The following is a 57,241-nucleotide window of genomic DNA, read 5'->3' as shown; positions in this document are numbered from 1 at the left end:
GACATCGGTGAGGACGAGACCGGCCTCACCCTCACCTTCAGCGCCGCCGTCGACCTCGACGAGAGCGAGGAGGGCGAGCTGCAGGCCGAGCGCATGCGCGCCGGCTACCTGGTGGCGCTGCAGAACACCCTGGCGCTCACCCGCGAGAGCGTCGCCGCCGGCCGCACGCCCACCACCCACTGAGAGCCTGAGGCCGGCCCGCACCGGCGCCGGCCCGCTCGGCAAGGGCCGCTACTGGCCCGTCACTTCAGCCGACGGACGAACACGTCGCCGGTGCCGTTGGTGTCGCCCGGGACGAGGTTGGACGCCTCACTCGAGAAGGTCGCCGTGCGGCCTGCCTGGTCGGCATCGACGGTGGCCGACACGCCGCTGCCCTGTGTGCCGTCGTCCGCCACGCTGAGCCGCTCGACCTTGCCGGTTTGCAGGTCGCGCAGGAAGACGTCGAATTCGCCATTGGTGTCGCCCGCCACGAGGTTGGTGGCATCGGAAGCGAAGAACACCCGCCGGTTGTCGGCACTCATGACGGCGCCGTACGAGCTGCCGTTCGCCTGCGAGCCGTCGGACGCGAGGCTGAGGCGTTGAGTGACCCCGGTTCGCAGGTCGGTGGCGAAGACGTCGAGGGCGGCATTGGTGTCTCCCTGCACGACGTCCGGTGAGGAGGACGAAAAGAGGGCGTGGCGGCCGTCGGGACTGAGGCCGATCTCGCCGAGCACCGCGACGACTTCGCCGCTGCCGTAAGCGTGGGCCGCGAGTTCGGTGCGCCCATGGCGCACGTCGCGGACGAAGAACTTGTTGACCGGCGGACGGGGCGGACTCTGCAGATCGTTCCCCGCCCCGGCGGCCCCGGGGCGGGGAACGAGGTTGGTCGCCGCGGTCTTGAAGCCCACCCGGCTGCCGTCCGCGCTGATCACGGCCACCTCGGTCCGGTGGTTGGCCTGGGTGCCGTCGCTGCCGACACTGACCCGTTCGGTGGTGCCCCGCAGCCGGTCGCGGACGAAGACGTCGCTCACGTCGTTCGTGTCACCGGGGACCAGATCGGACCGTGCCGAGGCGAAGGCGACGTAGCGGCCGTCGGCGCTGATCGACGGCGATCTGGTGCCAGAGTCGCCCGAGTCGGACGGGCCGTTCGGTACGAGGAGTTCCGTGCGGTTCGTCCAGCGGTCACGGACGTACACCTGTGACCATCCGGAGGGGTTCCCCTGCGGGGTCAAGTTCGTCGCGCCCGACTCGAAGGCGACGAACCGGCCGTTCGCACTGACCGAGGGCGCCCCCGAGCCCCAGTCGGCCGGGGTGCCGTCGCCGGCCACACTGATCTGCTCGGCCCTGCCCGTCCGCAGGTCCCTGGCGAAGACCTGGGCCTGCGTCCCGTGCGTGCTTCCGGGTACCAGGTTGGTCGCGTGCGACGTGAAGACGACCAGCCGGCCGTCCGCGCTGATCTTTTCGTCGCGCGAATCCCCGTTGCCCTGCGTCCCGTCCGACGCCACGCTCACCCGCTCCGTCCGCAACACCCGGCGCCCGGCATCACCGTCGGCCGTCGCCGGAACGACCGTCAACAGGGCCGCGCAGCCGGATGAGGCCGCCACCACGGCGGCACGTCTCACATCACGCACGTCTCCCCCTTACGAGGTGTCATGTACGGCCGGAGCGACAGCCAACCCCGCCGCCTCGGCCGGGTCAACGAGGACGCATGCCCTCCGCCGGAGTTACGGCGGTTGGGGGAGCGGGCGTTGGACGGGCCCCGGCCGCAAAGGCCGGGGCCCGTCCAACGCCCTCCTCCCAGGGCTCAGCCCCGCAGGTGCCCCAGCACGGAACGCATCGCGTGCTCCACGGCGTCGCGCACGTGCTCGGGCGGGTCGATCGTCTCGAACCCGTGGTGGGCCTTCGGCGCGTCGATCACCTCGACAGCCGCCCCGCAGTCCTCGGCGGCCGTCACGAACTCCTCGACCGTCGCCGCGAGCGCCGGCTGCTCCAGCCCCACCCGGGTCAGCACGATCGGCAGCCGGCCCGCCGAGCGCACCGCGACCGCCGGGCGGAACCGGGGCCCCACCACGCCCCACCCCGGCAGCGGCGCGAGGACGGGATAGGTCGCCGCCACACACCGCAGCCACGCCGGAGGCGCCGCGAGCCAGTCCGCCGACAACGGGCCGCCGCCGGAGAAGAACCACAGCGCGACGCGGTCCCCGTCGACGCGCGGATCGGCCCGTACGAGCTCGACCGCCGCGGCGATGTCCTGGGCAGCGGTCGCGTAGTCGGCGAGGTCGTGCAGCCGGTGGTCCAGCGTCACGCCGACCGCGCCCAAGGAGGCCGTGTACCGCCCGTAGCCGACGAAGCTCGGCCAGTCCCGGGGCGTGGGCTCCACACCGGCGGGAACGGGCCCGCCGTGGACGAACACCACCGCGGGACGCGGCTCGTCGGCATCGGGCAGGTAGAGGTCGACCCGTCCCACCCGCTCGCGAGGCAGCTCCGGCACGTCGACGGGGAACGGCCGCGCCGGCGGCTTGTCCTCCTTGGCGGTCAGCCGGTGGCCCTCACCCGCGGCGGCCCGGAGCAGCACCGCGGCCAGCTCGTCGGGGCAGGACAGCATCGGCCAGTGCCCGGCGTCGAGTTCGAAGAACGTCACCTGGGGGTCGACGAGGGCCTGCAGACGGGGATCACCGAACCCCACCAGGGACTCGACCAGGGCGATGCTCGCACCGTTGGCGGTGCACAGGACACCGGTCGTCGGCAGACCGGTGACCGCTCCCGACAGCCGGAGCGGCTGCGTGAGCGTGGCCCGCGGCTGCGGTGCGGCAAGGCTGGTCAGCCGCTCCAGCGCGTCGGCGGGGATGTCGGCGACGCCGCCCCAACGCTGCCATTCGTCGAGGGCCGGCGAGGGGAGCAGCCAGCCGTCGCCCTCGGCCTGCCCCTGCCCGTCGCCCGGGTGCCCTTCCTCCGGCTTCAGCAGCAGGCCGCGGACCGTCTGGTCCGTCACCGACTTGAGGGCCGGGTCGCCGTCCTGGGGCATGCCCGCGTTCAGGTAGACGATCCGGGAAATCCGCTCCGGGCGCCGGTCGGCGGCGCCGAGCACCGGGTGGATGCCGTAGCAGTGACCGACGATCACCACATCCGGCGCCTCCACGTGGTCGATCAGCTGCACCAGGTCCTGGACGTGCGTCTCCAGGTCCGTACCGGGCCCCGCCAGGTGACGGCGGTCGCCCATGCCGGTGAGCGTCACCGGGTACACCTCGGCCCCCGACTCCTGCAGCCGCGCCGCCACTTCCCGCCACACCCAGCCCCCGGTGTAGGCGCCCGACACCAGCACGAATGCCGTCATGACCATCTCCTCCCGTTCCTCGGACCACGGGACCCGGCCGTCCGGGCCGTCCGCGTTCGCCGGTACGGTAAGAACTCCTGCAGGGGGAGGTTCAAGCTGTGTCGGCCGACAGCATGTGGAGCATCGGAGAGCTCGCCGAGCACGCCGGCGTCACGGTCAAGACCGTGCGCTTCTACTCGGACCGCGGCCTGCTGCCCGAAGCGGAACGCAGCGGCGGCGGCCACCGTCGCTACGGCCCCGAGGCACTCGACAGGCTCCGCCTCATCCGCTCGCTGCGCACCCTCGACCTGCCGGTCCCCGAAGTGGGCCGCGTCCTCGACCAGGAGGACGCGCTGGAGGACGTCATCGCCGGGCAGTTGCGGGACGTCGGCTCGCAACTGGCCGCCCTGCGCTGGCGGGAGGCCGCCCTCCACCTGCTGCAGGACTGCACCCCCGGCGAACGCGCCGACCGGCTGCGCCTGATCGGCGCCGTGGCGGCCCCGCCCAGCACGGCCGCGTTCGTGAGGTTCTGGCGGTGCTGGCTGCCCCCGCGGCTCCCGGCCCGGCTGGTCTCCGCGATCCTCGAACGGGCGGTACCGCAGCCTCCCGCGGATCCGACCCCGGCGCAGGTGCTGGCCTTCGCCCGGCTGCACGCCTTCGTCTCCGGCCCCTGCTTCAGCACCGACCGCTGCCGGCCCGCGGTGCACCGGGCCGACACGGGCTACCGTCCGGCCGTGCTCTACGGCGGCCTCGTCGAGGCGTTCGCGACGGCGGCGCCGGACCTGCTGGCGATGCGGCCACCGGGCGAGGGCGAGGCCCTCGACTGTTTCGTCGAGGCCCACGCCCGGGCGTGCGGCATGCGCGACACCCCCGCCTTCCGCCGGCAGCTCAGCGGCCGCCTCGCCGCCGAGCCCCGCATCGACCACTACTGGCAGCTCACCGCCGAGCTGACCGACCCGTCGCAACCGACCCCCGGCGCCTCCCACGACTGGCTCCACGCCGCCCTGGACCACCAGCTCGCCCAGGAAGCCGCCTGAACCAGCAGGGGAGGACCGATCAGGAGCTCTGCCCTTCCTGCCCTCTCCCGTGCCACCGAACGCCGCGGCGCTCCCTTCCTCGTGGTGCCACCCGGCGGTAGTGTGCAGGCCCGTCTTCCGTCGGAAGGGTGGGCCCATGGGCGTCGCCGGCAGCCACGACCCCGTCGCCGAGCACGAGAAGACACGCGCCGCGTTCCGCGCCGTCGTCCCGCGCCTGGTCCGCCTGCTCCGCAGCGTTCCCGACAGGGATGCGCCCTCCGGCGTCCTGGTCTGGACGGTGGGCGACGTCGGCGCGCACCTCTGTGCGGCCTACCTGGCGTACTGCTCCGCCTTCACCCGGGAGTTCGAGGACTGGGACGCCGTCCTGCCGCCGGGCGACGGCCCGCTCAACGAACGGATCACGGCCGTGAACGCGAAGGCCATCGGTCTTTTCGGCGGGGCGGAGCGCCCGTACCTCGGCGAGTTCCTCGCCGCACACGGCGAGACGTTCCTGCGGGCCACCGAGGGCCTGGCGCCGGACACTCCCGTCCCGACCCCCTGGTACGGCAGGCAGGCCGTCCTGACCCTGGCGACGGCGACCGGACTGATGCTCAGCGAGAGCCTCCTGCACGGCCTCGACATCGCGCGCGGCGCCCGGCTCCCGTGGACGATCGGGCCGGACGAGGCGCGGCTGGTGATCGGCCAGTCGATGCCCACGATGATGCCGCTCGTCCTGGACCGGGCGAAGGCACAGGGAGTCGACATCGCGTTCGACCTCGCCGTCAAGGGCGGTCCACGGCTGGCAGTCGTCATCGACGACGGGACGGCAACGGTGACCCGCGACGCGCCGCCGCGCACCTACGACTGCCGGATCACGGCGACGCCGACCGCGTTCCTGCTCGTCTCCTTCCGGCGCACCCCCATCTGGAAGACGATCGTGCGCGGTCAGATGCGAGCCGCTGGGCGCAAACCATGGCTCGCCCCACGTCTGAGCCGACTCATTGCCAGCCCCTGAGGCGGCTCTTCGCCTGAAGGGAAATCCACGGGGTAATTCGAGGTGAAAACAAAAGGGGTTGATTCCGCTAGGGTGGGGGCCGAGGAGGTGGCTCATGCCTACCGAGGGAGAACTGTTCGCGCTGGTCGACGAGCTGCTCGTGGGGGCACCGACCCTGCCGCCGCCCGCCGAGCGGGCCCGGCTGAGGGAAGCCGCCGGCGCCACGCAGGCCGACATCGCCCGCGCCCTGCAGACCACGCTCAAGACGGTGAAGAACTGGGAGGCCGGCCGCAGCCACCCCCGACCGCCGCGTCTGCAGGCGTACATCCGGCTGCTGGACGGCTGGGCCGCGAAGTACCCCGCTTCGGAAGAGCCGTCCGAGCCGGAGGCGCCGTCGGGGGCGGCACCGGGGGAGTCGGAGAGGCCGGTTGCGTCGGTGCCGGCCGCAGCCGCCCCCGCCGCAGAGCCTCTTGCCGCGAGCCGTCCCGGCACGGTCGAGGAGCCGGAGACGCCCGCTCCGACACCTCCTGCTCCCGCTCCCGCGGCGGAAGTACCGTCGCCGCTGCCGGCACCGACCGTACGGCCCGTGCCGAGCCAGGTCCCGGCTGTCCAAGCCCCGCCGGTCCCTGCCGGACGCGCTGCGACGCCGACGACCACGACGCCCGTGCCGTCGGCACCGTCCGTGCCGTCCGTGCCGGCGCCCGTCCCGGCCGTCGCTCCTGTCCCGGCCGTCGCGCCCGCGCCCTCCACCCTGCGGCGCCCGGCGGCCCGGAAGGCCGCGCCGGCGAAGCCGACCGCGGTCGATCCTCGGTTCCCGCACGGTCCTCTCGCCGTGCTGGACGGCGACGGCACTGCGTACTGCGTGGGCGGCATCGTGCTGGAGTGCCCGGCGACGACCATCCCGGAGCTGGTCGACTGGACACTGGGGGAGTCCGGGATCGGCGCGCCCCGCCTGCACCGCAACGGCAAGGACTCCGATCCGCTGATCGCCCTCACCGCAGCCGCGGCCGTACGGTTCGGGCTGCCGGAACGGCTGGAGGGCTTCGAGGCCCGCCGCTCGCTGCGACTGCCGGACGACCACCCGGTGGTCAAGCAGATCACCCGCGCGAAGTGGAAGCTGACCCAGCGCGGCTTCGGCCCCTGGGCCCGCATCTACCGCCCCGCCAAGGTTGGGCAGCGCCAGTGCGTGCAGCTGGCCGTTCTCTCCTGGGACGCCCTCGACCCCCGGGCCTGGGGTGACGCCGCCGACCTCGGGCCCGCCGAACTCGCCCGTACCCTCGGCCTGTACGCCACCCGCGTCCTCACCCCGCGCGGCTCCACCGCCGTCACCGGCCTGGAGCTGATGACCGCCATGCGCCCGCCGACCCGTGCCGTCAGGGACAACGCCACCGGCGAATGGGTCCAGGGCCACAACCCCGGCTCCCTGGGCACCCGGCCCGTGGACCCGGCCCCGCCGGAGGCGCCTGCCGAGCACCCCGTCGCCCAGGGCTGGAAGGGGGGATTCCTGGACGAAGAGGCGTACCAGTGGGTCCGCGACCCGAAGCTGCTCTCCGATGCCGAGTGCCTGCTGCCGTGGGCGGTCGGCATCGACATCAACACCGCGTTCCTGGCGGCCGCCGCCCGCCTGACCGTCGGCCTGGGCGAGCCGGTCCGCGTCGAGCGCCCGGCATTCGACAAGAAGCGCCCGGGCTCCTGGCTCGTGGACCTGTCCCACGTCGAACTCGACCCGCGGCTCCCGTCGCCGTTCACACCGTCCGGCGAACGCCCCGAGGGCCCGGCCTGGTACACCACGGCGACCGTGGCGTACGCGGTGGAGCTCGGCTACGACGTCCACCCCGCCGAGGCGTACGTGCGCGAGGAGACCGGCGCGTACCTGGATCCGTGGCACGACCGGCTCAAGGACGCCTACGTGGTGACCATGGCAGACCTGGGTGTCACCAAGGACCTCGACGAGCACGCGTTCCTCGCCGCGATGGAGCGGCACAAGAGCCTCGACCCGGGCCTGGCCGCCGTCCTGTCGGCGATCAAGAGCACGGTCAAGGGCGGCATCGGCAAACTGCGCGAGCGCCCCCAGGGCCGCCACTACCGCGACGGCGAGCGCTGGCCGGCCCTGGAGCGCCCGACGTGGCGCCCGGACATCCGGGCGGCGGTCATCGCCAAGGCACGGGTCAACATGCACCGCAAGATGCTCAACACCGCGAAGGCGACGGGCCAGTACCCGCTCGCGGTCCTCTCCGACTGCGTCGTCTACGCCTCGACCGGCCCCTCACCGCTGGACTTCCTGCCCCGCACCGAGGACGGCACGCCGGCTCCCGGCACCTTCCGCCTCGGCCCGGGCCCGGGCCTGGCCAAGCACGAAGGCACCCAGAACATGGCGTGGGCCGTCGACCTGATGGAGCAGGGCCACAACCCCGCCCGCCACATCAAGGGCGGCGACGCCGTCATGGACGAAGGGGAGTGAACCGTTGGGCGACATCGACGACGCCCTGGAGCGCGCGGACCACGAGGCGTTCACCCGCGAACCGCCCAAATCGGTCCAGGCCCGCGTGAACTTCCTGATGAGCAAGCTCAAGACCACCAAGGCCGTCGCCGAGGTGCTCGGCGTGACGCAACGCTCGGTGGAGCGCTACCGCAAGGGCGAGCGGAAGCACCCGCCGAAGGCCATCGCCGACCGCATCGACGCGGAAGTCCGCAGCCGCTGGCAGCCGCAGGTGCGCAAGCGCCGTCGCCGGCAGGCCGCCACCAGCACCGGCATCACCGTGGAGACGCGGGCCCGGTTCGGCTACACCGCGCCGATCGGCACGACCGACGACCCCCGGATGCGGCGGCTGACCGTGCACCTGCCGCCGCAGTACGCCGACCGGCTCTTCCGGGCACAGCAGCAAGGTGTCGACGACCGGCAGCTGCGCGGGATCGTTGCCGAAGGGCTCCAGGAGATCTATTTCAAGGACAACGGACGACGCGCCGACGACCTCGAAGTGGAGATCAGCGACATCGACTACTTCGACGTGTCGTTCTGACGGTCCGCGACCGAGGCCATGCCCAACCAGGTGTGCGGGTTGCCTTCCCAGCACCAGCCCAGCTTCGGGGCGCCCTTGCTGATCCACAGGGCGGGGACCCGGCGGTCGCCGAGGCGGGTGCCGCCGAGGGAGAAGCACTTGTTCTTGGCCAGCGTCCGGGGGTGTTGCGTGATGAGCGCTATGCCCTCCTCCATGGTGAGCGGCGTGCGTTCCCGCTCCGCGAGGACCGCCAGGGCGTCAAGAGGGACGGCGTTGCAGAACTCCTCGCCCCGGTCGACGTCGAAGGCGACGTACACGTGCCCCGCCGGGAGGGCCAGTTCCTTGAGCGAGACGAACCTTTCCAGCTCGCCCGGGGCGTAGAAGCGCTCGATGACGCCGGGGCGGCTCTTGCCGGCGAGCGTGGTCAGGGGGATCGATTCCTCGATGGGGACGAGTGCCCGGGTGACCACCAAAAGGAACGGCACCCGGCCCTCGGTGGGCGGTTCCAGCGTTGCCGCCCGTGCAAGGACGGACTCGCGCAGAGGCTCGACGAGGGCACGGAACGCGGGCTCCGTCATGCCGGCAAGGGCCGGATATCCCAGGTCGACCAGCGTCTGGACCTGGCGCTCGAACTCCGTGCGGGCGTCGAAATCGGTCATGCGAAGCCTTCCTGCGGGGGGGGGGCGACGATCGAGAGCGAGAATCTTACTACTGACGTAAAAGTACTCCGAGGGTGGCCGGCAGGTCAAGCGTAAAGTTACGTCGCGTGTAAGCTTCCTTCATGGGTAGCGAACCGATGGGGCTTCGAGAGTCCAAGAAGCAAGAGACCAGACAGCTCATCTCCGACCACGCGACCAGGCTGTTCATCGAGAACGGCTTCGAGGCGACGACGATCGCCGACATCGCCGTGGCCGCGCGGGTGGCCAAGAAGACGGTCACCAACTACTTCGCGCGCAAGGAGGACCTGGCCTTCGACCGCCAGGAGGAGTTCGTCGAGGGCCTCGCCCGCATCGTCTCGGACCGGGCCGAGGGGGAGTCGGCGCTCGCCGCGCTGCACCGTGCATTTCTCGCCGGGGTGGAACGGCACGATCCGGTGATCGGCTTCTCCGGCGAGGTCTTCGCTCGCATGATCGCGGACAGCCCTACGCTGCTGGCCCGCCTGCGCGAGATGCACGACCAGCGTGAGGCCGCGCTCGCCGGACTCCTGGCCGCCGAGACCGGCGCCGCCCCCGACGACATCACGCCCAGGGCGGCCGCGGCCCAGCTGGGCGGCGCTCACCGGGTCCTGTTCCAGCAGATCCTGGAACTGACCCTCGAAGGCCACAGCGACGAGCGGATCGCCGGTACTTTGGCCGGCTCGGCGGACCGCGTCTTCGGACTGCTGGCGGGTCCGCTCGCCGACTACGCCGTGAAATGAGGCGACCAGGCGGTCGGGGCTCGGTCGCGTGCCCATGCTCGTGCGGGCGCGGGCGCGGGCGCGGGCGCGGGCGCTGAGCGTGTACGTCGTTACACATGCCGAGACCGCCCGAGGCGTCGTCGTCCTGGGCGGTCGGATTGAGGCGGCTCCGTATGCCGGAGGGGGTGGTCAGGCTTTGCGGACCACGCTGGACTTGAGCTGCATGGGACCGAACCCGTCGATCTTGCAGTCGATGTCGTGGCCGTCCACGCCCTCCACGAGGCGGATGTTCCGCACCCTGGTGCCGGCCTTGATGCCGCTCGGGCTGCCCTTGACCTTCAGGCCCTTGATCACCGTCACGGTGTCACCGTCGGCGAGCACGTTGCCGACCGAATCCTTGATGACACTGCTCCCGGCGGCATCGCCCTGGGGCTCGGGGGAGGCGAGCGACCACTCGTGCCCGCATTCGGGGCAGACCAGGAGCGCGCCCATCTCGTAGGTGTACGTGCCGGAGCACTCGGGGCACGGGGGAAGGGTCTCGTTCACCGGGAAAGTGTATTTCAGCCACCGATGTCCTCGGCGATGTCCTCGGCGATGTCCTCGGCCCCCGAGATCGCCCGTGGCCTGCGGCGCAAGAGTGCCCAGGCCTGCGGCGGGCGGGGGCGGCGCGCGACATGCGTCGACCCTCCCGTGGGGAGGCCGGGAGGGACGGCGCGGCCCACCCGTGCGGCAGCACGTGGCGGGGCTGTGCTGCGGTCTCTGCCTGGGGGGCGGGAGATCACTGCCGTCTCAGCATGGCACTGGATTCGGCCATGCAACAGAGGCGTGGCCGAATCGCGACAGGGGCACGGCTGAGGCCCGTGGTGCTGGGCTGCCGGTGCGTGGACGGCGGAGGGCCTCGCTCAGGTCGGCTCCGGCCGGCGCGGCACCCTGCTGCCATAATCCGTGCATGCATGCGATTTCGATGTTGGCGGAGTTCGGCCGGACGGCCAGGATCGGACCCGTCGGCTGTGGGGCTTCCCTGCCCGACATGGCGGAGGTGCTCGGGCCGCCCTTCGTCGGTGACCGCGTGTACGAGGACCGGCGCTGGCCGCGCTGGTTCGGCTACGGAAGCCTGCAACTGGTCGTCTGCCGCTGCCGACTGGTGACCCAGGTCATCCTCCCCGTGTGGGCCGGAAAGGTGACGGTCCCCAACGCCGGCACGGACGCCTTGGTGAGCTGCCCGTCGGACGTCACGTACTCCCGGCTCACCGCAGCATTGGACAGCTCGGGCAACACGGGACGCACGTGGAGCCTGGTGCAGGACACCCCCGGTCAGTGCACCGTCGAGATCGAGGCGGACGGAATCCGGACCGCATTCGTGTTCGTCACCGTCGAGGACTACGACGAGCCTCCGCTCGCGGACCCGAAGCTGTACAAGGTCGTCTCGTCCGCGTTCCACGACTGCCCGCCGGTGACGCCGGGGCACGAGGACGAAGCAACTCGGCCTCGTTGCTGAGCCATTACGATCGGCGCATGCCCAAGCGTGCAGCGAACTCACCGAACTCACCGTTGTCCCTCTGGTCACGGGACTCCGTACTGTCCATGGGATCCGTGGGCTCGGTGCTCTCGATCGGCTCGGTCGGATCGGTCCTGTCCGTCGGTTCGGTCGGCAGTGTCCTGTCGGTCGGCTCGATCGGCTCCGCCCTCTCCGCCGTCTCGGCCGGTTCCTGGCTGAGCACCGGTTCCGTGCTGTCCGCCCAGTCACGGTGGTCGGTGCTGTCCTGGCGGTCCAGCCGGGGCTTCCTGGCCGCCGGAGTGGTGGCGGCAGTGGCCTGCGCGGCCCTGGCAGGTGACCGCCGACACCCGAAACCCTGAACCCCCTGAAGCACTCAGCGGGATTTCCACTGCTTCCACTGCCGCAGGCGGCCCCTCAAGGGCCCGGGACGCAATCCTCCGATACGTCCAAGAAGAAGGGCGAGCCGGGGCGATCCGGCATCCACCCGCGGCTCAGCGCCAGACGGATGTGGCCTGCCACATCGGCGGGCAACACCGGCGTGGCCGGCCGGCCGAACCAGTTCCCCGGGTGCGGGGTACCGGTCGTGACCACCAGCGTCGCCCCGCGATGATCGGCGCACTCGACCGCGTAGGTGCACGGCGACCAGCACAGCGCCTGGCTGTACGTCGGCCTGCGGCGCAGCCGCCACCGGTACGTCACCCCGTCCACGACGATGCGACGTGCCCCCTTCTTCCCCAACGCCACTGGCCCTGCCTCCCCGCCTCCCCGTGTCCCTCGGAGGGTAGCGCGCCGGCCACCCGGCCGCCCGAGGCCCGGGCGGCATGTGCTGCGCACCCACCCGCAGCGTCACGGATGCGTTCCCGCACCCCATCGATCCACCGGCACCGGCGACCTAGGGTGCCGCCATGACCACCGCCCCCCTCCCGTTCTCCGGCACTCCCGTTCGTCCGTCACCCGGCACCCCCGAGCTCGCCGGGCGCACCGCGCTCGTCACCGGCGCGGCCGGTGGCATCGGAGCCGCCTGCGTCATGCGACTCGCCGCGGCCGGGGCGCGGGTCCGAGCCCTGGACCGGGACGCCGCCGGGCTCGCGGAGCTCGGCCGCAGGGCGGAGGGGCTGAGCGGAAGCGTCGCGACCACGGTGCTCGACCTCGGCGATCTGGACGCGGCCGAACGCGCCGCCGCCGACACCGACATCCTCGTCAACAACGCCGGTGTCCAGCTCGTGCGCCCCATCGAGGACTTTCCGCCCGACGCCTTCCACCGGATCGTCACCGTCATGTTGGAGGCTCCGTTCCGGCTGCTGCGAGGCGCTCTGCCGCACATGTACCGGCAGGGCTGGGGCCGCATCGTCAACGTCTCCTCCGTCCACGGCCTCCGCGCCTCCCCCTACAAGTCCGCCTATGTCGCTGCCAAGCACGGGCTCGAAGGACTGTCCAAGACGGCCGCCCTTGAGGGAGCGCCCCACGGGGTGACCTCCAACTGCGTGAGCCCCGGCTACGTACGCACCCCCTTGGTCGAGCAGCAGCTCGCCGACCAGGCAGCCGCCCACTCCCTGCCCGCCGAGCGCGTTCTGACGGAGGTCATGCTCGCCGGCCAGGCGCTCAAGCGACTCGTCGAACCGGAGGAGGTCGCCGAGGCCGTCGCCTATCTCTGCGGGCCGTACGCCTCTGCCATCACCGGCACCACCCTCACCCTGGACGGTGGATGGACCGCCCGTTGAGGAGCCGCGCCTGTCAGCCTGTCTCCATGCCCGACGCCCACATGGACCACGCTCTGCCCAACAGCCCCCTGCGCCACAGCCCTCCGCCCGACTCCCCTCCGTCCGACTCCCCTCCGTCCGACTTTCCTCCACCCGAGGCCCTTCCGTCCGACTTTCCTCCGCCCGAGGCCCTTCCGTCCAACGCCCTTCCGTCCGACGCCCTTCCGCCCGACGGCCCTCTGGCCGCCTACCTCGAACTGCTCGCGACCGGCGCGCCGGCCGACGCTTACGAGCGGCCCGTCCAACAGCTGCGCGCCGACGGGGCACCGCCGGAACGGGTCGCCGCCGTCGAGCGCGCCAAACTCCTCGCGCTGCGCGTCCGTGCGGAACTGGAGGACCGGAAGAGACGCGAGGCCGAGCTGTCGGCTCTCTTCGCCACGGCACAGGACCTCGCAGGTCTGCGCGACATCGACGCGGTGCTGCAGGCCATCGTGCGGCGTGCCCGTTCCCTGCTGGGCACCGACGCCGCGTACCTCACCCTCAACGACACGGCGGCCGGGGACACGTACATGCGGGTCACGGACGGTTCGGTCTCGGCCCGTTTCCAGGAACTGCGGCTGGGCCTGGGGGAGGGGCTCGGCGGGCTCGTGGCCCAGACGGCTCGTCCGTACGTCACGGACGACTACATGGAAGATCCCCGCTTCCAGCACACCCCGGACATCGATTCGGGGGTGCGCGACGAGGGGCTCGTCGCCATCCTCGGCGTCCCGCTCCGGCTCGGGAGCGCCGTCATAGGGGTGCTCTTCGCCGCCGACCGGCGTTCGCGCGTCTTCGACCGGCAGCAGATCGCCCTGCTCTCCTCGTTCGCCGCCCATGCCGCGGTGGCCATAGACACGGCCAACCTCCTGGCGGAGACCCGTTCGGCGCTGGCCGAGCTCGAAGCCGCCAACGAGATCGTCCGCGACCACAGCGCCGCCGTCGAACGCGCAGCCGACATCCACGACCGGCTCACCGAACTCGTCCTGCGCGGCGGGGGTGTCCATGACGTCGCCGAGGCGGTCGCCGAAGTGCTCGGCGGGCGCGTCGAGTACCTGGACCCGGGCGAGTATCCGTATCCAGGCGAGGACCCGGACCCGGGCGAGGACCCGGACCCCGGCCACGGCCCCGCGCTCGCCGTCGAGCGTTCCCGCGCCGAAGGCCGAGCCGTGCGTGACCGCGACGGCTGGATCGCGGCCGTCTGTGCGGGTGACGAGCTCCTGGGCGCCCTGCGCCTGCACGACCGGTGCGACCTCGGCCCCGTCGACCGGCGTGCCCTGGAGCGCGCCGCCATGGTCACGTCACTGCTGCAACTGGCGCGCCGCTCGGCGGGCGAGGCCGAACAGCGCGTACGCGGCGAAATCCTGGACGACCTGCTCGACGCCCCCGACCGCGCTCCCCGTCTGCTGCGCACACGGGCCGCCCGCCTGTGCGCGGATCTCGACACGCCCCACCTCGTCCTCGCCGCCCGCATGGCGGACGAGGCGACGGACGCCCCGTCCGACCGACAGCGCTTGTGGTCCGCCGCCTCGCACCTGGCGGCCACCGGTCACGGCCTGGCCGCCGCCCGCGACGGGGGCACGGTGCTGCTCCTGCCCCACGGGCCGTACGACAGCGCCACGGCGACGGCGCGGAACACCGCACGCCGGCTGGGGGAGGCGGTCCACGCGCGCGTGACCGTCGGCGCCTCGGCACCCGTCGCCGCGCCGGCCGCCCACCCCGGCGACGTCGCCACCGCCTACGCCGAGGCCCGCCGCTGCCTGGAGGTCCTGCACGCTCTCGGCCGGGGCGGCGAGGGCGCGGCGGCGGACGACTTCGGGTTCCTGGGCCTGCTGCTGACCGGTACGGACGGCGGCGGCCACGTCCGGGAGTTCATCGCCCGGACGATAGGGCCGGTCGTCGACTACGACGCCCGGCGCGGCACCGCGCTCGTGAACACCCTCGACGCCTACTTCGCCTGCGGCATGAGTCCGGTGCGCACCAAGGACGAGCTGCACGTGCACGTCAACACCGTCGCGCAGCGGCTGGACCGGGTCGGGCACCTCCTCGGTGCCGACTGGCAGTCGCCGGCCCGCACCCTGGAGATCCGGCTCGCCCTGCGCCTGCACGGACTCTCACCGGCTCTCGGTCGTCACTGACCGCTCCGACCGCGCGCTTCGCCCGTCGTGCTCGCTGCTCGGGGCGGCCCCGTCCGACAGGTCACGATGCCGGGTCTCCCTGGCACAACCGACGGCGACGAGCGTGAGTGCCGCGGCGGCGATCACGTACAGGGCGACGGGGGTGCCGCTGTCGTGCTCGGCGAGGAGTGCCGTGGCGATCAGCGGAGCGGGCGCGCCGGCGGCCACGGAGGAGAACTGGGCCCCGATCGACGCGCCCGAATACCGCACACGGGTCGCGAACATCTCGGAGAAGAAGGCGGCTTGGGGCGCATACATCGCGCCGTGGCAGACCAGCCCCACCGTCACGGCGAGGACCAGGGCCCCGGGCGTCCCCCTGTCGACGAGTGCGAAGAAGGGGAACGCCCACGCCCCGACGCCCACCGCGCCCAGCAGGTAGACGGGCCGTCGCCCGACCCGGTCCGACAGGGCGCCCCAGGCGGGGATGACCGCGAAGTGCACGGCCGAACCGATCAGCACGGCGTTGAGCGCCGTCTGCTTGGACAACTGCGTCTGTTCGGTGGCGTAGACGAGGACGAAGGCGGTGATGACGTAGTAGCTGATGTTCTCGGCCATGCGCGCGCCCATGGCCACGAGGACGTCACGCCACTGATCGCGCATGACCGCCACGAGCGGCATCCGCTCGGCGGCCCCACCCTCCCGGGCGTGCGACTCCGCCCGGGCCAGCGCGGCCTTGAACACGGGTGACTCGTCGACGGAGAGACGGATCCACAGCCCTACCATCACCAGCAGGCCCGACAGCAGGAACGGCACCCGCCAGCCCCACGAGACGAACGCCTCGTCCGACAGCGAAGCCGTCAGGACGGAGAGCACCCCCGTGGCCAGCAACTGCCCGGCGGGCGCCCCCGTCTGCGGCCACGCCGCCCAGAACCCCCGCCGCCGGGCATCACCGTGCTCCGACACGAGCAACACCGCACCACCCCACTCACCCCCGAGCGCGAACCCCTGCAAGAGCCGCAGCACGGTGAGCAACACGGGCGCGAGCGACCCGACGGCGGCATGAGTGGGCAGCACCCCAATGGCACACGTCGCCCCGCCCATCATCAACAGGCTCACCACCAACAGCTTCTTACGCCCCAGCCGGTCCCCGTAATGCCCGAACACCAGCGCACCGACCGGCCGCGCGGCGAACCCGACCGCGTAGGTGAGGAAGGACAGCAGGGTGCCGACGAGCGGGTCGGATTCGGGGAAGAACAACCTGTTGAAGACCAGAGCGGCGGCGGAGCCGTAGAGGAAGAAGTCGTACCACTCGATGGTGGTGCCGATGAGGCTGGCGACGACGATTCTGGGGAGTGAGTTGGGGGTCGGGGCGGGTGGGGCTGGGGTGGTCATGGTCACCGCTTCCGGGTGGGGGAGGGCGTGTCATTGCGTCGCCATACGGTAGGAAGTGGCAGGTCAGGGGCCTATGTGGTGGGGCTACACAGTTCGGGGTCGGGCTGTGATGGTGACGTCCATGAAGGGGTGGGTGAGGGGGGTCGAGAAGGCTCAACTCGATTTAGGAAACCAGCGGGGAAATATGTGGCGATTGGGGTGATCCGGAGCTGGGGTGCTGACTCCCGTGCTGACTTGGTGCTGACTGAAATCCCACGTCAGCACCCCTGGTCACCCCTCCCGTGCTGACTTGGTGCTGACTACGGAGCGTTGAACTCCGGCATTCGGGCATAGATCGGACCGCCGCATGGGGCCGGATAGTCACGGAGCGGCAACCACCGCGCCGGCCCCGACCTCATTCAGATGATGTTGATGGTCGTGGACGGTGAGGTCCGGCTGCCGACGGTGAACTCCAGGCCGGTGAGGCCCGTGGGGGAGCCCTCGGTGGCGCTCACGCCGCCCACATGATCGACGGTGATCCGGTGTCGGGGGTCTTCAGGTCGACGTCGGGGAAGGTCAGCGTCCGTCCGCCGTCGGAACCCTTCCCACGTACACGGTGGTGTCTCCGCCCGCTCCCCGGACGGTCAGCTGGTGATCAGGGAGTTCCTGTGTACCGAACCTCAGGCTGGAGCCGGCCGGAAGGACCACGGTGACTGTTTGGAGCGGGGTGGCTTGCGTTCCGTTGTTCCGTACTTCGACGCCTGGGTACACGGGAAGTCCTCCCCGCTGTGCGGTTGCGGGGCCCCGCCCGGTGTCACGGTGAAGCCGGGAGTGATGACGATCGTTGTGGAGGGGGAGGACGTTCTTCCTACGGTGAGGGTCAGGCTGGTGGATCCGAGCGGCGCATCGTGACCGGTGCTGACCGCGACCCACATCACCTTCTCCGGGCCTGGAGGCGTGTCAAGGTCGACGTTGTCGAACGTCAGCGCCATCTGGTCGGGGGAGAGCTGCCCGGGGTAGGGAGTGCCACCGAGCACCGTCAGTTGGTGGTCCGGCGTGCCCGCAGTTTCCCACTGCAGGCCCCGATCCGTCGGCAGGCGTACCTGGACCCTCTGCGGGCCGATGGGCTCCGTCCCGTTGGCGGGCAGCACCCGCACTCCCGGATACTTCTCGTCCCCGCCCTGTACAGTTGCACATCCGGTGGACCGCCTGGAACCACCTCGGACGCTGAGGTCACCTCCAGCGAGAACACCGCATCCGCGCCGCCCGATGTCGCGGTGACGGTCACCGGGCTCGGCTCCGGTCCGCCGTCAGTGTCGGCGCTGTTGCCGCACCGCTGCTGTCCGTCGTCGCCGACGCCTGTCGTACCTTCCCGGGAACGACGCGTCGCCTTCGGTCACTGTGAACTCCACCGGGGCATCCTGAACCGGTACCTCTCCCTTGGACACGGCCCGTACCACCAGCGGGTGGCCGAATTCCTCTCCCGGCGCAGCCGTTCGCGCTGGATCCCCAGTCGCAGATCGTGGACCGCGACTGGATCACCCGAGTGCCCGTCCAGGTGTCGGCGACGCTGTCCGTTGGCAGTTAGGCAACATGTGTCACTCTGAGCTCGATTTCTGTCTGCCTATGCCGACAGCGGGTGGATGGGGCACTATGGAAAGCGTTTCAGCCATGTCGGGGGACCCCGGGGGCATTAATGGCCGGTGAACAGCGCGGAGTGCTGGGGTGGTTGATCCGAGCGTTGAGTCTGACCACATTGAGCGGTGTGTACATCGGCAGCACCTGGGCCACGTTTCATCAGCTGGACGCCTCGCCTGACTTCACGGTCTCAGGGGTCCCCCAGTGGATGTCAGCGCTGCTGGTCATGGGGCTAATAGTCGGTGGCGGACTGGGAACGACAGCGGCGATCCTCGATGGCCGTCAGGAATCATCTTCCTGGTGGGTGGTAGTGGCGGGTGTGGCAGCCGCAATCGCGTGGAGCCTGTGGGCAGCGGACAGTAGAGGAGAAAGCGGCGTGAGGATGTTCTTCGCCGCCGTTGCGCCCGTGGTCAGTTTGTTGGCACTCACCGAGCTGATGCGTCAACTGCGCATCGTCCGCAAATAGGGGCCCCGTGAGCCACATCGTGCTGGTCCATGGTTGCAGACGTGCTAGAGGCGGTGTGGATTCCCGCGCTGCCGACGACAACCGTTCCGCAGGACGTCCAGGACTCGCGGGGGTGTATGCCGTGATGCATGGCTAGTCGCACATGAATGCAGGATGAAGTTGTACGACGACCTGTTCCTGGACACTGGGAAGTCGGTACCTGGAGCGACTGGGTACTCCAAATGATGGCGCGAAAGTCGGGAAGTGATCGCAAGACGTGGTGGCGGGATTCGCATGGCGGATGCTCGGTAACCAGCCGTACAGTCCCGGCGTGGTGACGTACGCCACGTCGCCCGTGTCCGGAACGGGGGTCGGGCATGTCCGAGGAGGCAATTGAGCGGCGTTCCGCAGATCAGAGCGCCGAGGATCCAAGTGCCGAAGCGCAGGCTCTCATCGCGTTCTTGGAACGGATCGAAGACCTCGCGGTTTCCACGGGGAACGGCACTCAGCAGATGAACATCGAGGCGCTCCAGGAACTGGTCGCCTCCAAGCCCGAACAGGCGGCCTCGGCCTGCCGGCATCTGGTCGGCAGGGCCAGGGCGCGCACAGGAACTTGGCACGCCTTCGCCCAGCTGGCCGTTGTCATTGCTGCCCTCTACGACCTGGTGTTTGACGACGACACGTTGACGGAATGGGTTGAAACGGATCTCGATACCGCAGGGATCACAGTCCGCCAACCCGAGGTGATCCCTCCGGAGCGAGAATCGGAGCCACAGGACAAGGAGCCGATTCCGTTCTCCGTTCCCTTCGATCGTGTTGAGGCCGGTGACGTCTATCCCTTCCTCGTCGCGTTCTCCCACCGCGCACAGGGGATGGGGCCTGAGCGGCTCGCTGAGCTCAAAGAGCTGCGGGGCAGGTTTGCGGTCACCTTCGAGGTTTCGGATTCCGACGCCCGCGAGGTGTGGGAAGTACCTGAGATTCGTTCCTACGCGGAGCAGCTCTGCGACCAGATGCCTTATCTGCCCTATTACTTCAAACCACAGGACAGCGGATCGCTGTTCATGTGGCTGGCGTGCCTGGCGCCGATCAGCGCCTGCTCCGAGGGCTGGTTGGACCTGGACGATGACGACGTCGTCACCGTCGCGGTGTGGAGCATGTACGCCACGAGGATGCTGGCCGAGGCGCTCGGCGACGACCCCGACGAGGTGTGTGTCGCGGTGTTCGCTCCTCTGCCTTCTCCCTTTACGGCTCGTATCACCTCGCTGGTTGAAGAGTTGCCGGAGGACTTCGGTCATGGCCGGTGAGGACGACGCGGTAGCCCAAGTGGTGACAGGTGTATTGGAGGGACGGCTATCGCTGCCAGAGGCGAAGCAGCGGCTGGAGGGCGATCCCGCACGCTACAACCTGTCCTTTCACGAGGCCCGGAGGCTGGAGCTCATGGAGCTCATGGACCGCATCAAAGTAGCCTCCACCGCACTGCATGCCCAGACCATGACCGAGCTCGGCGTCGCGGCCGCAGCGTTGTTTCCCGTCGAGACCTGCGGATACATCCTGACGGAAGGTGCTCAGCGACTTCTCGCGCTCGACGACCCTGCGCCGGCATTCGACTTCCTTGAGCGGGCCGTGAGCGCACTAGAGGCCGATGAGCCGATCCGACTCAGGGCTCGTCGGCTTCGGCTGCACACCCTTGCCCTGATGGGCCGTCATGAGGAGTTCCAGCGCGACTGTTCCTCCGTCGTTGCAGAGGCGGAGCGGCTGGGCAGCCGCGTGGACCTCAGTATGGCTCTCATGGACCAGGCGGAGGTCATGGCCGACACCGGTGACGCGAGAAGCGCCCTGGACACCGCACGAGTCGCTCGGCGCATCCGCGGCACGGTGCGCGCACGCGACGAGGGCCCCGTGTACTGCCGCGCGACATTCGCCTTCCATCACGCCTTGATCGCTCGGCAGGCAGGTCTGTTCGAGGAAACCCTCGAGGTGCTCGAAGAAGCCCGGGAACTCGCGCTCTCGGACGGTGACCCGACCCTGGCTGCCCGGATGTTGAGGGAATCCGGGCGCACCTGGGAATTCCTCGGCGAACGGGAGCGGAGCGCGCGGATGGTCGAGCAAGCGGCAGCGGAGGCCGAGGGGCTCAACCGCCACGACTGGGCGACGGAGTGGCGGGGCGAGTTCGCGGACGGAATGGACAACCCACATGAGGAGGGATGGGCCTGGCGGCGCGCTTCGCTGATCATCCGGCGGCACCCGGATCACGCCGCCGAGGCAGTGCCCCTGCTCAGAATGTGCATCGCCGAGGCACGCCGACTCCACCAACCCGCCTACGAGGCCGATGCCCGCCACGCACTCGGGATCGCTCACGACCTCTCCGGCAACCGAGCGCAGGCCGAATCCGCCCTGCGAACCGCCGTCCGGGCGGTGGAACGCAGGGGTGACTTGCTGCGCGTCGTGCGTTTCCGCATCGACCTGGTGCGCAACCTGATCCGGCAGACCAGGGCCCACCAAGCCCTGGCGGAAGTGGCCCCGGCCATCGAGCTCGGCGAGCGGTTGCGTGCCGAGGCGGCCACCATCGAGCTGCGGCAGAGCGTCGCCGTGGCCCTGGCCGAAGCGTACGACGCGGAAGTGTTCGTGACCGCCATACTGCACCAGGTGTATGGGCCGGCCGACAGCAGCGACGGTACGGTGGAGTCGCCCTCGCGACCGCGCTCGTTGCTCCAGTTGGGACAGCGGGCCCGGGCAGTCACCATGACCGAGGCACTGCGCGTCGGTGAGGTGGTGGAGAGCAGCACAGATCAGGAACTGATGTCTGCGGTTCTCCGGCTGCGCGGAGCCGAGGCTACCCTTCAGCTAGCCGCCGTCGAGCTCAGGGGCCTGGCCGAGCCGATCGCGGAGCGGGAGCGCGCCGCGGACGAGCTGGAGCGAGCCGCCGCACGCACGGGCAGATCACTCCGTGTGAACGCCGATCCGGTGCCCGCCGAGGAACTGGCCAGCGCGCTCGCTCCGGGGGAGGTCCTGGTCGATCTCCTGGCAGTATCCGAAGCCGTGACGATCACTTGTCTCACCACTGGCGGCAGCACAACGGCCCGCCTGTTCAAGTGGGGCGCCCGGACGCGACGACGTGCGTTGGTGCGCATGCAACGGGTACGTCGGGAGTACCTGAACGCGCACCCCGACGATCTTCACGAGACTCGTGCCCTAGCCGAGGAGAGCGAGTCCCGGATCGACGAAGGGTTGTTCGCCGCGATCGCCGGGGCCGTGAGAGAAGTGTGTTCCCAGCCTCCTGCGCGGCTGTTCGTGTGCCCGGAGAACGAGCTGTTCCAACTTCCTTACTGGCGCCTGGCCGGTCTGCTGCCGAACTGCGCCGTGAGCGTGCTGCCGACCCCAGGCGCGCTTCCCCTGCTGCGGGCGCGCCGCCGCGACGGCAGACGACCCTGGATCTCGATCTCGGACCCTTCGCGCACCCTTCGCCACACGGCCCAGGACATTCCCGAGTCACTGGGATACCAGCCGTGCCCTGCCGAGACTGAGGCACTGCTCAACTCCCTGCCCGGCGCGGGCCGGATCCACTTCGCGTGCCACGGCCACTTCGACCCCGACAGCGCCTACCGTTCCGGGCTAGAGGTCACCCCGTCACCGGTACCGGATCCGCTTGGAGTCCGCGAGGAGCAGTGGAAAGCAGGTCTCGAACTGTTCACCGCCGCTCAGATCACCGGCCGGCTGCTCTTACCGCACTGCACACTGGTGGTGCTCTCGGCCTGTGACTCCGGGCTGCCCCGGCATCACGCAGCCAGCGAATTCACCAGCCTTCCAGGCGCGTTCCTGACCGCCGGGGCCCGCAATGTCATCGCCTCCCTGTGGCCGGCGCACGACGCGGCCGCGGCATTGCTCATGAACGCTTTCCATACTCTGGCAGCAACATCGCACACGGTGCCCTCCGCCGCGCTGGCCATGGCACGGCAGAGACTCGCCTCGATCAGTCGTGAGGAGGCGGTCACCCTCCTGGGCACGGAGGATCTGCCGCCGTTCGACCCGCCATTCGCGGACAGCGTGTACACCGACTGCTTCCAACACTATGGAGTCGACTGATGCCCGACCCGTCCCGCATGTTCACCCGCGCCCTCTCCGGAGTCTGGGGCAACGGCTACTGGGTGACCTGGCACCCCTCGGCCCGATACCGGCTGGGCGATGTCGGCACGCTCCGGGGCCCGGGGCTCGTGCTCATCAGTAGCCTCGACGAGATCGGCATCGCCACGTCCAAGGTCACTCCCACTACCCGGGACGAGCTGACCTGGCGTACCAGGGGCCGGGTCAGCGTGACCTACAAGTCGGTGGGACAGACAGGTGACTCGTTCGCCATGCTGGCCGACGCCCAAGCGGGCGCCCTTGTCGAATTCTCTCGCGAGAACGCCCTGCTGGTCGCTTACCGGGGGCTGAGCGAGCACCGTCTGGCGGACCAGCCGGTCCTGGCCAGGGAACTGATCCGACGCTACTGGGCGGGCACCTGGGAACTCGACTGGCACGTGATCAGCCATCTCGTCACGGCCAAGTCCGGCACTGTGCTCCTCGCGGGTGAGAAGGGCGCCCTAGTCGAGATGCACGTGCGAGCTGCCCTTGGCGAAGCCCCGGCCGCTCTTGCCGATCTCGCGGCCGGTGTGCGCGGCGCCCGTTCTTCCGGAATGGAATTGGAGTTGCTCGGCAAGCAAGTGACGCCGTTCTACCGCGTGCTGCGTCTGCGGCGCAGGTTCATCCGAGGTATCGAGGGCGTCTACGGCGACGTGAGGACGCTGCGTACCTCAGCGAACCGGCCGCCCGACGTGCCAGCGGATGTCTTGGAGGAAATCAGGGAAAGCCCTGACGTCGCCCTGGAGTTCCCCGACCAGCCGACTCCCGCCTCCTGCGACGAGACCGCCTAGTGCATTTGACTCGGAGGTTCCAATCCACCCTCCGTGCAGGAGATGCTCAAGAGTGGCTTTGGACGCCTCTTCGCCGTGCAGGTTAATGAGGTCTGAACTTCCCAAGGCTTTCCGTTGCGTATGGCCAAGTGGCCGAGTTGCCGGCGCTATGGAAGCGGCGAGGTCAAGCGCCAATGTGAGCAGCTGAAGGCGGACACAGGGCCATGCACCCTCCAAGAATCGCCTTGCGCCACACCACGGGGGCGCACAACCTGGGCGCACTGTCGGCAGCACACCCTAGCTGGACGTAGCAGGTGCCTACGGGGGCCGGGTTCGACAGTCCCGGGCAGCAGCAGAATGGGCAGCGCTCCGGACAGGCTTGAGGAAGACTCCCGCCAGGCGGGCTGGGGGAGAGGTTCCGCAACCGGGTCCCGGGAGCAGCCCGTCCACAGGCCGCGGGGGCGTATAGAAGACCGAGGTGGCGCCAGGGCGCGCGGCGGCTCGCCTCCGCGGTGGCTGATGAGCACGTCGAAGCCCGCAAGCGAAACCTCTCGGCGGGCCGCCAGCGACATGTTTCCTGCTGAACGAGGAGCCGGCTTTTCATTGCTGGCTTCGCCCGCTTTGAGCCGTCAGTACCTCATGGCCGCCCGCGAGTCCGAGTACCAGGTGGGGCCGTAGGCAGTCCAGAGAGCGGGGCTCGGGACGCGTTGTGGAGGTGGGGCTTGGGGGCTGGCTGTCCATGGGCTTGTCGGGGGCAAGGTAGAGGGTGCGGGTTTCGTCGGTGTGGGTGACGCTCGCCAGGATGAGTTTGTTGTCTTTGACGTGCCAGGTGCCTTCGGTTGTGCCGCTGTGTACCAGGCGCCAGACGCGGGCGCGCCAGATGACGTTGTACTCGGCGGCGTGGCTTTCCCTGCGGTATCGGCCGTCGGGCATGAAGTCCCAGGTGATGCCCTTCCCTCCGACGACCTGCGCTTTTTCGCCTTGGATGGTGAAGGTGTGGACGTCTGAGTACACGTGCCAGCGTCCTGTTGTGCAGCGAGTTGCCTGTTCGTCTGCCGGCAGGGCGGGGGTGACGGTCACGAACCGGTGGGCTGCGTAGAAGCTCGCGACGTTGATCAGGACACCTGCCGTGGTGATTGCCGTGATCAGGCGCCACTGGTCACGCAGCCGGGTAGCCGACGGCGAATTGGTGATTGCGGGGCGTTTCAGGAGGCGTGCCAGTGGGGCAGTCACGGCGAGACTGAGCAGCGGTGCGGTGACCATCGTCGCGGCGGCGTCGGCGTTGGCGGCTGCCCTTGCCGGCGGCCAGGAGTAGCTGATGGAGGCCAGGACGATGGTGGCTCCCCACAGGACGGTCGCGGACGCTGCGTGGAGTGCAGGTGCGCGGGATCCGAGTCGGGCGGCCAGGGCTGCCGCAGCGACGGCCACAGCGACGCCCATGAGCGTGAGAGGAAGCTGCCAGTAGAGGAACATGATGCGGGAGACCTGGGCCAGCACGATGCCGTCCTGAGTGCTGCGGGAGACAGCATCCGACCTGAGGCGGGCCAGGAACGGCAGAAGGATCAGAAAGACGCCGAGGCCGGCCATGATGATCACGGGGGTGCGCCGCCACAAGGCTGCCGTGCGCAGCGGCGTGAGGGCCAGGGGGAGGCAGATGCAGATCATGGCCGTGGTGTAGGCGGGGCCCATGGTCATCGGCTGGACGACAAATGCCTCGTGGAGCGCGATGCCGAACAGTTCGAGCTGGTCCAGCAAGCTCAGTGGTGAGGAGACCCGGTGGTCGAAGAAGCCCGGCACCTTGTCGATCAAGGTCTGCGGGTAGCCGGTGATCGCTGCGAAGGTGCGCAGGAAGAACGCCCAGACCGCAGCGGTCGGAAGAACCACGGTCACCACGGCGCCGAGAAGATGCCACCTGCTGCGGAACCGTAAGCCCGCATCACCTCCCTGGGCACCGCGGCGCCCACCTCGCCGGTCGCGGGCAGGTGCTAGGGGGCTCAGCCGGGACTGCTCACCAGGGCTGCCGAGGTCCTCAGGTGTTGTTCGCGTGGCCGGTGCGCTCGTCTGCCATACCGGTGCGGTGACCACGATCCACCGGCACAGCACTGCCTGCAGAACGGCCAGGAGGGCGATGAAGCACACTTCTGCCAGCCAGAGGCGTTCGGTGTCCATGATGTCCAGGGCCAGTGCTTTCTGCATCGTCAGCTCGGCCCCGGCCAGGACGCCTCCGCCAAGGGCCAGGCCCTCGAGCCACAACCATCTACCGGCACGGTCCCGATGAGCTGCCAGGCGCCACATGGCCGGCCCGATGACCGCCGCGATGACCAGCCCGATCGCCATGCCCTCGATCGTTGAGCGCCCCAGGCTGGCGGCATCGTCGGCCACCGCGGTGAAGGCGTTGTCGAGGGGGAAGACAGCGATGCCTGCCGCCACGCCGGTGGCGGCTGCCCGCAACGGGCTGGGCCGGTCCACCACCCATGGGTCGACTGCGGCCGTCCGACGCTTGCCGGGACTGGGGTGGACCCACGGGAAACGCCCGGGCGACAGGCACGACCAGACCCTTTCCGGCAACTGGGCACAGGCATCAGCTTGCAGTTCCCGCGTGCGCATGACGGAACCGAACAACAAGAACACCACCACGCCCAGAGCCACCAAACGCCACAGGTCCTTGCTGAGGTAGCGGCCCACGTCATCGGCCCCCACCACGACGAGGTGGGGCAGCACCACGACGGGGATGAACGCCAGCGCCATGCCCGCCGCCAGCCGGCTGACCTCTACATCCCGAAGCCGCACATGAGCCAGCTCATGGCGCACCACCCCGTCGAACAGCGCCGGATCGCACTCGAAGGCGTTCTGCGCCTTGTTGTGGATGGCCAGGCAGTAGCGCGGATACCGGCCGAAGACCTCCGCGTAGCCGTCGGCGGTGCTGAACATCACGTCCGGGCAGCGCCGCAGGCCGGCGGCAGCAGCGAGTTCCTCCACGCGCGCGACGATGCGGCGGCAGTGATCAAGCCGAAGGTCAGGGGCGACGAGCCGCTGACGGGTGAAGGCCGGCAGCGCGAGATAGACCAGGAGCGTCGCGGCCGTCAGCGCAGCCGGCCCGGCCAGGAGGGCAGGGACTCGCTCGATGCCGGTACTGGCCAAAGAGACGTCATGGGCGAATGACGCGCTGCCCAGGGCAGCCGCAGCCATCACCAGGAAACGACCCGTCGTCGCAGTCGGAACCCCCACCACAGAACCGGTCACTCCGGTGGGCCGTCCGTGCGCGCCACCAGCAGCTTGACCAGCTCAACGATGAGCTGGTCCGCCCGGTGCGGCTCCAGGTTCCACTGCGCCACCAGCGACCTGGACAGACGCTCGACCTCCTCCAGGCGCTCCGGCGTCAGGTCCAACGAACCAGCTGGCGGCGTAGCGAGGGACCTGCGGGTGATCCACGCCCACAAACGGGACCCCACAGAGGCGCCGGCCTTGCCCAGCAGCAGATCCAGCACATGGTCGACGAGCGCCATCGCGAAAGGCGCCAGCAACACCGCCGCGGGCCCGAGGGTGCCGGGATCGAACCCGGTGAGGGACCCGGCACGCATCTTCGTGACCTTGCCCGGCCGACTTTTGAACCTCGTCCGCCGCTGCGCGTACCGGGTGGAGATCACGTGGTAGGTGATCTGGTCGGCTGTTTCCTCAGGAGCCATCCGGTCGACAAGGTCGTGGCTGAGATTCCGGTGCAGCTCTAAGCGATCCATCCCACTCCGTTCACATCGACGTGCCACCCGCCCTTGGCCATCGCGCCGTCCGGGAAGCGGGCTGGGCTCCAGCCATGCCGGGCAGCCGTACCGAGAGGCGGCCGGTGCCCGGCGTCACCTGGGTCGGACGACCCCTGCCACAGGCCGGTTCCAGCTATGTGTGCCGGAAACACGGTCACCAGCGCAAAGCCCACCTTTGCCCGTCAATCAGGGCTGACGAACTGGCCACGGGACTATGGGATCCGGTCGTACCTGCCCTGTGCAGTCAGCGACCAGCGCGCTCCGCCCTCGCAGCCGAGGCAGCACGTTCGCCCGTTCAGAGCCTGCACGAGACGGTGTGCAGCAATTGGGGTGCGGGCTTGCCATGCGCGCCGGGTTGTGTGCGCTGGGGCAGGAGCCAAGTGACTCGAGCGGACTGAACCATGGCTGGACGCGCGCAGACCCGTACGGGCGGCCGCAGAATCGGCAGCCTGGGCCTATCGGCAAAGGAAGGCTTCCCCGCCGTCGTCAAAGCAGCCCTCGACCGCGGCGGCGCCGCAGCCACACGGCGCCTGACCAGCACCTGGCCCGGCTGGCTTTCGCCCAGCGATGCGTCGGCCCCGTCGATCCTGACCATGTGAGCAGGGTGGACTCTGCCGGGGCGGGCTTTGTCCTCCGGCTGGAAGGCGGTGAGGAGTTCGAGGCCGCGGCCGTGGTGGTGGCTACCGGGCTCGGCGCACATGCGTACATTCCGCAGCGGCTGCGTCATCTGGCACCCACAGGACCGGGACCGCAGGCGCCGCTGTCCCACACGAGCCAGCACATGGATCTGTCCCGTTATGCCGGGCGCCGCGTTGTGGTCGTCGGGGGCGGGCAGTCGGCGCTGGAGAGCGCCGCTCTGCTGCACGAAGGCGGTGCCGACGTCTAGATGAGTCATTCCGAAGTGATCAGTGGTCGTAGGCGATCAGGGACCGTGTGATTGGCTGTCCGGTCTTGTGGTTGTGCCAGATTGCTGCGGCCAGCGCGAGGACGCGTTGGGCGACGCGGACGGCGACACCCTCAAAGGTCCGGCCGCCGTGTTGTTCCAGTTCGAGCTGGCCTTTGAGGGTGTCGTTCACCGACTCGATCAGTTGCCGCACCGATTTCAGCAGCGACTCGCCCTTGCGGCGTTTCTCCCGCTTGAACGAGGGCCGCAGCAGCTCTGCCCCGCGCATGGCCAGATCGGTCTCGAATTCCTTGGAGGCGAAGCCTTTGTCCGTGATCACCAGCAGGCCGGGGCGGTCGGTGACTGTGTCCGGCTCACGATCCAACATCGCCGTCAGCACCTCGCGCTCGTCCAGCTTCGGGTTCGCAAGGGACCACAAGATCGGCATACCGGTCGGGGTGCACACCAGGTATAGCCGCAGGCCCCAGAAGAATCGGGAATGGCTGGCGCAGTATCCGTATCCGGCCCAGCCTGCCAGGTCCGACCGCTTCACGGTGGGGCGTGACCGGCCGCACTCGACCGGGGTGGAGTCGATGATCCAGTGGTTGTCGAACCAGAAGTCGGTGTCCGTCGCAAGGAGCCGTATAGCCCGCTTGACCAGCGGCAGCGCGGCCCGCAGCCGCTTGTTCCAGCCCGGCTGCTTCGGGACGAAGGGGAACATCTCGCCGAGGCGGGAGCCGACAAACCGCAGCCACCTGGACTCCGAGGTGAAGCCCAGCATCGCCTGGGCGACAGCGAGGCAGACGAGCTCGGAATCGGTCAGCCGGGGAGGGCGTCCCAGCCACCGGGTGTCCGTGATCTCGTCGTCAATCTTCACATACAGTGCGGTGAGCAGGGCGTCCAGGTCATTCGTCACAGAACGATCTTGGCGGCCCTGCCTGTCTCCCCGGCCGCCGGCAGGGGGCTGCCCGATTGCTCGGCTTCACGCTTGAGCAGGCCGACAAGCCGCGGGAGACCGGACGCCACCGCCATGGCCGCCCGTGCCGGACCTCCCGGTCCGCGCTGTGGCCAAGAGCGCCCAGGGCAGCGCGAAGATCTCAGATCTTCCGCCGTCTGCTGCCCGCCGTTGTCGAAGGCTGCGACGACCTGGCCGTCTGCGTGTCCCGGTCCGGCCTGAGATTGCCGAACCCCGCGCCATGCCCATGCCATCGATGTCATAGTTGGACGTTGTGTGGACAACGCTTGCGCCGCTCATCGGCGTCCTGCTCGGCGGGCTCATGTCGATGCTGGCCCAGCGCTCGGCAGGACGCGCCTTGGAACGCGGCGAGGCGCGCCGCAGTGCTCGTGAACTTGCCGAGGCGCGCCGCAACGAGCGTCTCACTCACCTCATCGAATTTCTGTCTGCGGTGCAGGAAGCTGAACGAGTCGCGGTGGATCGGCATCACCACAACCTGGCTGACGAGCAGTGGCAGGCCCGGGCCAGGCAGGTCCTTGACAGGGTGTGGGTGATGCAGAAGACGATCCACGTGCTGTGCACGCCTGAGGTCAGCGAAGCGGCACGCAGCCTCGCGTGGGCAGTACAGGAGGTGATCAGGAAGGGCCCCGAAGACCCGGGAGAGCCACAGGATGAGAAAGTCTGGGCGCACATCCGTCCGAGCCGACAGGCATTCCTTGATCTCGTGCGCGACCAGCTGAGTTGAAACCCCGGGGAGGGATTCGGCAGCTGCCGTGAGCGGCCCGGGACAAGCAGCACCAGCTCCGGCCTCCATTGTGCGGCGAGCATCATCTACTTCGCCGGCTTCTCGAGGGACGCAAAGCCCGCCTTGGCGCAGGAGGCGTGCATGCCCACGGGCCAGCAGCAGGCCATCGAATGGCCCCTTGGCCCATCGACAAGCTGAACACGATCACTTCGGAATGACTCGTCTAGGTTCTGGTGCGCGCCTCGCGGGTGCGTTGGGGAGAGCGCCCAGAGCTGTGGCGCCCGGTGAGCGAGCGGCTGGTCGCCCCGGCGTCCCCGCTGGGCATCGGATGGGCCCTGGCCGCGGTGTGCCGCGCTCCAGGCGCCGTGCGGCACCTTCCGGCCTCCGCCCGGATGGGGCTCTTCCGCCGTGCGCTGGGCCCTGTCGGCGGGTAGTGGCTGCGCGAGCGCGTCGAGGGCATCGTGCCCGTCCGCACGTCCTGCCGTATCCGGCACGCGCGCCTGGAGGGAACCACGGTGCACCTGTGTCTGGGGCCCGCGCAGCTGCCCAGTGTGCTCCGCGTCGTCTACCTCGTTTTCACGGAGGGGTACGCCGCCAGCTCCGGCGATGACCTCCTCCGCCCTGACCTGGCCGACGAGGCCATGCGGCTCGCCCCGATCCTGGACCGGCTGCTCCACGGGGAACGCGAGGTCACGGGGCTGCTCGCGCTCCTCCTCACCGACGCCGGGGCGCGACAAGGGTCGACGAGACGGGGGCCAGGTGCTGCTCGAAGACCAGGACCGCGCGCTCTGGACGCCGACCTCATCGCCGGCGAACAGATCAGCGGGGACGGCGCGGTGTCCTCCCACCTGGCGGCGGTGTCGCGGATTCCTGCCAACATGGAGGTCTTCTCCTGCAGTCGGAGCCCTGAGGGCGGGATCGACACCCATTACGGGTACGAGGGCGACAGGTGGCGCCTCAGGAGGATCGCGCCGGTGGACACTGCCTTCATCACGACGCCTTTGGCCGCGCTCTTGCGTGTACCCGGGCACATGGAAGTGTGGTGGGACAGCCGCCCCCGGTCCCTCGACGGCGCCTACTGGTACGGGCAGGACTGGACCCGTTACCAGCTCTCCCCGGGTCCGATGTCGATCGGTCTCGCCGCGGTCTCGCACAAGCTGGAACACATGGAGGTCATGTGGGTCGGAGAGGACGGTGCGGTCAACACTGTCTACTGGTACGGCCCGTAGGGCTTGAGCGCGCCCTGTTGTCAGTGCCCGGCACTCAGCCGTGTCTCTCCGATCATGTGATTCGTTGTTCGGAATGTGTTGAGCAGGGGGATCTGACGGATGACGAGTGGGCGGTGGTGGAGCCGCTGCTGCCGCTGAGCAACAACCGGTGCGGTCGGTGGCGGGACCACCGTCAGGCGATCAACGGAATCATTCGTCGGCTGGCACCAGCTGCCAGTGGCGTGAGCTGCCCGAACGCTTCGGCCCGTGGCCACAAGAGGCATCTGCTGTGGCCGGCCGACGTCGCCTGGGAGTGGCTGCTCCAGCGCGTCCAGGCCGCCGCTGACACGGCGGGTGACACCGACTCGTCATCTGGCTCCGATCATGATCGGAGAAACACGGCCTACCGCCGAAGCCCTGGCCTTCAGCCGGCGGTGCGCGACAAGCACGAAGTCTCCCGGCGATCAACGATCTCCGCCGAAGTCATCCGTGCGCGACCAGCGTGGGCATTCCGAACATCACGCACACAGACTCGTGACCTGCAACTTCACAATGCACAGCGCTCGATGACCCAAACGAAAGTCCCTGGGCTACTTGCCATTCAAGTGTGTGGCCAGGCGTGACAGCAGAGGCAGCGCCGCCTCAAGCGTCTTTCGTTCATCGGACCTGAGGACATCGTTGATCGCGATGCCGAGCCAGTCCGCACGCCTTCGGCGCTCCTCGGCCAGACGGCCACTTCCCGTCGGCGTGAGGTAGAGCAACAGCTTGCGCCCGTCGCTGGGGTGCGCCTCGGCATGGACAAGGCCCTGAGCCAGGAGTTCTTTGACCGTCTTGGCGGCCGACTGGTGACTGACTCCCCGCTGTTGTGCGATCTCGGCGGTGGTCAGCGGGCCGCCGCGGTCCAGGTAGCCCAGGACGGCGGCCTCACCGGGCGGCATCTTGTCGGCAGTGCGCACGGTGCGTACAAGCCGTCCGATGGTCAGGCGAAGTTCTTCGGCCAGCTCATTCTCGTCCATGATGCCAGCTTACCCACACCCATCAACCAAACTGTACAACTTGGCTCCATTGTTTGCCTGGTTCTACAGGAGCGCCCGCCGGCCCTCGCCGTAGCGAGGGGTGGGGGTGCTGGAGCCAGGTCGCAGTCGACGCTCGCGGCGTGATATCTACAACCATACTGTACAGTCTGGTTGTAGATATGCGGTCGGCTCGGAAAGGACCCGCTGTGAAGCTCACCAAGTACGCCCATGCCTGCGTCACGCTCGAGAAGGACGGCACCCGCCTGGTCATCGACCCCGGCACCTTCACCCCGGACGCGGCAGAGGCCGTCACCCAGGCTCACGCCGTCCTGATCACCCACGAACACTTCGACCACTTCGACGAAAAGCTCGTCGCCGCCGCTCTCGAAGTCCAGCCCGGGCTGCAGGTCTACGGCACAGCCACGGTCGCAGCCACCCTCGGCAGCCACGATGGCCGCGTGCACGCCGTCGCCGCGGGCGACACCTTCACCGTCGGTTCCATCACCGCCACCGTCCACGGCCACCGCCACGCGCTGATCCACGCCGACATCCCGTGCCCCGACAACGTCGGCTACCTCGTCGACGACGGAGCCGTCTACCACCCCGGCGACGCCTACTTCGCGCCCGACGCTCCCGTACGCACCCTCCTGCTGCCGACCAGCGGCCCATGGACAAAGCTCGGCGAAGCCGCCGACTACGTCCGCACAGTCAAGCCCGAGCGCATCATCCAGATCCACGAACTCATGCTCAGCGACCTCGGCCAGCACTCCACCGTCAATCTCCTCGGCGAGAAGGGCCTGACCGGCACCCCGATCGACCGCCTCGCGCCCGGCACCACCATCCAGCTGTAAGAGGGCGTCTGGTTCACGTAGTTCGTGAGTGATTGCGTTTTATGCGTCTCGCCAGGTAGAGGTGGATTCTCCGGTTGCCCGCTTCGCGAGGTTGGAGATGGCGGCGAGGCGGATCACGCTCTCGGAGTGTTCGGTCTTGGTCTCGTAGTCGCGGGCGAGCCGGCGGTGCATCATGACCCACCCGAAACCGCGCTCCACTACCCAGCGTCGTGGGAGTACGGAGAAGCCTTTGACCTGTGTCTTCCTGGGCTCGACATTGACGTCGATGCCGAGCCTCGTGCCGCCGGCGGAGCTCGCCGAGGGCACTTTGGACATCCTCGGTTCCCCGAGCCCGGCCGAGCTGAGTGCCAGGATATCCTCGACGGTCGCGCGCTCCTGGCTGAGGCACTCGACATCGGCCCGTTCTGACGTCGGTGTGGTCAGCGAAGGCCAGAACCTCTTCTAACCTGTAGAGTTCCGTCCTTCCGGGTCTTTCGTGTTCATGATTCGTGTCGTCAACCGGTACAGGGGCAGCGGTGGCTCCTCCATCCCGCTGGCCTGCGAGGTGCAAGGCGATGGAAGGGCTTGCGCTGCGATGAGCCCGTAACTAGGGCATCACCTGCTGCAACGCCGCCTACCGGCCCGGCATCCGCAGGAAGGCCGGGCCCCTTCTGACCAACGAGGTATGCAGCATCGCTTCTCCGACGCTCGCCCGCTGTGTCTCTCCCGACAGCGGCCTCACGGTGCCGGCCAGCCGCGAAGGCGTCCTGGATGTCGGGAGCGAATTCAACGTGGTGGGCTCCGTCATGGCCGAGGACGCGGACCCCTCGCGCCGCCGGGTGCTTTTTCTGAGCCAGTCGGGGATGTAGATGCGTATTTGCGATAAGTCCCTCGAAGTGGCCGGTTTACCTGTTCCACATCCGCCCCAATGCCACCAGGATTCCCGGGTTCACCCGTAATACGAGTGAGGGGGAATCCTTGAGACGCACCGCGGCGCGAAGAGGTATGCGGTCCTGGGCCCAGGTGGTCACCTTTGTTATCGGGCCGGTGGCAGTCGCCTCCCCGGCGCTACTGAACACGGCCTCGGCGGCGGCCGCACCGTTGAATGAGAAGCCGAAGACGACGGTGGCAAACCAGGTCACGGACCCGCGCATGATCGAGGTCCTGAAGCGGCAGGACGTGCTCGACAAGATTGCGTCCGACATCACCGAAGGCCGCCCTGAGAGCGACCGGACCCAGATACCCGGGTTCGCGGGCCTCGCAGTCGATCCGGATGGCAACCGTCTGCGCTTGCACTGGAAGGGCGCGCCGCCGCAGCGAGTGCAGCGCATCCTCGAGCGCCTGCCGGACGGAGTGAGAGTCGATGTCGTTGCCGCCCGCTACTCCAGGGCCGAGCTCAGGCAGGCTGGCAGCAAACTGATCAATGACGGCAAGCCGGTTTCTCTGCGGGTGCCTTCCACCAACGAGCCCATTCGCATCACCAGCATGGGCGGAGCCAACGACGGCAACTCCCTGAAGATCACCTACGACGAGGAGCAGGCTGGCGGGAAGATGGGATCCCCGCTCTCGGTGGCACCGGCTGTGCGGGCGGAGAAGTCGAAGGAGATCAAGGCGCTCACGGAGCGGCTGACGGGGGTTGCCACCACCACGTCGCACGAGCCGGTGAACACGGCGGCGCCGGCCGCTGCGGCGCCACGCTTCTCGCTTCAGCAGTCCAAGCCCCTGGCCGGGAACCCAACGCGGAAGCACGACACGGCCCCCTGGTACGGAGGCTCGGCGCTGCGGAACCCGACGGGCGGTATCTGCTCCAGTGGGTTCGCGGTCAAGGACAGCAAGGGCAAGTTCATGCTCACGGCGGCGAAGCACTGTGACGGCGCAGAGGGCTACTGGCGTACCTGGGAAGGCGCCGAGGACGTCGGCGTCAGCGACCGGCTCCAGAGCAACGCCAGCGTCGACACTGTCGGCATCGCCCTGCACGCCGAGGCCCGCGGATTCCTGTACGACGGGGAGGCGTACAGGACGGACGGATACGCCAAACCCGTGACCGGCTACGGCAACAACAACGTCGGCGACTACGTGTGCAGCAACGGCGCCAACGGCGGCGTCCACTGCAACATCCAGATTACCGACACCGACATCGGCGTGGCCGGCTCGGATGGGCGCTGGCGTCCCATCACCGACCGCGCCGTTGTGACGAAGTACACCCCGGACCAGGTGGCGGGAGTCAACGGCGACAGCGGCGGGCCGGTCTTCGCCGGTGTCAACAACTACTCGGCCGACGAGGCACGCGGTACTATCACCGCCTCCAACGACACCACCACATGCCCCTCGTCGCTGAACGAGGACACCGTGCTCGACGGTCACAACCGCAAGCCGTGGTGCTTCAAGACCGTCTACTACGTGCCGATCTACCAGACACTGCACACCATGAAGTGGACGATCGTTACCGGATAGCAGCCGAAGAGATGACCATGGACTCCAGGCAACGCAGGACCGTCGTACGCGCCCTGTGGATCATCGGTGCCGTGGCGGTTGTTGTTGCCATTGCTGCGACCGCGTGGTGGCAGTGGAACGACCGCCGCCACCACCAGCGCCACACCAGCCTGATCAGCGACGTGCAGCTCAGCGGTGAAGGCCGCACGCTGTCCGTGGCGACGTCGTGGAGACCTCATTGCGACGGGGCACGACCGCAACTGCAAGCCCAGGAGTCCTCCACCACAGTCACCCTGACACTGAAGCTCGGTGAGGCGCTTCGTACCCCCTGCGACGACGAAACTGTCGGCATCAACCAGGTCAGCGTCACCCTTCAGTCGCCATTGAACGGACGCAGGCTGATCGACGCCTCTACCGGCCGGGACCTGAAGCCCTCTGCGAAGTGAACCCACACGCGGATGGCCCCGAGTGCTCAGCACTGGGGGCCATCCATATTCGGCTCTATCGGAGTCACTGACTTTGTGGCCGTAATGTCGTCGAGAGCTGACGGGTGGTGAGGGCCGCGGTACTTCCGAACCATGAGGCATCCACAGGGTGGTGGTCTGGTCGCTGAGCGGGGACTTCCGCGAGAGTCTGCGCATGGAAGCGGTGGAATTGCACGCCGGTCTCGGTGATCATTGGGCCGGCGTCCTCGACGTACATGGTGCCGACCGACCCCGGTGGTGGACTAGGGCGTGTCTGACAAATGATCACCTGGTCGATTCACGAAGCCAGAGGATCAGCGAGACCAGGACGACTCCGGCGCGGTAGCGAGTGGCGAGCTTGTCGAACCTGGTGGCGATCGCACGGAACTGCTTGAGACGGGAGAAGCATCGCTCGACCACGTTGCGGTCGCGGTAGACGTCTTTATCGAAGACGGGTGGGCGGCCGCCGAGGTTGCCGCGTCGACGGCGGTTGGCGATCTGGTCGCGGCGTTCGGGAATCGTGGCAGTGATGCCCCGACGCCGCAGCAGGTGGCGGATCGCCCGGCTGGAATAGGCCTTGTCGCCCAGCACCCGCGTCGGCGTCGTGCGCGGGCGGCCCGTGACGATGCGTGGGATGCAGATCTCGTCAAGGACCTGGGTGAACGCGGTGGCGTCGTTGACATTGCCGGGCGTGAGCACGATCGACAATGGCAGGCCCCGGCCGTCGACGGCGAGGTGGACCTTGGTGGTCAGCCCGCCTCGGGAGCGACCAAGGGCCTGGCGTGCCTGTGAGCGGCCCGGATCTTCCAGATTGTCCCGGCCTGCTGCCCCCTTTTGCGTGCGTCGGCGGCGTGCTGATGGGCCCGGTTGATCGTGGAGTCGACGGCGACTGTCCATTCCACCCGGCCCATCGCGTCGTCGCGGACCTGGACATGCTCCAACAGTCTTGCCCAGGTGCCGTCCGCCTCCCAGCGGGCGAACCGCTCGTAAACGGTCTGCCACGGCCCGTACCGCTGGGGCAGGTCGCGCCAAGGAGCCCCAGTCCGCAGCCGCCACAACACACCATTGACCACCTGCCGGTGATCACGCCATGGACGGCCACGTCCGTCCGCCTGCGGCAGCAGGGGCTCTATCCGCTCCCACGCCGCGTCTGTCACCTCGCCTCGACCTGCCACAAGATTGATTATCGGACCGGCTATAAGGTCCTCCCTGTGGCGAATCATCAGGACGAGACCAGGGCGGCCTACGACGGAGTCGTTGAGCTGTACGCATCGCTGTTCGCAGACCGGCTGGAGACGCAGCCGTTCGCCCGGGCCATGATCAGCACTTTCGCCGAACTGGTGCGCGCGACGGGCAACCTGCGGGCAGCGGACGTTGGATGCGGGCCCGGACATCTGACGGCCATGCTGCACGAATTGGGCTTGGACGCCTTCGGACTTGACCTGTCCCACGGCATGGTCGACCACGCTCGACGGGCCAACCCGGCGCTGCGCTTCCAGGAGGCGCGGATGGAGTCCTTGCCGATCGAGGACGCCGTGCTCGGCGGCGTACTGGCCCACTACTCAATGATCCACACCCCACCGGGCGAACTGCCAGAGCTGCTCGCCGAGCAGGTCCGCGTCCTGGCGCCGGGTGGCGTGCTCCTGGTCTCCTTCTTCGGGACCGACGGACCGGAGCCGGTCAAGTTCGACCACAAGGTCGCACCTGCCTACAGCTGGCCGGCGGACCACCTCGCCAAACTGCTGGCCGATGCCGGGCTCGTTCCTTTCGCTCGGCTGCTCCACGACCCGGCCTCCGAACGGGGCTTTCTCGACGCACACCTGCTGGCCCGCCGCCCATAGGTTCTGCCCGGCAAAAGGTGCGAGGTGGTCGGCGTACCTCCGGACCGCCTACTCAACGGGCGCTCGCTGATTCGACAAGAATTGTCAGACAGGTCCTAGCAGGGCCGCGGTCCGCATGGCACCCGCCAGGGCTTGGGCACGCTGCTGTCGCTCACGCAGAGCCGACACCAGCGCAGAGGTGAGCTGCCCGGCCGCGGACCCGACCAGGCCGGGCAGCTCCAGGGCGGCGGCGACCTCGCCGACCCCGGCCCGCAGCTGCTGCGGCAGCGTCTCGGCGAAGCGGCCGGCCAGCCCAGTTCGCCGGATGTACTCGTCCAGCTGCTCACCGGGGTGGACCTGCTCCCAGTAGTGGCGCAGCGCCACGTCGAAGGAGGGCAGCGGCCGGCCCAGGGCCCCGGCGAGCGCGAGACGGATCGTCAGGACGACCCGCTCGAAATCCGAGCCGGTCGAGGCGGAGCGGGCCAGGTCGATCCGGATGGGCAGCAGCCGCTGCGCCCAGGCGGGTGCTGCGCCCCACTGGTCGGGGCGGTGCTCGGCGGCACTCAGCGCGGCTTCGACCTTGCGGAGCAGGGTGGTCTTGCCGACGCCGCCCACGCCATGAAAGACGATCACATTCGTGCGGGGTTGCTTCGAGGTCTTCCACGTCGAAGGCGGGGCCGGTGGTGCGCCGCAGGTGCTCCTCCAGCGCGGCGGCCACCAGGGCCCACTGGTGCTGCCGGTCGGTGAACGCCTCCACGGCGTCGAACGCCGGGTTGTTGGAGCTGAACAGCGCACGCAGGTCGGCCATGGTCCCCCCAATGGGGATCGTCTCGCTCCCAACCTATGACGCGCGGCGTGCCGTGGCGGCACTCTGGTGGGGGTGCGGCCCGATAGTCGCCGGTAGTGGACGGGAAATCGCCCACGGCCGACAATGATCCTTTTCGTCCCCGAAGGTTGGCTCCCGTGCACGATCCGGCATCCCCCACCCCGAACTCCTCCGAGCCGACCAGCACGGTCAGCTATGGAGTCGCCTTTGAGACGGTGGGGCGGGTGATCGCCTGGTACAGCCGGGAAATCCTGGCCGAGCGCCGCTCGCCTGCCCCCGACACGGCCAGGATGGAGCAGCTGATCGCCGAGCACCGGGAGTGCATGCAGGACCAGGCGCGCCTGGAGGAGGCCGGCGGCGAGGAGATGGCCCAGCTCAACGCCCGTTACGCTGCCCGTCTGGAGGAGTTGGGGTCGCCGGGGGCGTAGCTGTACGGGTCGGCTTTGTCCCGGGGCAGTGGGAGAGCGGCTACGGCGGCGGGGCCGGGAAGCCGTCGCGGCTGCAGTGGCTCGGGCATCAGCGGCCGTGCCAGGCGGGCGATGTCCTCCACGTCATGGCGGTAGTGCGGCAGCGCGGCGCGCAGGCGGCGATGAACCGCCCAGAACCGTGCCGCCTCCTGGGTCGTGTAGGGGCGGGTCTGCTCGGCGAGCAGAGCCTGTACCGCTCCCGCAGGCCGCGCCCAGGAACCGCTCTGGGTGCGTTCGTTGCGGTAGACGACAGTTCCGTCGCGCCTCCACACCATCACCGAGTCGGCCACCGGCATCTGCTCGGCAGCCTCCACCGCACCGGCGAGCGCCGCGAAGTGGCGGTCATGCCCATCGGCGGTGGTGAACCGGGCAGGCCCGCCGCGCCGGCTCACCTCGGCGTAGCGGGCCGCGGTGCCCTGCCGGGAGTCCGCCGCCCGCACGGCCAGCACCACCAGCTCCACCCGGTAGCCCGCCCGCCGGTAGAGCATCGCCTCCTCGACGAACGAGGCCGTGCTGCCGGGGGCGATCTCGATGACGACGTCACCGCGCCGCTCGCGTACATACGCCTCGGCCATCGCCTGCCAGGCCCGGTAGTCGGCCCGGATCCGGACGCTGGCCGTACGGGGCTCTTCCTCGAGCAACGTCAGGTAGTCCGGGTGCTGGACCTTGAAGTCGTCGCCGCTGATCCGGGTCGGCCGGCCGCGCAGCGCGCGGCGCAGCATCGGCGTCATGCTGGTCTTGCCGGAGCCCGGCTGGCCCAGCACGTACACCGCGACCGGTCGCTTCTGCGGCGTGATGCCCGCCAGCAGGGACGGGGCGATCAGTTCGTCGAAGATGAAGCGGTGCTCCTCGGCGGAGAGCCGGTGGTAGTCCGTGCCGGGCGCCTGGCGCCGGGCCTGCGCGGTGCGCCGCAGCGGCTCGGCCAGCGCGGCGGCGCGCTCGGCGTCGCGCCGCACGGCCAGCGACCAGTCGTCGGGCAGCCGCGCATCGTGCGCACGCCGGTCGGCGTCGGCGAGCTGGCGGCGGAAGGCGCCGGTCTCCGCCGCGCTCCACCGGCGTGCCCGCTCGGCCAGCAGCGCCTGGCGCGCGCCCGCCGGGCGGCGCCACCGGCCGCCGGGCGTGAGCTCGTTGGAGTACAGGACTTCGCCGGCGCGCCGGACGACGACGACCTGGTCGGCCAGGCGCCCGGCCTCGATGTCGGCAAGGGCGTCGGGCAGCGCGGATACGCAGGCGTCGCGGTTGTTCCACCCCACGTACCGGGCCCGGCCTTCTTCGGCGAGGCGCAGGTACCGGTCCAGCACACCGAGCTGCGACACGGCCTCCGGCACCGCCAGGGCGACCACCTCGACCCGGTAGCCGGCCCTGCGGTAGGTGGCCACTGTGGCGAGCCACGCGGCCGGGTCGGCCATGGCCTCCTCGGCCACCACGTCGTAGCGGCCCGTGCGGGCGCGGGCTTCGACTTCGGCCTGCCAGTGGTAGGTCTCCGGCCCCACCCGCACCCCGGCCGTCCGTACGTCATCCACCAGGAAGCTGGGGTAGTGCGGGTGGACGGCCTTGTACGTGTCCCGGTCCACCCTCACCGCGCCGCCCCGCTGTTCAAGGGCGGCGTGCACCAGGTCCATCACGAGCGTCTTGCCGCTGCCGGCCTGCCCGGCGACGAACACCACCACCGGGTGCTCCTGCGTCACCGCGCCCGCCGTCAGCCCTGGCACGATCACCTCGGCGAGTAACTCGCCGTACTTCTCCACCAATGTCTCCCGGCTGTGTTCGAGATAATTTGTCCGATTCGGTGGGCCGTTCCGTCCGCGCGCGATGATGCAGCGGACGCAACGGCCGGGCTGCCTACTGGGCATCCAGCTTCTGGCGCAGCTGGTCCAGGGTGGAGCCGTCGGGCGTGTGCCATAGGGTCCAGCCGTTGATGATGTTGCCCGTGACGGCTTCCGCTGCCTTCGACGGGGAGGGGAAGGGCGAGGGGTGGCCGTCGACGATGAGCTGGCCGTCGGCGGTCACGACGGCGCGGCCCGACCGGTTGGCGCGGCGCTGGTGGAAGGTGAGGACGGTGTCCGGCGCCAGCAGCCCCGCCTGCATTAGAGCGGCGAGCGGTCCGTGCGGGATGACGGGCGCGGACGGCGCGACGGGGGACTCACCGCCGAGGGACAAGGTGACGTGGATGGTGTCGTCGCCGCTTGCGCTCGTGAGGCGGGCGATGACGGCGGGGTCGAAGTGGATGCTGAGCGTGGCCATGCGGTCTCCTGCCGGTGGTGGCTCAAGGGGCCCTTTCGCTTACTTCCGCTTTGATCTTAAGCAGAACAAGCAACTTAATTCAACTCTGATTCTCAGCAGTTCAGCAGAACTTTGGACTCCCGGCTGCTCCCCCTGGTGCAGGCTCCGTCAGAACCAGGTGACGAGCCAGTGCCCGGCGGCCGTTGCCAGGGCCGTGCCGGCCGCGTAGGCGGCGCCGAGCGCGGCGCGCCAGACCAGCGTCTTTGCCCGGCGGCGTACCCGTGGTCCCCTGGCGGCGCCGGCCGCTCCCCGCCCCCTTGGCATGGCACCGATGGCCGGCCCGAATCGGGGTCGCTCAACGGTGAGGCGGACGGCACCGGCCTGCAGCTCGTCTATCGGCCGGGACGGCTGTGGCGAGGAGGTAGTGGACATCGCGGTCTCCTTCCAGCCGGACGGTCCGGCTAGGGTCAACCTCACCGCGTTGCACCACCCTTGAGGCAGAGAGCAAGACCATCTTGCGGCACCCCCAGCAACTTGCGCGGGGCAATCAGGAGAGAGCAGTGACGGAGTACCAGGAACAAGCCATCGGGCCGCGACCCCGTGCGTTAGCGCCGCTCAGCGGCGGGCTCAGGAGAGAGGAACGGGCCTTCGCTGAGCATCTGCGCGACTTGCGCCAGCGGACGGGGATGACCTCTACCGACCTAGCCGCGAAACTCTCTGTGGACGCCACCCGGCTTTCGCGCTACCTGTCGGGCCAGAGCCTTCCGGAGCCGCAGCTACTCACCCGGCTTCACCGCCTCCTGGCCGATCAGGACACCGAGCATTCCGTCGAGGAAGCCGCACAGGAGAGCCGCGCCCTGCTGTACGTCGCCGCCCGCTCGAAAGGACCGCTGTCCGCCCGGGCGTACGAAGTCGCAGAACTGCAGGAGAAACTGCACCACCAGCAGGCCAACACCGCTCGCTCCCTCGCTGCCCTGCAAGAAGAGCTCAAATGCGAACGTGAACACCGGCACCGCGCCGAAGAGGAGATCAAGCAGCTGCGGCAGGCGAGTGCGCTGGACCGTCAAGACCGGCAGGAACAGATACGGCAGCTGGAGGCGGAGCGGGACAGTGCGCTGCGCCGGGTCGCCGAGCTGGAAGACCTCGTCGCCCAGACCGGGGCGATCTTGCGCCTCCAGCAAGACGACGTCCGGCATGCGGAGGAGATGGCCCGGGCTACCGCCGGCGAGCTGCAGCGCTGGGAAGGCGACGCCGGGCCCTATGCGCGGGAGTACGAAAACGGCTTCCCGTGGCTCGGCCCCGGAGTAGAGCAGACTTGTGAGGGAGCCGTCGAGGCGCTCGCCGAGCTGCGCGACACGAGCCGGGATGGCCAGGCTGACGGCTTGATCCGGCGGATTGCCGAGAAGGCATCTCCTGCCACCGTCAAGGACTTCTACATTGCCCTCATGCAAGCGGGAAGGAGCCGGGACGCCCGACGCCTCCTGATCGCTTTAGCCGAGCACTGCGACGCCTTACGGCTGCGGCAGCTCTCCGTACTCCCTGGGATGGTCCCCAAGGAACGGATCTTCTACCTTTCGAAGAGCCCGTCGGGTGAGGACCGGTACGAAGACGTTCCGTTCGCCCAGGTGGTTCTCGACGAAGCATCCACTAACACCCCAATTGACGAGCTTGCCCGCTTGGTTCGATCCTTTGCCGAACGGGGCGAAAAGCACCTTCTGGATGAACTGGTGATCGGTGCGGACCTACGGCCGCGCGCTGAGCGACGACAGCTCATGGAGGCCGGACTGCGACTGCCCCGCAGGATGAAGCGCTTCTTCCTACGGTGACCGGTCGGGTGTCCAGGGCCGCGAAGGGGCCGGCACTGGACTGCCACACCGCCCTGAGCGCGATCCGCCTCGTCCACACCAGCAAGAACCAGGCCGCCTCCGCCGTCGCGCACCTCCGTACCAGCCTCTGGGCCGCCGGCGAGCCCGGCGGCAACAGCGGCTGGGGCGCCACCTGGCCCCCGGGCTTGGACGCCCGCGCCCGGTTATGGGCCGTACCGTGCACATGCCGTTTGGCTACCGCCACGGCTAGGCCGTGTCTCCTTGACGGGTTGCCAGTGGATCAGCTGTACCCGGTGATCGGTGACCAATGTGGTGTGGCACGGATCGCGCCCTCATACGGGTTCGCCAGGGTCGACGCATCGGCCTGTCGAGATGACGGCGGTGGGTTCAGTGGTGCTCGGTCGCACGCCTGTCTGGCGCAGGGCAACAGAGATCAGGATGGTGAACGCAGCTGCGGCAGTGCAGGTACGGGCATCGTTGAACAGTTCCCAGCGGCTCAGGATCTCCGCATGGTCGGCCGGTGGCGCGGTGGCGGCCCACTGCTTGATGCGGCCGTTGATCGGGACATTCCCGAACCGGGTGATCAGGAAGGACGCGACGGTCAGGAGCCCTGCGTTGGCTGCGAGGACCCGGGCTCGTCCGCGTGTCAGGGCGGCCAGGGTGAGGGCGCTGAGGGCCGAGACCGCCATCGCCCCCTGCATGGTGATCCCGTTCGTCTTCATCAGCTCGGTGTGGAAGTCGAGTCTCATGTCGATCGGCACGGAGTTGAAGGTGGGGACCAGGTTGGCGGCGCCGTAGCCGAAGGCTCCGGCAAGCAGACCAGTGGAGAGCAGGGACAGGCCCAGGAGGAGGCGGGTGCGCATCTGGTTCATACTTCCTCGGCGGATTGCGTGAAACGGTTGCTCGGTTCTCCTCGTAGCCGGCCGTCCGGGAGTCTGCGGCCGTAGGCCAGCAGCAGGAGGTCCTGGGCGGCGCCGAACATTGGTGAGCCGGAGCCGTATGACCAGTCGAGGTCCTCGGCGCACAGCTGCACTCCGTCGAGGTCGGCGCCGAAGAACTTCAGGCTGCTGGGCCGGATGTCATGGAGGAGGATGCGCAGCCGGTTCTCGGGGACGCGCCGGTGGAGGCCGAGGGCGACGGTGATGTCCAGCCCGTGCACGACGTCGTGGCCGAGCGCCGCCGTGATCCCGCCGACCGGTGGTGTCCAGGGATGGTGGGCGTTGTCCCGCAGGAAGGCGGCGAGCGCGGTGGTGGAGTGGGCGGCCGAATCCCTGCGCGCGACCTGATCGGTCATGCGGTGAAGGTTCCCGCGTGCCTTGACCAGTTCACCGAGCATCGTGGGCAAGGAGAGGCGGAACCCCATCGACATGTGCGCCGCCACTTCGCGAACGCGCCATCCCGCGCAGAGACTCTGCTCGTTCCACTGGTCGGTTTGCAATGTGTCGAACAGGTCGGCCAGTTCTCGGCGTTCCGCCGCGATCGCCGTCCTGACCTCGGCACTCGTCGCCTTGTGGGCTGTTGGGTTCCCCATGTGATCAAGCCTGAGGCCGGCAGTTCGATAGCGCCAGTAGATAGTTCTGCTGCGATCTAGAATCGCTGCTTATGGAACTCCGCCAGCTGCGCTACTTCGTCTGTGTCGTCGAGGAAGGCGGTTTCACCAGAGCCGCCGCCCGGCTGCATCTGGCCCAGCCCGGCCTCAGCGCCCAGATCCGCCAGCTGGAGAAGGAGCTGGGGCAGCCCCTGCTCGACCGCTCCGCCCGGTCGGTGACACCGACCGAGGTGGGCCGGGCGGTCCTGCCGTACGCCCGGGCCGCACTGGCCGCGGCGGAGTCGGTGCGGCAGACAGTCGACGCGTACACGGGGCTGCTGCGCGGCCGGGTCACGCTCGGACTGGTCTCCGGCGCCACTGGCCACGCCTTCGACATCGCCGCTTTACTCGCGGACTTCCACGACGCCCACCCCTCGGTGGAGGTGGCCCTCACCGAGGACACCACGGAACGGATGCAGGCCGCGCTCCTGGCCGGCGAGCTCGACATCGCCATCCTCGGAACGGCAGAAGAGGCGCCCCCGCCCGGAGCGGCCTTCCAGACAGTGATCGATGTCCCGCTGGTCGCCGCTGTCGCGCCAAGCGATCCCGTTCTCGACCGCGTCGACGGTACGAGCGTCCCGCTCGCCGATCTGCGGGATCGGCCGCTGATTTGCCTGCCGCGCGGCACCGGGGTGCGCACGGCGCTCGAACGCGGCTGTGCACAGGCAGGATTCCGGCCCCGGGTCGCCTTCGAGGCGGCAGCCCCACACGTGCTCTCGCAGCTTGCCGCTCGGGGCCTCGGCATCGCCGTGCTACCTGCCGGTGAGAACGAGTCCCCCCTCGACGGACACCTTCGCACCCTGCGGATCGTCCGGCCCGAGATGCGTGCCCGCATCGCGCTCGCCTGGCCGGCCGGCGGCCCTTCGAGCCCCGCGGCCCGCGTTCTCCTCGACCGCCTACGCGAAGTCATCCCCAAGCCCCCCAATTCCTAGACTGCCTCCGTCCTTGGTCACCGTCGTGCCCATATGAGGATGGCGGCGACGTGGAGGGCGGCCTGGTAGGCGACGGCCAGTTTGTCGGATCGCATGGCCAGGCCGCGCCATTGCTTGAGGCGCGTCCCTGGCGGGCGAGACGTACCAGGCGGGAGAAGTGTCCGGCTCGGGGGCCCGCGGTCTTCCAGAGGGCCGTGAGTTAAGAGCGCGGGGACGGCGCCGGCCTTCCAGTGAGGCCGACCACCGGGGGCGCATCCTCCGAACCATCGCACTGGATTCCTCCTGTCCGACGAAACGGCGGCCCCCGATTCCGGGAGGCCGCCGCTACCGTGATCAGCTGTACGGCGTCTGCTTCGACTCGGCCTTCGCCAGCTCGGGCGCGGGTTGACGTCTACTGGGCCTCCAGCTGACCTTGCCCGGGGGGATGACGCACATGGCCAGGCGTGACCCACCCTCTGAATGCTTCGTTGTACTCACGCTGCGTAGTCGGCAGAACGAGATGTAGCGGGGCAGGAATGCGGTGGCGTTGGACGCTGGCTTGGTTGCTTTGTGGGGCGTTGGCTCTTGCGTTGGTGCTGGTGTGGGTTCTGTCGGAGGGGCGCGAGGTCGCGGAGGCGGTCAGCGCTCTGGTTGCGGCAGTCGTCGGTCTGTTCGGTTTGCTGGCGCCCTGGGCCTGGGACGGTCGCCCTCGTGGCAAGCGGTCCACGAACAGGCAGGTAGACGATGCTGCAGAGGCGTTGGCGAACCAGGTGCGCAGGCAGTGGGAGAGCGAGGCGGAGCTGAGGCAGTTGTTCGATCCGGCACCGTTGCCCATCCTCTGGTGGGACTCTGCAGTGCCCGATGTGTCTGATCACCGCCATTTGATCGGTGATCCCATCTCGTGCAGAGCGGACGCGCCACAAGAGCTGGCGGCTGCACTTCGGCGCCTGCCTCATCAACGTCTGGCGGTACTGGGGTCGGCTGGGTCGGGGAAGACGACTTTTGCCGTACTGCTAACGCTGGCGTTGCTGCGGGAGCGGACAAGCCGCTGCCCGGTGCCGGTGCTGTTTTCGCTCGCCTCCTTTGACCCTTCCCGTGAGAGCGCCCTGCGCTGGCTGGCACGTCAAATCTCCAGTAATTACCCGGCGTTGGCCAATGTGGGGATCTACGGAGCCACTGCGGTCGGCGATCTACTTGCGGACCATCGGGTCTTGCCCGTGCTGGATGGTCTGGACGAGTTGCCGCAGCCGAGCCATTCGCTAGTTCTGGCAGCCCTCAACAACACCCTTCCCGCTCAGGCGCCACTGGTCCTGACGTGTCGTACACAGCCGTACATCAGTGCCGTTGCTGAGGCGGGCGTGCTGACCGGGGCAGCGGTTATCGAACCGGCCCCCCTTAATGTTTCTGATGCCCTTGACCTGCTGCGGTTGGCCGCCCAGCCTGGCCGGCCCCAGGGTCAATGGGATGCTTTGGCCGAACATGTGAATAATCATCCCGATGGTCCTGCCGCACAGGCGCTGCAGAGTCCATTGCTGGTGGCCTTGGCGCGGACCGTCTATGCGGACGCTGATCACGATCCGGCTGAGCTGACGGACGCGACGCGTTTCCCCACCAGGGCCATTATCGAGCACCACCTGCTGGATGCTCTTGTGCCCAGCCTCTACAGCCGTGCCCACCTTCGCGAGCCCGCAGACCGGCGTTGGCGTGCCGAGGACGGAATGCGCTATCTCAGGCATCTGGCTCACGGCCTGAACCATCAGGAGACGCATGACTTTGCCTGGTGGCAGCTTTACCGTTGGGTGCCTGCCTTGGCGAGAAACAGCATTCGCGCCATGGTGTGGAGTCTCTTTTTGGCTGCCTTGATCCTGCTGGGTTACGGAGGTTACCGTGCGCTCGATCCGGGGTTCGTGTGGCCGCTAAAGAATATCTTGCTTACCGCTGGCGGGATTGCCATGGCGCTGTTCTGCATGCAATGCCTGGCAGTGAGAGATACCTTTCGGGCCACCACGGGTTTAGGCGCCCTGGGCGCTGCCGCCTTGATGGCCGCCTGCGGGGCTCTGACGAATGCTCTGGTAAGGGTGTTGGTCTTGAGGGCGTTGACCTGTTCCGACGCGGCGGCAACCACCCAGAGGAACTTGGAGCACATGGCCGTATACGGGCTCGGGTTTTTCGTGGTTCTCTATGCTGCAGGCCCTCCCGTACCGCCTCATATGCCGAGTCGTGGCTCATTTACCCTGCAGAATTGGAAGCGGCAGCTCTTGCGGGCAGGTGGGATCATCATCGGATCCGGCGCGCTCTGCAGTGTCGTGTTCAATTTTTATGTCCTCGCGGGCATCGTAAAGACTCCGGACCATACAGGCGTCTCTCCCGTGGTGATCTGGGAGGCTGGATGGCTGGCCGGTGTTTTCTTCGGAATGGTCCTGGCTTTCGTCCGCTTGGTAAGGTCGGCGACATCCCGCCACGATGTCACGAACCCAGTGGACTCACTGCGTGCGGACTGGCTCATCGCCATGGTTAGTGCGGCAGCCGGAGCCGTACTCATCATGCTGCCTGACAACATCAGTCTTCCCTTGGCCTTTGTCGTCGAACGCGTCGGCCTTGACAGTGTCCCGGCTGACTTTCTGCTGGCCGAGCTTTCCGATTTGCTAGTCGTGGGGGCAAGTGGGTTCGCCCTTGCCTTGATTGCCTTCGCCTGGCCGCATTACAGTGCAGCGCGAGTGTTGATGACCATTCGAGGTCAAACGCCCTTGCGGCTCCAGGCGTTCCTCGCGGATGCTCATCGGCTGGGTATCCTCCGACAAGTCGGCCCCGTCTACCAATTTCGTCACGCCAGCCTGCAGCAACGACTGGCAGGGCAGGATCGCGTGCCGGGGCCGCGTAATGAACCTAGCGATTCCACAATGCGCATGGGCAGGTCATAGCGCTGGCGAGCGCGGTTGGCACCTGTCCCAGCTCCGCTATTCTTTTCTGTCTGTCACCTGGCATACAGCGAGGTAGTCCGCCCAGCTGTCTTGTGCGAAGTTGGCTCACCTCTGGGCGGTGCGAACACTGGCGCCGAAGAGGTCGCTGATGACGATCGGCGGTAGGTCGGCGACGGCCTCCATCAGGGCAGTGTTGCGTGCGCTCAGCGTACGGACGATGGTGTTCACGTGGTGGTCTGGCCGGGCGGGAAGCGCAGCTCGTTGAGTCGCTCCGCCCCGCAGCCTTCGCAGGGCTCCGCGCCTTCGACCAGGGCGCGGCGGGCCTGGTCGAGGGTGAGGGTGGGTTCTTGGTCGCCGAGCCAACAGTTCTCGTAATGCAGGATGCGCCGGGGCTTCTGGCCAGGTGGGGTGGGCATGGGCTGCAGGCTCCAGCGGCCGGTGAATTCCGCGGCCAGGCGGTCGTGGATGGGCGGCCCGGGCCGGCGGGTGGGCACCGCCGAGTAGTCGGTGCCGTCGATCGGTGTGACGAGCCGGGCGGGGGCCTTGAAGAGCACCTCGCAGGGTTCGGGTGCCACCTTCCCGCCCTGCAGGTGCAGCTCCGCCCACACGGTCAGGCGGAGCTCGCACCACCACTCCCCGGACGGCTGTTGGATCCGGGCCAGGAATTCAGCGGTCACCGTCTGCCCGTCGGGGAGTTCCACCCAGACCTGCGGCGCCGGCCCCTCCTGCCCGCGTGCGGTGGCAGCCAGGGTGTCCATGGCTATGCGGCCTCGGTTCTGTGGCGGCGGCAGTGTCGCCGCCACGATCGGCTATTGAGTCCACCATGCGGAAGTCATCAGCCTCCGCGGAGACGGCTACGCCCGTCGGACGGGACCATGCAGAAGGACACCGAACACCCACTCGCCCTGGCTCAGCCAAGCCGGCTGCTCAAGTCCCTGCACCGCTTAGGGCGCCAGGCAGCCAACGGCCGGGATTTCGGCGGGGAGTCCAGGGCCGGCCGGGTCCACGAGCCCCGTGACGTCCTGAACGGCACAGGTGACGGTCGCCACCGGATCCGGCACGGCATTGGCCGGCGTGGCTAGGAAGCCGAGGAACGCGAGGCCCCCGATGGCTGCTGCGGCGATACGGTGCATGAACGCCCCCCTTTTTTTGGAAGTGCACTGCATGTCGTCGCAGGGCTTCCCACAAAGCCAAGGCGACATGCTGCACGTCACCCGTTCGTGCGTCGCCGCGACTCGCCCAGGGCGGACTGGGCAGCCGTGGCTCTGCCGGATGCGCGATCACGAACGGCCTCGCGCGCGAGGAGGACCCGCTTGCGAAGCAGGTCGAAGTTCGCGCGGCCGAACATCTGCCGTTTCAGCATCTTGATCTTGTTGTTGTGGCCCTCGACCGGGCCGGAACTGTAGCGCATGCTCAGTCCGGCGACCATGGCGACCATGGCGTGGAGGTCCTCGCCGAGGCCGGCGGTGAAGGTGTGAAGGGCGGGCAGGTCATCATCCTGGAAGGCTTCGCGGAGGCGGCGGACGCATTGGCGGACGATGGTGCCCCCACCGGTGCAGCCGTGGTCGCGGAGCTCGGCGAAGAGCCGGGCGGCGTTCGTGCCGCCTTCGTTCCACCGCTGGTGAAGGTAGGGCTTGTGCGGGTCAAGGATGCTCGTGCGGCCGGTCCACTGGCCGACCAGCAGCTCGTCGGGGGCGGTGGCTCGGACGAGACGGCGGACGGTGCTGCGGGCCGGACCCAGCTCCCGGGCGACCGCGCAGGCCCTTGCCCTGGTCGAGTAGGTCGTGGACAGCGGTGTGCTGCCGGCGGACCCGGTCCGACAGCCGGCCGGTCTGCCGGGGCCCGTCTGGGGATGCCGGCGGCGCGAGCTCCGTGGACCCTGCCGACATCGAGGGACGGGTCGGGGTTTCCTCCTGCGGTTCACGCAGGAGTGTCCGGTGCTGGACGACTGTCTTCTCGACTGCTTCGGCCAGGTTCTTCCAGATATGCCACCTGTCCGCGACGTGGATGGCGTCCGGTGCCCCGAGCCGTCCGGCTTCGGCATGGTCCCTGGGCTGGGCCCGGCCGCGGTTACGCGACCCGCAGGCGGCAGACCGCTGGACGTGGCTCGTCATCGTCGCGCACACCCAGCTCCGGCTCGCCGTCCCTCTCGCCACCGACCAGCGCAAGCCCTGGGAGAAGACCACACGCCCCGGCACCGCACTCACCCCCACCCGCGTCCGGCGCGGGTTCAGGAACATCCGCCCCCACCTGAGCAGTCCGGTCCGTGCACCCGAACCCTCAACTCCCGGCCCCGGACGACTCGCGGCTCCAAGAACCGGCACCCCGCCACCCGCTGCGACGCGGGCAAAACCGTCAAGCGACCCGAGACATTGATCGAACGTGACCGGAACAGACCACAGCGATCACAGCCCCATGTGGCCCAGGTGAAAGAAGCGGCTACAGTACTCTGCCCGCGTGGACGGTACGGATGAGGTGAGGGGTCTTCCCGACTGGCGGGTGCTTGTCGTCGGGGGTGCGTCGGGGATGGGGAAGACCGGTGTCGGGCGGGCATTGGCACGACGGTACGACGTCCCCGTCGTGGAGGTCGACGACATCGTGGAGGCTCTCCTTGCGGTGACACTGCCCGAGCACCTGCCGGAGGTCCACTTCTGGCGCACTCACCCGGAGGCCGCCCGTCAGACGCCCGAGTCGGTGGTCGAGCGGCAGATCGCGATCGCCGAGGCGCTGGCGCCGGCGATCGAGGCGGTGGTGGCCAACCATGTGGGCACCGACACCCCGGTGATCCTGGAAGGCGACTACGTCCTGCCCGGACCGGCGACGCCCAAAGGTCCGGTCCGTGCCGTCTTCCTCCACGAGGACGACGAGGGACAGGTGACGGCGAACTACCTGCGCCGGGAGCCGGAGGCCGGACCACAGCGCCATCGCGCACGCGTCAGCGTGCGTGTACGGCCGGTGGCTCGCCGCGCAGGCGCGGGCGGCCGGCGTGCCGGTCGTCGCTCCGCGTCCGTGGGAGGACCTGGCCAGCCGTGTCGCCGAGACGGTGGAGGATGCCTCTACAAGGACGTGTCCGGCGGGTCAGGTGACGGGCTCGATGATGGGCCGTTCGGTCCGGCATGGGGCGGTGCGATCTGTCTGATCGAGAGTGGGCTCGGCTGGAGCCGCACCTTCCGAAGAACGCAGGTCGGGGCGGGCGTCGCTGGCGTTCTTCAGCAGGCCCTCGATGATGTAGACCGCCTCCCACACCCCGCACGGCACGAAGTGCGTGAACAACGCGATGTACAGGTCCGAGACGTAGTGGTACGCGATGCCGCCCACGGCCCCGTACCGGACCGACGCCTCGGCGAGGAGGTTGTCGAGGTAGGTGTCCATGTGGATGCCGACGGCCGCCGCGGTGGTGCCGTTGCCCCACGCGCGGGACATGTCCTGCTTGGCGTGCGCGTGCCCGGGCTCGGTCGCTGCGGTTGCCCGGTCGGCCAAGTACGTGCTCAGGCACCTTCCTCGACCAGCCGACCGCCGGGATCGAGCCAGTTGCCCAGCCCCTGCCCATTCAAGTGCAGGTGGATTCTGCTTGCAGCCGGGCTTTCCTCCGAGATGCAGCTGGATTGCTGGAGTAGGACTCTGGTGGTACGGGGACTGCGCGGAATGCCATCGCCAGCGATGCGGTGCCTACCGAACAGCGGCTATGAGATCTGCGGGGGTAATGGTGAAACTCAAACGTGCCTTGGCGGCTGCGGCTCTACTGACCCCCGTGGTGTTCATGGGCATGACAGAGGACGCCTCGGCAGCCGTTGCGCACACTGTCACCGTCAAAGGGTTCATGCTGATACGCGATCATGATGATTGGGGCGTCAGCCCACAAAGGACTTTCGACATTGATAAATCAGTCACTCTTAGGCACGGTGACAAGCCCGTAATCCTGAGGACCGAACGGTGCGTTGACGAGGTCAGGGGCGTGCTGGATGTCCTGGTACAGCTGGACCGCTTCGACGCAGTTTGGGCATCGCCGAACCTAAAGCTGTACGAGGGAGATTCCTGCGATACCAAGGACCTCGACGGCGAACAACCCTACCCTCCCAACCTTCGGATACCTCTGGGAGAAAGCCATACATGGGAAACGTGGGTGGTGAATGGCGAATTCGCGTCGCCCGACCTTGTTCGGACGAAATACACCGTCACTCACAACGGGCCGCCGAACGCTCCTTCGAATATCAAAGCCACGACACCCCCTGTCATGCTCGTCTGCGCATTCCTGAGGGCGCCCTGCAAGCAGAAAAGCGTCTCGTTGACGTGGAAGGACAACGCCAACAACGAAACTGCTTATGAAGTCCGGAATGTCACTCTCAATAAGATCACGCGCGTGACAGGGAACAGCACAAAGTTCACCTGGCCCGGCCTCGACCGGCAGATCAAGCATTGCTTCCAGGTCCGGGCGGTCAACAGCTTCGGAGCGTCACCCTGGTCGCCCCCCTTCTCCCTCGTCGCACTGTTCCTCGGCGACCGCAGGCCATGCGCGTGACGGTCGGCACTGAACGGCAGGGCGTACCCCTCCCGTCCTCGCCATTGGCAACGCGCCCGCGCGCGCTGCGAAGGTATACGGGCGCCTCGTAGGCGGGGGCGGTCTCTCGTGCTGGGGCACGAGGCGGGCAGCCCGGCGCCTTCGCCTTGTGTAGGCCCCGGGCATGGCGCCGGCCCCACACGGCCGCGGGCCCCGGTCGCCTCCTCCGAGAGAGGCGGCCGGGGCCCGGTCAGGCTCGGGAGCCGGTCGGACTGCCTGGCCGCGCCAGGTGTCGAGAACGGTCTGGACGGCGCCGCCCGCCAAGCCTGACAGCGAGGAACCAATTCATGAGATGGCACAAGTAGAACGGAAGCGGCCTCCGGTGGGGATTCATCGCGGGGCGGACTATGACGGTGCGTGTACGTGAACCGTCCACCCCCATCGCGGCAGCCAGGGCCGCAGCACCCCGCAGCACGGTCGGCCACGGGCAGGCGGCCCGGGCTGCGGTGCAGGTGTGGGCGGCCATCGCAAGCACCTGTTTCATGATCACGCACTTTCGCAGTTCTTCTCCGGGAAAAGGGCTTCCGCGGCGACGCCAGGCCGCTGGCGTGGAGGGTGGACACGCCGGTTACGCTGCATCCATGTCCACCAGGCATAGTGCGAGACGACGGTGACCGCGCCCGGCGCCGCGAGCGCGTCCGGCATCGAGCTGAGGCACCTGCGGGCGTTCGCCGCAGTGGCCCGGTGCCGCTCGTTCACCCGGGCCGCCGAGGAATTGCTGATCACGCAGCCGGCCCTGAGCCGCACCGTCGCCCAGCTGGAGGCGGGGCTCGGGGTACGGCTGCTGGAACGCTCGTCGCGCGGCGTCGCCCCCACCGGTACCGGCGCCGGGTTCCTCGTCCACGCGGAGCGGACCCTGGCCGCCTTTGACGCGGCTCTGGCCGCCGCCCGTCACGAGTCGACGCTGAGGCTCGGTTTCAGCTGGCTGCTGCCCGACCCCTGGGCCCAGCGTGCCATCGCCCGCTTCGAGCGCGAGACCGGTGCCCAGGTCGAGTTGGTGCGCTGCGACGATCCGCTCGACGACCTCGACCGTCAGGGTGTGGACGTGGCACTGGTGCGCGGCGACAGGCCGGTCGGGGACGCCGTGCGCACGGTGCACCTGTACGACGAGCGCCGCGTCGCCGTCCGCGCCCGCGAGGAAGCCGAGGGTGGCGGGCGAGCCGCCTCACGCGGTCATCACCCTGAGGCCGTCGGCGACGCTGTGCGCTGGCAGGACGCCCGTGAATGGACCCTGGTCGTCAACACCGCCAGCGGCACCATCGGCCCCTGGTGCTGGCCGCACGGGGACGGCCCTCGCCGGTACGTTCAGACCGCGAACTTCGACGAGTGGCTTGAATCGGTGGCCGCGGGACGCGGCCTCGGTATCGTCCCCGACGTCGCCGAACGCCGCATCCACCACCCCGCGCTGCGCTTCCTGCCGCTGACCGGCGCACCGCCCAGCCCGGTCCGCCTCGCCTACCGCCCGGAGGCCGGAACCGGCTCCGCGCTGCTGCGCCGCTTCCTCGACGCGGCCATCGAAGCGGCCGCGACCTGCACCTATGCAGGTGAGGCATAGGCGCAACCGGAGCGGCATTTCCGCATGATCCGCCATCTCCCTAGGGTCGGCTGCAGCGGACGGGCCTGCCGGGACCATCCGGGCACCCACCGTCCTCCCTCCCCAACCTGCCCAAGGAGCTGCAGCAGCATGGCCTCGTCCTCCCCCCTTCCCCGTCACGACGGCCAGGTTTTGGTCGTCGGCGGCCCCACCACCGTCCTCGACCTCGGCGGGCTCCGCATCGTCTCCGACCCGACCTTCGACGCCCCGGGCCCGCACGGCTACCTGACCAAGACCGAGGGCCCGGCCGTCACCGAGGACCGGTTCGCCGACGTCGACCTGGTCCTGGTCAGCCACGACAATCACGCCGACAACTTCGACGACCGCGGCCGCGCCTTCGCGCTGGCCGCCCCGCTGCTGCTCACCACCACCGGCGCCGCCGGCCGGCTCGGCGGCCCCGCGAAGGGCCTGGGCGCCTGGGACACCCACACGCTCACCCGCCCGGACGGCGGCGAACTGACCATCACCGCCGTGCCGGCCGTCCACGGCCCCGAGGACGGTGAGCGCGACGCGGACGGCGAGGTCAACTGCCAGGTCGTCGGCTTCGTCCTCGCCGGAGACGGACTGCCCACCGTCTACGTCAGCGGCGACAACGCCTCCCTGCGCACCGTCACCGAGATCGCCCGCCGCACCGGCCCCATCGACGCGACCGTCCTGCACGCCGGCGCCGCCCGCGTCCCCGGCAAGTTCCGTCAGCGCCCGGTCAGCCTCGACAGCGCCCGCGCCGCCGCGGCCGCCGCCATTCTTGGAGCCCCCGTCAACATCCCCGCGCACTACACCGGCTGGGCCCACTTCACCGAAGGCCGCGATGCCCTCGAGCACGCCTTCGGCGACGCCGGCCTCACCTCCGTCCTGTGCATCGCCGACCACGGCACCTGGCTCTCTCTGAAGCCCTGACCACCGCTGATCCGAAGGACCCCACGATGCCCCTCGTACGCATCGACATGATCCGCGCCCGCGGCCCGAGAACATCCGGGCCGTGACTACCTCGTCGAGGTGCTTTCCGCCCTGGGCCCCTGCGCCGTCCGGATCCTCGCCGACGTCCCGACCGCGACCGCGGCTCTCCTGAAGCATCTCGAACAGTCCCAGCGGGGAGAACAGCCGGCACCGCAGCCGGCGAGCACGGCGCCGGCTCGGGACCGGCCGGCAAGGCGCCCAGCCCTAGGCCGTGTCAGGCGGCGCCCTGGCGGCCTTGGCCGGGCCCGGCCCGCAGCCGGCGGCAGCGGGGAGCATCCACGGCCGTACCGGCACGGGGATCCGCGTCTTGGCCTGGGTGCTTCGCCAGGGCGTGCCCGATCCAGTAGTGCTGGCCGTAGCGGTGGGGGAAGCGGAGCTGGAGTTCTCCCGCCAGGCCGTCGGTGCCGGTCATCGTGAGCAGCCACTGTTCCGCGTGGTGCTGGTGGCAGGTGCACCACCGGTCCCCGAGCCGCAGGGGCATAATGCTCGGGTCGTCCGAAGCCCCGTCCGCCGGGCGCTGCGCCCGGGTCGCCCGAAGCCCGGCCGGTGGGGCTGCTTGAAGAAGAACGGCACACCGGCGGCCCGGCAGGCGTCGCGGATCTGGATGACCCAGTCCTGCTCCATCGGGCGGTGCCCGGGACCGGACTCGCCGCCGACGATGACCCACCCCATCCCGTCCAGCTCCAGCCCGGTCAGCGGACCGAGCAGCGGTTCCAGAGACAGAAACCGGACTGCCGCCGGGACTGTCCGGAGAACAGCGACCCGGCCGAGCTCTTCGGCGTTCTCGACCGAAACCCCCATCCACAGGTTCCGGGGCCACTCCAGCCGGTCAGCAACCCGGCGCAGGCGCGTCGACCGCTGGGGCGGGGGTGGGTGGGGCAGGGGTGGCCATGGTCATCACTTCCGGATGGGCGAGGGGCGTGTCAGTGCGTCGCCTGTGGCGGCTCATGCCGCGCAGGTCGAGAAAGCGAGAGAGCCGGTTCGCGGCAATCGACGTCTCCGATACCTCCGGGGAGCCTGCAGGCGGCTCCCACCACAGCGATCAGTCGCTCGCGCGGCAGTGTGCCGGGCCCGTCCACCGCTGTCTTCGTCGTCAGACACTGACGGAACGGATTCTCCGTCCCCCCCCCCGGAGTCGGAGGGGCCCGGTCCGCGGGCCCTGCCTCAACCAGGCGGGCCCAGCGCTGTTGCCCGGTCCGCGGAGTCGCCGAGGCCGTCCACGCGAAGGCGTGCGGTGTAGCGGGCGGCCCAGCCGGCCAGGCGGGGCTGCTCCGTAGGGTCGGCGCGGACGCCGGGGTGGACATCGAGGATGCCGGTGATCATGCCTTCTACGATGGCGGGAATGAACGCGCGTACGAGGCAGGCGTGTTCTCCGTATCCGAAGGTGACCAGCGGCTGCCGTGGGCGGCGCAGGTCGAAGATGTCGGGCTGCTCGAACACCGTCTCATCACGGTTCGCGGAGCCGATCGCGGCCAGGACGTGTGCACCGGCGGGCAGGCGTGTGCCGCCCAGTTCCACCGGTCGCGTGGTCATGCGCTCGACGAGCCCGAACGGTGGCATCCAGCGCAGGACTTCGTGGACGGCATCGCCGAGGAGCTCCGGGTGGTCCCGGACAAGCCGGCGCTGGTCCGGGTCGTTGAACAGGGCGACCAGGAGGCTGCCCGCCGCCCACCCGGGTTCGGGAAGGGACGGGAGGATCACGCGGATCGTCGGGAGGACCTCCGCGACGCCTCGCGGACAAACGCTTCCGGGGTTGATGTGTCGCCACCGTGCGATCGCCGAGGACGGGTCCGGGCCGAGGCCCTCGATCCAGGGGGCAAGCGTGGCGTCGAGCTCGTCCACAGCGGCGGCCGACACCGCGAGCTTG

51 protein-coding genes and 5 pseudogenes (2 of these 56 running past the window's edge) are annotated in these 57,241 nt (G+C 69.1%); 29 read left to right on the top strand and 27 right to left on the bottom strand.

Annotated features, from left to right (window positions below):
* Positions 1–183: the final stretch of an SRPBCC family protein gene (locus tag IE182_RS10115; RefSeq protein WP_190109355.1), read on the top strand. The gene continues 285 nt to the left of window position 1, outside the view; 183 of the gene's 468 nt are visible here — the last part of the coding sequence; its start codon lies beyond the left edge, outside the window; its stop codon occupies positions 181–183.
* 59 nt (positions 184–242) lie between these two features.
* Here IE182_RS10115 and IE182_RS10110 read toward each other — a convergent pair whose 3' ends face one another.
* Together IE182_RS10110 and IE182_RS10105 are read right to left on the bottom strand one after the other, a co-directional pair.
* Positions 243–1,610: a TolB-like translocation protein gene (locus IE182_RS10110; protein ID WP_190109354.1), complete on the bottom strand. Its 1,368-nt coding sequence runs from the start codon at positions 1,608–1,610 to the stop codon at positions 243–245.
* Positions 1,611–1,783: 173 nt separating this feature from the next.
* The gene (locus tag IE182_RS10105) at positions 1,784–3,313 is read right to left on the bottom strand and encodes an alpha/beta fold hydrolase (protein WP_190109353.1); all 1,530 of its coding nucleotides are present in this window, start codon (positions 3,311–3,313) and stop codon (positions 1,784–1,786) included.
* Between the two features lie 98 nt (positions 3,314–3,411).
* On the opposite strand from IE182_RS10105, the gene IE182_RS10100 reads away from it, so the two are divergent.
* From IE182_RS10100 to tpg, 4 genes are all read left to right on the top strand, one after another.
* Positions 3,412–4,329, top strand: a complete 918-nt coding sequence (locus IE182_RS10100; protein WP_373303533.1) for a helix-turn-helix domain-containing protein — start codon at positions 3,412–3,414, stop codon at positions 4,327–4,329.
* Between the two features lie 136 nt (positions 4,330–4,465).
* Positions 4,466–5,323 (top strand): maleylpyruvate isomerase N-terminal domain-containing protein, encoded by an 858-nt coding sequence (locus IE182_RS10095; protein WP_190109352.1) that lies wholly within the window; start codon positions 4,466–4,468, stop codon positions 5,321–5,323.
* Positions 5,324–5,417: 94 nt separating this feature from the next.
* Positions 5,418–7,763 (top strand): telomere-associated protein Tap, encoded by a 2,346-nt coding sequence (gene tap, locus IE182_RS10090; RefSeq protein ID WP_190109351.1) that lies wholly within the window; start codon positions 5,418–5,420, stop codon positions 7,761–7,763.
* Positions 7,764–7,767: 4 nt separating this feature from the next.
* Entirely contained in the window at positions 7,768–8,322 is a 555-nt protein-coding gene (gene tpg / locus IE182_RS10085) for a telomere-protecting terminal protein Tpg (protein ID WP_190109350.1), read from the top strand.
* On the opposite strand, the gene IE182_RS10080 is transcribed toward tpg, so the two are convergent.
* A complete protein-coding gene (locus tag IE182_RS10080) occupies positions 8,301–8,960 on the bottom strand; it encodes a DUF5701 family protein (RefSeq protein ID WP_190109349.1) in 660 nt (219 codons plus the stop codon). The two genes, tpg and IE182_RS10080, sit on opposite strands and share 22 nt — an antisense overlap.
* 122 nt (positions 8,961–9,082) lie before the next feature.
* Between IE182_RS10080 and IE182_RS10075 the strand changes: the two genes are divergently transcribed.
* On the top strand, positions 9,083–9,718 hold the full coding sequence (locus IE182_RS10075; protein WP_190109348.1) for a TetR/AcrR family transcriptional regulator: 636 nt from the start codon (positions 9,083–9,085) through the stop codon (positions 9,716–9,718).
* A 168-nt stretch (positions 9,719–9,886) separates the two neighbouring features.
* On the opposite strand, the gene IE182_RS10070 is transcribed toward IE182_RS10075, so the two are convergent.
* Positions 9,887–10,243 (bottom strand): zinc ribbon domain-containing protein YjdM, encoded by a 357-nt coding sequence (locus IE182_RS10070; protein WP_190109347.1) that lies wholly within the window; start codon positions 10,241–10,243, stop codon positions 9,887–9,889.
* Between the two features lie 403 nt (positions 10,244–10,646).
* Here IE182_RS10070 and IE182_RS10065 point away from each other — a divergent pair, with 403 nt between their 5' ends.
* Both IE182_RS10065 and IE182_RS10060 read left to right on the top strand, forming a co-directional pair.
* Positions 10,647–11,195, top strand: a complete 549-nt coding sequence (locus IE182_RS10065) for a hypothetical protein (protein WP_190109346.1) — start codon at positions 10,647–10,649, stop codon at positions 11,193–11,195.
* A gap of 17 nt (positions 11,196–11,212) precedes the next feature.
* Complete coding sequence (locus IE182_RS10060; RefSeq protein WP_190109345.1) at positions 11,213–11,554, top strand: hypothetical protein; 342 nt, start codon at positions 11,213–11,215, stop codon at positions 11,552–11,554.
* 55 nt (positions 11,555–11,609) lie between these two features.
* Here IE182_RS10060 and IE182_RS31995 read toward each other — a convergent pair whose 3' ends face one another.
* The gene (locus IE182_RS31995; protein ID WP_229844702.1) at positions 11,610–11,939 is read right to left on the bottom strand and encodes a hypothetical protein; all 330 of its coding nucleotides are present in this window, start codon (positions 11,937–11,939) and stop codon (positions 11,610–11,612) included.
* 161 nt (positions 11,940–12,100) lie between these two features.
* Between IE182_RS31995 and IE182_RS10055 the strand changes: the two genes are divergently transcribed.
* Together IE182_RS10055 and IE182_RS10050 are read left to right on the top strand one after the other, a co-directional pair.
* On the top strand, positions 12,101–12,916 hold the full coding sequence (locus tag IE182_RS10055; protein ID WP_190109344.1) for a 3-hydroxybutyrate dehydrogenase: 816 nt from the start codon (positions 12,101–12,103) through the stop codon (positions 12,914–12,916).
* Between the two features lie 26 nt (positions 12,917–12,942).
* Positions 12,943–15,069, top strand: a complete 2,127-nt coding sequence (locus tag IE182_RS10050; RefSeq protein ID WP_229844701.1) for a helix-turn-helix domain-containing protein — start codon at positions 12,943–12,945, stop codon at positions 15,067–15,069.
* Here the strand turns inward: IE182_RS10050 and IE182_RS10045 are convergent.
* Positions 15,046–16,440 carry an MFS transporter gene (locus IE182_RS10045; protein ID WP_190109343.1) on the bottom strand — a complete coding sequence of 465 codons (1,395 nt, stop codon included), beginning with the start codon at positions 16,438–16,440 and terminating at the stop codon, positions 15,046–15,048. The genes IE182_RS10050 and IE182_RS10045 overlap by 24 nt on opposite strands.
* Positions 16,441–18,184: 1,744 nt before the next feature.
* Between IE182_RS10045 and IE182_RS10040 the strand changes: the two genes are divergently transcribed.
* The 4 genes from IE182_RS10040 (at position 18,185) to IE182_RS10030 (ending at position 23,412) form a co-directional block, all read left to right on the top strand.
* Positions 18,185–18,523: a hypothetical protein gene (locus IE182_RS10040; RefSeq protein ID WP_229844700.1), complete on the top strand. Its 339-nt coding sequence runs from the start codon at positions 18,185–18,187 to the stop codon at positions 18,521–18,523.
* Positions 18,524–18,879: 356 nt separating this feature from the next.
* Positions 18,880–19,806, top strand: coding sequence for a hypothetical protein (locus tag IE182_RS31990; protein WP_229844699.1), 927 nt, complete (start codon positions 18,880–18,882; stop codon positions 19,804–19,806).
* A complete protein-coding gene (locus tag IE182_RS10035; RefSeq protein ID WP_229844698.1) occupies positions 19,796–22,585 on the top strand; it encodes a CHAT domain-containing protein in 2,790 nt (929 codons plus the stop codon). Before IE182_RS31990 ends, IE182_RS10035 begins: the two co-directional genes overlap by 11 nt.
* Entirely contained in the window at positions 22,585–23,412 is an 828-nt protein-coding gene (locus tag IE182_RS10030) for a hypothetical protein (RefSeq protein ID WP_190109340.1), read from the top strand. Before IE182_RS10035 ends, IE182_RS10030 begins: the two co-directional genes overlap by 1 nt.
* A 579-nt stretch (positions 23,413–23,991) precedes the next feature.
* Here the strand turns inward: IE182_RS10030 and IE182_RS10025 are convergent.
* Together IE182_RS10025 and IE182_RS10020 are read right to left on the bottom strand one after the other, a co-directional pair.
* On the bottom strand, positions 23,992–26,634 hold the full coding sequence (locus tag IE182_RS10025; protein ID WP_190109339.1) for a M48 family metalloprotease: 2,643 nt from the start codon (positions 26,632–26,634) through the stop codon (positions 23,992–23,994).
* Positions 26,631–27,128, bottom strand: coding sequence for a hypothetical protein (locus IE182_RS10020; RefSeq protein WP_190109338.1), 498 nt, complete (start codon positions 27,126–27,128; stop codon positions 26,631–26,633). Before IE182_RS10020 ends, IE182_RS10025 begins: the two co-directional genes overlap by 4 nt.
* A gap of 616 nt (positions 27,129–27,744) precedes the next feature.
* Here IE182_RS10020 and IE182_RS10015 point away from each other — a divergent pair.
* Positions 27,745–28,035 (top strand): NAD(P)-binding domain-containing protein, encoded by a 291-nt coding sequence (locus IE182_RS10015; protein ID WP_229844697.1) that lies wholly within the window; start codon positions 27,745–27,747, stop codon positions 28,033–28,035.
* Positions 28,036–28,054: 19 nt separating this feature from the next.
* Here IE182_RS10015 and IE182_RS10010 read toward each other — a convergent pair whose 3' ends face one another.
* Positions 28,055–28,948 (bottom strand): IS982 family transposase, encoded by an 894-nt coding sequence (locus IE182_RS10010; RefSeq protein ID WP_190109337.1) that lies wholly within the window; start codon positions 28,946–28,948, stop codon positions 28,055–28,057.
* A 304-nt stretch (positions 28,949–29,252) separates the two neighbouring features.
* Between IE182_RS10010 and IE182_RS10005 the strand changes: the two genes are divergently transcribed.
* Entirely contained in the window at positions 29,253–29,732 is a 480-nt protein-coding gene (locus tag IE182_RS10005; protein WP_190109336.1) for a hypothetical protein, read from the top strand.
* A gap of 515 nt (positions 29,733–30,247) precedes the next feature.
* Entirely contained in the window at positions 30,248–30,961 is a 714-nt protein-coding gene (locus tag IE182_RS32740; RefSeq protein WP_373303532.1) for a DUF6596 domain-containing protein, read from the top strand.
* Between the two features lie 569 nt (positions 30,962–31,530).
* On the opposite strand, the gene IE182_RS09995 is transcribed toward IE182_RS32740, so the two are convergent.
* Complete coding sequence (locus IE182_RS09995) at positions 31,531–31,956, bottom strand: MarR family winged helix-turn-helix transcriptional regulator (protein ID WP_190109335.1); 426 nt, start codon at positions 31,954–31,956, stop codon at positions 31,531–31,533.
* A 206-nt stretch (positions 31,957–32,162) separates the two neighbouring features.
* Between IE182_RS09995 and IE182_RS09990 the strand changes: the two genes are divergently transcribed.
* Complete coding sequence (locus IE182_RS09990) at positions 32,163–32,807, top strand: MBL fold metallo-hydrolase (RefSeq protein ID WP_190109334.1); 645 nt, start codon at positions 32,163–32,165, stop codon at positions 32,805–32,807.
* A 39-nt stretch (positions 32,808–32,846) separates the two neighbouring features.
* On the opposite strand, the pseudogene IE182_RS09985 reads toward IE182_RS09990, so the two are convergent.
* A pseudogene (locus IE182_RS09985) lies at positions 32,847–33,089 on the bottom strand (transposase); the annotation flags it as partial.
* Between the two features lie 744 nt (positions 33,090–33,833).
* On the opposite strand from IE182_RS09985, the gene IE182_RS09980 reads away from it, so the two are divergent.
* Complete coding sequence (locus IE182_RS09980) at positions 33,834–35,240, top strand: S1 family peptidase (protein WP_190109333.1); 1,407 nt, start codon at positions 33,834–33,836, stop codon at positions 35,238–35,240.
* 17 nt (positions 35,241–35,257) lie between these two features.
* Complete coding sequence (locus tag IE182_RS09975) at positions 35,258–35,665, top strand: hypothetical protein (protein WP_190109332.1); 408 nt, start codon at positions 35,258–35,260, stop codon at positions 35,663–35,665.
* Between the two features lie 303 nt (positions 35,666–35,968).
* On the opposite strand, the gene IE182_RS09970 is transcribed toward IE182_RS09975, so the two are convergent.
* A protein-coding gene (locus tag IE182_RS09970) for an IS5 family transposase (protein WP_373303531.1) occupies positions 35,969–36,906 on the bottom strand; the annotation gives its coding sequence in 2 pieces (ribosomal slippage) (positions 35,969–36,501 and positions 36,501–36,906; 939 coding nt in all).
* Between IE182_RS09970 and IE182_RS09965 the strand changes: the two genes are divergently transcribed.
* Positions 36,895–37,524, top strand: coding sequence for a class I SAM-dependent methyltransferase (locus IE182_RS09965; protein WP_190109331.1), 630 nt, complete (start codon positions 36,895–36,897; stop codon positions 37,522–37,524). The two genes, IE182_RS09970 and IE182_RS09965, sit on opposite strands and share 12 nt — an antisense overlap.
* An 84-nt stretch (positions 37,525–37,608) precedes the next feature.
* Here the strand turns inward: IE182_RS09965 and IE182_RS09960 are convergent, their stop codons facing one another.
* A complete protein-coding gene (locus IE182_RS09960; protein ID WP_190109330.1) occupies positions 37,609–38,136 on the bottom strand; it encodes a hypothetical protein in 528 nt (175 codons plus the stop codon).
* Positions 38,137–38,466: 330 nt separating this feature from the next.
* Here IE182_RS09960 and IE182_RS09955 point away from each other — a divergent pair, with 330 nt between their 5' ends.
* Entirely contained in the window at positions 38,467–38,757 is a 291-nt protein-coding gene (locus IE182_RS09955; RefSeq protein ID WP_190109329.1) for a hypothetical protein, read from the top strand.
* On the opposite strand, the gene IE182_RS09950 is transcribed toward IE182_RS09955, so the two are convergent.
* From IE182_RS09950 to IE182_RS09940, 3 genes are all read right to left on the bottom strand, one after another.
* A complete protein-coding gene (locus IE182_RS09950; RefSeq protein ID WP_229844696.1) occupies positions 38,715–40,544 on the bottom strand; it encodes a zeta toxin family protein in 1,830 nt (609 codons plus the stop codon). The two genes, IE182_RS09955 and IE182_RS09950, sit on opposite strands and share 43 nt — an antisense overlap.
* Positions 40,545–40,638: 94 nt before the next feature.
* Complete coding sequence (locus tag IE182_RS09945; RefSeq protein WP_190109327.1) at positions 40,639–41,040, bottom strand: DUF4357 domain-containing protein; 402 nt, start codon at positions 41,038–41,040, stop codon at positions 40,639–40,641.
* Positions 41,041–41,187: 147 nt separating this feature from the next.
* Entirely contained in the window at positions 41,188–41,451 is a 264-nt protein-coding gene (locus IE182_RS09940; protein ID WP_190109326.1) for a hypothetical protein, read from the bottom strand.
* Between the two features lie 128 nt (positions 41,452–41,579).
* Between IE182_RS09940 and IE182_RS09935 the strand changes: the two genes are divergently transcribed.
* Positions 41,580–42,845, top strand: coding sequence for a helix-turn-helix domain-containing protein (locus IE182_RS09935; RefSeq protein WP_190109325.1), 1,266 nt, complete (start codon positions 41,580–41,582; stop codon positions 42,843–42,845).
* A 332-nt stretch (positions 42,846–43,177) separates the two neighbouring features.
* On the opposite strand, the gene IE182_RS09930 is transcribed toward IE182_RS09935, so the two are convergent.
* Entirely contained in the window at positions 43,178–43,717 is a 540-nt protein-coding gene (locus IE182_RS09930; protein ID WP_229844695.1) for an anthrone oxygenase family protein, read from the bottom strand.
* The gene (locus IE182_RS09925; RefSeq protein ID WP_190109324.1) at positions 43,714–44,376 is read right to left on the bottom strand and encodes a maleylpyruvate isomerase family mycothiol-dependent enzyme; all 663 of its coding nucleotides are present in this window, start codon (positions 44,374–44,376) and stop codon (positions 43,714–43,716) included. The genes IE182_RS09930 and IE182_RS09925 overlap by 4 nt, the downstream gene beginning before the upstream one ends.
* 71 nt (positions 44,377–44,447) lie before the next feature.
* Between IE182_RS09925 and IE182_RS09920 the strand changes: the two genes are divergently transcribed.
* A complete protein-coding gene (locus tag IE182_RS09920; RefSeq protein ID WP_190109323.1) occupies positions 44,448–45,365 on the top strand; it encodes a LysR family transcriptional regulator in 918 nt (305 codons plus the stop codon).
* Between the two features lie 17 nt (positions 45,366–45,382).
* Here IE182_RS09920 and IE182_RS09915 read toward each other — a convergent pair.
* A pseudogene (locus tag IE182_RS09915) lies at positions 45,383–45,487 on the bottom strand (IS5/IS1182 family transposase); the annotation flags it as partial.
* Between the two features lie 450 nt (positions 45,488–45,937).
* Between IE182_RS09915 and IE182_RS09910 the strand changes: the two are divergent.
* Positions 45,938–48,265, top strand: coding sequence for an NACHT domain-containing protein (locus tag IE182_RS09910; RefSeq protein WP_229844721.1), 2,328 nt, complete (start codon positions 45,938–45,940; stop codon positions 48,263–48,265).
* 105 nt (positions 48,266–48,370) lie between these two features.
* Here the strand turns inward: IE182_RS09910 and IE182_RS32430 are convergent, their stop codons facing one another.
* The 4 genes and pseudogenes from IE182_RS32430 to IE182_RS32900 all read right to left on the bottom strand — a co-directional run.
* Positions 48,371–48,493, bottom strand: a complete 123-nt coding sequence (locus tag IE182_RS32430) for a hypothetical protein (RefSeq protein ID WP_268249612.1) — start codon at positions 48,491–48,493, stop codon at positions 48,371–48,373.
* Positions 48,490–49,023, bottom strand: coding sequence for a DUF6233 domain-containing protein (locus tag IE182_RS09905; protein ID WP_190109321.1), 534 nt, complete (start codon positions 49,021–49,023; stop codon positions 48,490–48,492). The genes IE182_RS32430 and IE182_RS09905 overlap by 4 nt, the downstream gene beginning before the upstream one ends.
* Positions 49,024–49,209: 186 nt before the next feature.
* Positions 49,210–49,398, bottom strand: a complete 189-nt coding sequence (locus IE182_RS09900; RefSeq protein WP_190109320.1) for a hypothetical protein — start codon at positions 49,396–49,398, stop codon at positions 49,210–49,212.
* A 170-nt stretch (positions 49,399–49,568) separates the two neighbouring features.
* Positions 49,569–49,754: pseudogene (locus IE182_RS32900) on the bottom strand (transposase); the annotation flags it as partial.
* 557 nt (positions 49,755–50,311) lie between these two features.
* On the opposite strand from IE182_RS32900, the pseudogene IE182_RS31980 reads away from it, so the two are divergent.
* Positions 50,312–50,739 (top strand): annotated as a pseudogene (locus tag IE182_RS31980) (hypothetical protein); the annotation flags it as partial.
* 709 nt (positions 50,740–51,448) lie between these two features.
* On the opposite strand, the pseudogene IE182_RS32735 reads toward IE182_RS31980, so the two are convergent.
* Positions 51,449–51,676, bottom strand: a pseudogene (locus IE182_RS32735) (Tn3 family transposase); the annotation flags it as partial.
* Positions 51,677–52,025: 349 nt separating this feature from the next.
* Between IE182_RS32735 and IE182_RS09885 the strand changes: the two are divergent.
* The 3 genes from IE182_RS09885 (at position 52,026) to IE182_RS09875 (ending at position 55,314) form a co-directional block, all read left to right on the top strand.
* Positions 52,026–52,784: a fibronectin type III domain-containing protein gene (locus tag IE182_RS09885; protein ID WP_373303537.1), complete on the top strand. Its 759-nt coding sequence runs from the start codon at positions 52,026–52,028 to the stop codon at positions 52,782–52,784.
* A 649-nt stretch (positions 52,785–53,433) separates the two neighbouring features.
* Positions 53,434–54,378, top strand: a complete 945-nt coding sequence (locus IE182_RS09880) for a LysR family transcriptional regulator (RefSeq protein WP_190109317.1) — start codon at positions 53,434–53,436, stop codon at positions 54,376–54,378.
* Between the two features lie 129 nt (positions 54,379–54,507).
* Positions 54,508–55,314 carry an MBL fold metallo-hydrolase gene (locus IE182_RS09875; protein WP_190109316.1) on the top strand — a complete coding sequence of 269 codons (807 nt, stop codon included), beginning with the start codon at positions 54,508–54,510 and terminating at the stop codon, positions 55,312–55,314.
* 274 nt (positions 55,315–55,588) lie between these two features.
* Here the strand turns inward: IE182_RS09875 and IE182_RS09870 are convergent, their stop codons facing one another.
* The 3 genes from IE182_RS09870 to IE182_RS09860 form a co-directional block, all read right to left on the bottom strand.
* Complete coding sequence (locus IE182_RS09870; protein ID WP_190109315.1) at positions 55,589–55,855, bottom strand: hypothetical protein; 267 nt, start codon at positions 55,853–55,855, stop codon at positions 55,589–55,591.
* Complete coding sequence (locus IE182_RS31975) at positions 55,783–56,220, bottom strand: DUF5131 family protein (protein WP_308432100.1); 438 nt, start codon at positions 56,218–56,220, stop codon at positions 55,783–55,785. Before IE182_RS31975 ends, IE182_RS09870 begins: the two co-directional genes overlap by 73 nt.
* Before the next feature lie 318 nt (positions 56,221–56,538).
* A protein-coding gene (locus tag IE182_RS09860) for a cytochrome P450 (RefSeq protein ID WP_190109314.1) crosses the window boundary here: on the bottom strand, positions 56,539–57,241 show its 3' portion. The gene runs 497 nt beyond the window's last position; the window shows 703 of its 1,200 coding nt (coding positions 498–1,200); the start codon falls outside the window, past its right edge — the gene reads right to left on this strand; it ends in the stop codon at positions 56,539–56,541.

The organism is Streptomyces cinnamoneus (genome assembly GCF_014650495.1).
Lineage (GTDB): Bacteria > Actinomycetota > Actinomycetes > Streptomycetales > Streptomycetaceae > Streptomyces > Streptomyces cinnamoneus.
This window is presented reverse-complemented; position numbering and strand designations above follow the sequence as displayed.

Coding starts and splice junctions, on each gene's coding strand:
- IE182_RS10105 (WP_190109353.1), bottom strand. CDS start 3,313: ATGACGGCATTCGTGCTGGTGTCGGGCGCCTACACCGGGGGCTGGGTG.
- IE182_RS10095 (WP_190109352.1), top strand. CDS start 4,466: ATGGGCGTCGCCGGCAGCCACGACCCCGTCGCCGAGCACGAGAAGACA.
- tap (WP_190109351.1), top strand. CDS start 5,418: ATGCCTACCGAGGGAGAACTGTTCGCGCTGGTCGACGAGCTGCTCGTG.
- IE182_RS10080 (WP_190109349.1), bottom strand. CDS start 8,960: ATGACCGATTTCGACGCCCGCACGGAGTTCGAGCGCCAGGTCCAGACG.
- IE182_RS10075 (WP_190109348.1), top strand. CDS start 9,083: ATGGGTAGCGAACCGATGGGGCTTCGAGAGTCCAAGAAGCAAGAGACC.
- IE182_RS10065 (WP_190109346.1), top strand. CDS start 10,647: ATGCATGCGATTTCGATGTTGGCGGAGTTCGGCCGGACGGCCAGGATC.
- IE182_RS10060 (WP_190109345.1), top strand. CDS start 11,213: ATGCCCAAGCGTGCAGCGAACTCACCGAACTCACCGTTGTCCCTCTGG.
- IE182_RS10055 (WP_190109344.1), top strand. CDS start 12,101: ATGACCACCGCCCCCCTCCCGTTCTCCGGCACTCCCGTTCGTCCGTCA.
- IE182_RS10050 (WP_229844701.1), top strand. CDS start 12,943: ATGCCCGACGCCCACATGGACCACGCTCTGCCCAACAGCCCCCTGCGC.
- IE182_RS10045 (WP_190109343.1), bottom strand. CDS start 16,440: ATGACCACCCCAGCCCCACCCGCCCCGACCCCCAACTCACTCCCCAGA.
- IE182_RS31990 (WP_229844699.1), top strand. CDS start 18,880: ATGTCCGAGGAGGCAATTGAGCGGCGTTCCGCAGATCAGAGCGCCGAG.
- IE182_RS10035 (WP_229844698.1), top strand. CDS start 19,796: ATGGCCGGTGAGGACGACGCGGTAGCCCAAGTGGTGACAGGTGTATTG.
- IE182_RS10030 (WP_190109340.1), top strand. CDS start 22,585: ATGCCCGACCCGTCCCGCATGTTCACCCGCGCCCTCTCCGGAGTCTGG.
- IE182_RS10020 (WP_190109338.1), bottom strand. CDS start 27,128: ATGGATCGCTTAGAGCTGCACCGGAATCTCAGCCACGACCTTGTCGAC.
- IE182_RS09995 (WP_190109335.1), bottom strand. CDS start 31,956: ATGGACGAGAATGAGCTGGCCGAAGAACTTCGCCTGACCATCGGACGG.
- IE182_RS09975 (WP_190109332.1), top strand. CDS start 35,258: ATGGACTCCAGGCAACGCAGGACCGTCGTACGCGCCCTGTGGATCATC.
- IE182_RS09945 (WP_190109327.1), bottom strand. CDS start 41,040: ATGGCCACGCTCAGCATCCACTTCGACCCCGCCGTCATCGCCCGCCTC.
- IE182_RS09940 (WP_190109326.1), bottom strand. CDS start 41,451: ATGTCCACTACCTCCTCGCCACAGCCGTCCCGGCCGATAGACGAGCTG.
- IE182_RS09930 (WP_229844695.1), bottom strand. CDS start 43,717: ATGAACCAGATGCGCACCCGCCTCCTCCTGGGCCTGTCCCTGCTCTCC.
- IE182_RS09925 (WP_190109324.1), bottom strand. CDS start 44,376: ATGGGGAACCCAACAGCCCACAAGGCGACGAGTGCCGAGGTCAGGACG.
- IE182_RS09920 (WP_190109323.1), top strand. CDS start 44,448: ATGGAACTCCGCCAGCTGCGCTACTTCGTCTGTGTCGTCGAGGAAGGC.
- IE182_RS09905 (WP_190109321.1), bottom strand. CDS start 49,023: ATGGACACCCTGGCTGCCACCGCACGCGGGCAGGAGGGGCCGGCGCCG.
- IE182_RS09900 (WP_190109320.1), bottom strand. CDS start 49,398: ATGCACCGTATCGCCGCAGCAGCCATCGGGGGCCTCGCGTTCCTCGGC.
- IE182_RS09885 (WP_373303537.1), top strand. CDS start 52,026: ATGGGCATGACAGAGGACGCCTCGGCAGCCGTTGCGCACACTGTCACC.
- IE182_RS09875 (WP_190109316.1), top strand. CDS start 54,508: ATGGCCTCGTCCTCCCCCCTTCCCCGTCACGACGGCCAGGTTTTGGTC.
- IE182_RS09870 (WP_190109315.1), bottom strand. CDS start 55,855: ATGCCCCTGCGGCTCGGGGACCGGTGGTGCACCTGCCACCAGCACCAC.